The 57,020-nt window shown below is 70.2% G+C and carries 50 protein-coding genes and 1 pseudogene (1 of these 51 running past the window's edge); 21 read left to right on the top strand and 30 right to left on the bottom strand.

The window, feature by feature from the left end:
- From ACTWQI_RS07830 to ACTWQI_RS07810, 5 genes are all read right to left on the bottom strand, one after another.
- On the bottom strand, positions 1-271 hold the 5' end (the start) of the coding sequence (locus tag ACTWQI_RS07830; protein ID WP_443268773.1) for a Rossmann-like domain-containing protein. The gene continues 566 nt to the left of window position 1, outside the view; the window shows 271 of its 837 coding nt (coding positions 1-271); it begins with the start codon at positions 269-271; the stop codon falls past the left edge of the window.
- A complete protein-coding gene (locus tag ACTWQI_RS07825; RefSeq protein ID WP_443268771.1) occupies positions 268-453 on the bottom strand; it encodes a hypothetical protein in 186 nt (61 codons plus the stop codon). The genes ACTWQI_RS07830 and ACTWQI_RS07825 overlap by 4 nt, the downstream gene beginning before the upstream one ends.
- A gap of 99 nt (positions 454-552) precedes the next feature.
- Positions 553-1,362, bottom strand: coding sequence for an ABC transporter ATP-binding protein (locus ACTWQI_RS07820; protein ID WP_443268769.1), 810 nt, complete (start codon positions 1,360-1,362; stop codon positions 553-555).
- The gene (locus ACTWQI_RS07815) at positions 1,359-2,507 is read right to left on the bottom strand and encodes a FecCD family ABC transporter permease (protein WP_443268767.1); all 1,149 of its coding nucleotides are present in this window, start codon (positions 2,505-2,507) and stop codon (positions 1,359-1,361) included. Before ACTWQI_RS07815 ends, ACTWQI_RS07820 begins: the two co-directional genes overlap by 4 nt.
- A complete protein-coding gene (locus ACTWQI_RS07810; protein WP_443268765.1) occupies positions 2,497-3,507 on the bottom strand; it encodes an ABC transporter substrate-binding protein in 1,011 nt (336 codons plus the stop codon). Before ACTWQI_RS07810 ends, ACTWQI_RS07815 begins: the two co-directional genes overlap by 11 nt.
- Positions 3,508-3,815: 308 nt before the next feature.
- Here ACTWQI_RS07810 and ACTWQI_RS07805 point away from each other — a divergent pair, with 308 nt between their 5' ends.
- Together ACTWQI_RS07805 and ACTWQI_RS07800 are read left to right on the top strand one after the other, a co-directional pair.
- On the top strand, positions 3,816-5,003 hold the full coding sequence (locus ACTWQI_RS07805) for an MFS transporter (protein WP_443269331.1): 1,188 nt from the start codon (positions 3,816-3,818) through the stop codon (positions 5,001-5,003).
- A gap of 426 nt (positions 5,004-5,429) precedes the next feature.
- Positions 5,430-5,792: a hypothetical protein gene (locus tag ACTWQI_RS07800; RefSeq protein WP_443268763.1), complete on the top strand. Its 363-nt coding sequence runs from the start codon at positions 5,430-5,432 to the stop codon at positions 5,790-5,792.
- A 63-nt stretch (positions 5,793-5,855) separates the two neighbouring features.
- Here ACTWQI_RS07800 and ACTWQI_RS07795 read toward each other — a convergent pair whose 3' ends face one another.
- The 11 genes from ACTWQI_RS07795 to ACTWQI_RS07745 form a co-directional block, all read right to left on the bottom strand.
- Entirely contained in the window at positions 5,856-6,137 is a 282-nt protein-coding gene (locus ACTWQI_RS07795; protein WP_443268761.1) for a hypothetical protein, read from the bottom strand.
- Between the two features lie 190 nt (positions 6,138-6,327).
- Entirely contained in the window at positions 6,328-7,497 is a 1,170-nt protein-coding gene (locus ACTWQI_RS07790; protein WP_443268759.1) for a trans-sulfuration enzyme family protein, read from the bottom strand.
- The gene (locus ACTWQI_RS07785) at positions 7,494-8,183 is read right to left on the bottom strand and encodes a 2OG-Fe dioxygenase family protein (RefSeq protein ID WP_443268757.1); all 690 of its coding nucleotides are present in this window, start codon (positions 8,181-8,183) and stop codon (positions 7,494-7,496) included. Before ACTWQI_RS07785 ends, ACTWQI_RS07790 begins: the two co-directional genes overlap by 4 nt.
- A gap of 13 nt (positions 8,184-8,196) precedes the next feature.
- Entirely contained in the window at positions 8,197-9,411 is a 1,215-nt protein-coding gene (locus ACTWQI_RS07780) for an MFS transporter (protein WP_443268756.1), read from the bottom strand.
- Entirely contained in the window at positions 9,404-11,080 is a 1,677-nt protein-coding gene (locus tag ACTWQI_RS07775) for a class I tRNA ligase family protein (protein WP_443268754.1), read from the bottom strand. The genes ACTWQI_RS07780 and ACTWQI_RS07775 overlap by 8 nt, the downstream gene beginning before the upstream one ends.
- Complete coding sequence (locus tag ACTWQI_RS07770) at positions 11,077-12,240, bottom strand: NAD(P)/FAD-dependent oxidoreductase (protein ID WP_443268753.1); 1,164 nt, start codon at positions 12,238-12,240, stop codon at positions 11,077-11,079. Before ACTWQI_RS07770 ends, ACTWQI_RS07775 begins: the two co-directional genes overlap by 4 nt.
- The gene (locus ACTWQI_RS07765; RefSeq protein WP_443268751.1) at positions 12,233-12,568 is read right to left on the bottom strand and encodes a cupin domain-containing protein; all 336 of its coding nucleotides are present in this window, start codon (positions 12,566-12,568) and stop codon (positions 12,233-12,235) included. Before ACTWQI_RS07765 ends, ACTWQI_RS07770 begins: the two co-directional genes overlap by 8 nt.
- 28 nt (positions 12,569-12,596) lie before the next feature.
- Positions 12,597-13,901 carry a lysine N(6)-hydroxylase/L-ornithine N(5)-oxygenase family protein gene (locus ACTWQI_RS07760; RefSeq protein ID WP_443268750.1) on the bottom strand — a complete coding sequence of 435 codons (1,305 nt, stop codon included), beginning with the start codon at positions 13,899-13,901 and terminating at the stop codon, positions 12,597-12,599.
- Positions 13,902-14,074: 173 nt separating this feature from the next.
- A complete protein-coding gene (locus tag ACTWQI_RS07755) occupies positions 14,075-14,926 on the bottom strand; it encodes an aminotransferase class IV (protein ID WP_443268749.1) in 852 nt (283 codons plus the stop codon).
- Positions 14,923-17,304: a tetratricopeptide repeat protein gene (locus ACTWQI_RS07750; protein WP_443268747.1), complete on the bottom strand. Its 2,382-nt coding sequence runs from the start codon at positions 17,302-17,304 to the stop codon at positions 14,923-14,925. Before ACTWQI_RS07750 ends, ACTWQI_RS07755 begins: the two co-directional genes overlap by 4 nt.
- A gap of 662 nt (positions 17,305-17,966) precedes the next feature.
- Positions 17,967-18,353: a VOC family protein gene (locus ACTWQI_RS07745; protein WP_443268745.1), complete on the bottom strand. Its 387-nt coding sequence runs from the start codon at positions 18,351-18,353 to the stop codon at positions 17,967-17,969.
- 321 nt (positions 18,354-18,674) lie between these two features.
- Between ACTWQI_RS07745 and ACTWQI_RS07740 the strand changes: the two genes are divergently transcribed.
- Both ACTWQI_RS07740 and ACTWQI_RS07735 read left to right on the top strand, forming a co-directional pair.
- Positions 18,675-19,934 (top strand): ABC transporter substrate-binding protein, encoded by a 1,260-nt coding sequence (locus ACTWQI_RS07740; RefSeq protein ID WP_443268744.1) that lies wholly within the window; start codon positions 18,675-18,677, stop codon positions 19,932-19,934.
- 95 nt (positions 19,935-20,029) lie between these two features.
- Entirely contained in the window at positions 20,030-20,383 is a 354-nt protein-coding gene (locus ACTWQI_RS07735) for an SH3 domain-containing protein (protein WP_443268742.1), read from the top strand.
- Between the two features lie 147 nt (positions 20,384-20,530).
- Here ACTWQI_RS07735 and ACTWQI_RS07730 read toward each other — a convergent pair whose 3' ends face one another.
- The 3 genes from ACTWQI_RS07730 to ACTWQI_RS07720 form a co-directional block, all read right to left on the bottom strand.
- Positions 20,531-21,034, bottom strand: a complete 504-nt coding sequence (locus ACTWQI_RS07730) for a roadblock/LC7 domain-containing protein (protein WP_443268740.1) — start codon at positions 21,032-21,034, stop codon at positions 20,531-20,533.
- A complete protein-coding gene (locus ACTWQI_RS07725) occupies positions 21,031-23,031 on the bottom strand; it encodes a nitrate- and nitrite sensing domain-containing protein (RefSeq protein ID WP_443268738.1) in 2,001 nt (666 codons plus the stop codon). The genes ACTWQI_RS07730 and ACTWQI_RS07725 overlap by 4 nt, the downstream gene beginning before the upstream one ends.
- 164 nt (positions 23,032-23,195) lie before the next feature.
- Positions 23,196-24,302 (bottom strand): ferritin-like domain-containing protein, encoded by a 1,107-nt coding sequence (locus ACTWQI_RS07720; RefSeq protein WP_443268736.1) that lies wholly within the window; start codon positions 24,300-24,302, stop codon positions 23,196-23,198.
- A gap of 169 nt (positions 24,303-24,471) precedes the next feature.
- Between ACTWQI_RS07720 and ACTWQI_RS07715 the strand changes: the two genes are divergently transcribed.
- The 5 genes and pseudogenes from ACTWQI_RS07715 (at position 24,472) to ACTWQI_RS07695 (ending at position 29,214) form a co-directional block, all read left to right on the top strand.
- A complete protein-coding gene (locus ACTWQI_RS07715; protein ID WP_443268734.1) occupies positions 24,472-25,401 on the top strand; it encodes an AurF N-oxygenase family protein in 930 nt (309 codons plus the stop codon).
- Positions 25,402-25,591: 190 nt separating this feature from the next.
- Positions 25,592-26,395, top strand: a complete 804-nt coding sequence (locus tag ACTWQI_RS07710) for a TetR/AcrR family transcriptional regulator (RefSeq protein WP_443268732.1) — start codon at positions 25,592-25,594, stop codon at positions 26,393-26,395.
- 10 nt (positions 26,396-26,405) lie between these two features.
- The gene (locus tag ACTWQI_RS07705; protein ID WP_443268730.1) at positions 26,406-26,672 is read left to right on the top strand and encodes a hypothetical protein; all 267 of its coding nucleotides are present in this window, start codon (positions 26,406-26,408) and stop codon (positions 26,670-26,672) included.
- A 204-nt stretch (positions 26,673-26,876) separates the two neighbouring features.
- Positions 26,877-27,893: pseudogene (locus tag ACTWQI_RS07700) on the top strand (chitinase); the annotation flags it as partial.
- Positions 27,894-28,062: 169 nt separating this feature from the next.
- A complete protein-coding gene (locus tag ACTWQI_RS07695; protein WP_443268728.1) occupies positions 28,063-29,214 on the top strand; it encodes an NlpC/P60 family protein in 1,152 nt (383 codons plus the stop codon).
- 77 nt (positions 29,215-29,291) lie between these two features.
- Here ACTWQI_RS07695 and ACTWQI_RS07690 read toward each other — a convergent pair whose 3' ends face one another.
- The 5 genes from ACTWQI_RS07690 to ACTWQI_RS07670 all read right to left on the bottom strand — a co-directional run bounded on the left by ACTWQI_RS07690 (position 29,292) and on the right by ACTWQI_RS07670 (position 35,807).
- On the bottom strand, positions 29,292-30,539 hold the full coding sequence (locus ACTWQI_RS07690) for a styrene monooxygenase/indole monooxygenase family protein (protein WP_443268726.1): 1,248 nt from the start codon (positions 30,537-30,539) through the stop codon (positions 29,292-29,294).
- 73 nt (positions 30,540-30,612) lie between these two features.
- The gene (locus ACTWQI_RS07685; RefSeq protein ID WP_443268724.1) at positions 30,613-31,302 is read right to left on the bottom strand and encodes a GTP-binding protein; all 690 of its coding nucleotides are present in this window, start codon (positions 31,300-31,302) and stop codon (positions 30,613-30,615) included.
- The gene (locus ACTWQI_RS07680; RefSeq protein ID WP_443268723.1) at positions 31,283-31,699 is read right to left on the bottom strand and encodes a DUF742 domain-containing protein; all 417 of its coding nucleotides are present in this window, start codon (positions 31,697-31,699) and stop codon (positions 31,283-31,285) included. The genes ACTWQI_RS07685 and ACTWQI_RS07680 overlap by 20 nt, the downstream gene beginning before the upstream one ends.
- Complete coding sequence (locus ACTWQI_RS07675; protein WP_443269330.1) at positions 31,696-32,253, bottom strand: roadblock/LC7 domain-containing protein; 558 nt, start codon at positions 32,251-32,253, stop codon at positions 31,696-31,698. The genes ACTWQI_RS07680 and ACTWQI_RS07675 overlap by 4 nt, the downstream gene beginning before the upstream one ends.
- Before the next feature lie 11 nt (positions 32,254-32,264).
- The gene (locus ACTWQI_RS07670) at positions 32,265-35,807 is read right to left on the bottom strand and encodes a nitrate- and nitrite sensing domain-containing protein (protein ID WP_443268721.1); all 3,543 of its coding nucleotides are present in this window, start codon (positions 35,805-35,807) and stop codon (positions 32,265-32,267) included.
- Between the two features lie 493 nt (positions 35,808-36,300).
- Between ACTWQI_RS07670 and ACTWQI_RS07665 the strand changes: the two genes are divergently transcribed.
- Positions 36,301-37,164, top strand: coding sequence for a hypothetical protein (locus ACTWQI_RS07665; protein WP_443268719.1), 864 nt, complete (start codon positions 36,301-36,303; stop codon positions 37,162-37,164).
- Positions 37,165-37,240: 76 nt separating this feature from the next.
- On the opposite strand, the gene ACTWQI_RS07660 is transcribed toward ACTWQI_RS07665, so the two are convergent.
- Both ACTWQI_RS07660 and ACTWQI_RS07655 read right to left on the bottom strand, forming a co-directional pair.
- Positions 37,241-38,206: a fibronectin type III domain-containing protein gene (locus tag ACTWQI_RS07660; RefSeq protein ID WP_443268718.1), complete on the bottom strand. Its 966-nt coding sequence runs from the start codon at positions 38,204-38,206 to the stop codon at positions 37,241-37,243.
- A gap of 140 nt (positions 38,207-38,346) precedes the next feature.
- The gene (locus ACTWQI_RS07655) at positions 38,347-38,811 is read right to left on the bottom strand and encodes a MarR family winged helix-turn-helix transcriptional regulator (RefSeq protein WP_443269329.1); all 465 of its coding nucleotides are present in this window, start codon (positions 38,809-38,811) and stop codon (positions 38,347-38,349) included.
- A 200-nt stretch (positions 38,812-39,011) separates the two neighbouring features.
- Here ACTWQI_RS07655 and ACTWQI_RS07650 point away from each other — a divergent pair, with 200 nt between their 5' ends.
- Positions 39,012-39,848 (top strand): lysozyme, encoded by an 837-nt coding sequence (locus ACTWQI_RS07650; protein WP_443268716.1) that lies wholly within the window; start codon positions 39,012-39,014, stop codon positions 39,846-39,848.
- 104 nt (positions 39,849-39,952) lie between these two features.
- Here ACTWQI_RS07650 and lon read toward each other — a convergent pair whose 3' ends face one another.
- Positions 39,953-42,367, bottom strand: a complete 2,415-nt coding sequence (lon, locus tag ACTWQI_RS07645; RefSeq protein ID WP_443268714.1) for an endopeptidase La — start codon at positions 42,365-42,367, stop codon at positions 39,953-39,955.
- 581 nt (positions 42,368-42,948) lie between these two features.
- Between lon and ACTWQI_RS07640 the strand changes: the two genes are divergently transcribed.
- The 8 genes from ACTWQI_RS07640 (at position 42,949) to ACTWQI_RS07605 (ending at position 52,800) form a co-directional block, all read left to right on the top strand.
- A complete protein-coding gene (locus tag ACTWQI_RS07640; protein ID WP_443268713.1) occupies positions 42,949-43,296 on the top strand; it encodes a hypothetical protein in 348 nt (115 codons plus the stop codon).
- 206 nt (positions 43,297-43,502) lie between these two features.
- Positions 43,503-44,246 (top strand): spermidine synthase, encoded by a 744-nt coding sequence (locus tag ACTWQI_RS07635; protein WP_443268711.1) that lies wholly within the window; start codon positions 43,503-43,505, stop codon positions 44,244-44,246.
- Positions 44,247-44,367: 121 nt separating this feature from the next.
- Positions 44,368-45,117, top strand: coding sequence for a response regulator transcription factor (locus ACTWQI_RS07630; protein ID WP_443268709.1), 750 nt, complete (start codon positions 44,368-44,370; stop codon positions 45,115-45,117).
- A gap of 77 nt (positions 45,118-45,194) precedes the next feature.
- Positions 45,195-46,256, top strand: coding sequence for a HAMP domain-containing sensor histidine kinase (locus ACTWQI_RS07625; protein WP_443269328.1), 1,062 nt, complete (start codon positions 45,195-45,197; stop codon positions 46,254-46,256).
- A 239-nt stretch (positions 46,257-46,495) separates the two neighbouring features.
- Complete coding sequence (locus ACTWQI_RS07620) at positions 46,496-50,428, top strand: multifunctional oxoglutarate decarboxylase/oxoglutarate dehydrogenase thiamine pyrophosphate-binding subunit/dihydrolipoyllysine-residue succinyltransferase subunit (RefSeq protein WP_443268707.1); 3,933 nt, start codon at positions 46,496-46,498, stop codon at positions 50,426-50,428.
- A gap of 214 nt (positions 50,429-50,642) precedes the next feature.
- Positions 50,643-50,822, top strand: a complete 180-nt coding sequence (locus ACTWQI_RS07615; protein WP_443269327.1) for a DUF6104 family protein — start codon at positions 50,643-50,645, stop codon at positions 50,820-50,822.
- A 127-nt stretch (positions 50,823-50,949) separates the two neighbouring features.
- On the top strand, positions 50,950-51,840 hold the full coding sequence (locus ACTWQI_RS07610; protein WP_443268705.1) for a DUF4097 family beta strand repeat-containing protein: 891 nt from the start codon (positions 50,950-50,952) through the stop codon (positions 51,838-51,840).
- Positions 51,841-52,800 carry a PadR family transcriptional regulator gene (locus ACTWQI_RS07605; RefSeq protein WP_443268703.1) on the top strand — a complete coding sequence of 320 codons (960 nt, stop codon included), beginning with the start codon at positions 51,841-51,843 and terminating at the stop codon, positions 52,798-52,800. It abuts the gene before it with no gap.
- A gap of 107 nt (positions 52,801-52,907) precedes the next feature.
- Here ACTWQI_RS07605 and ACTWQI_RS07600 read toward each other — a convergent pair whose 3' ends face one another.
- The 3 genes from ACTWQI_RS07600 to ACTWQI_RS07590 form a co-directional block, all read right to left on the bottom strand.
- Positions 52,908-53,132 carry a hypothetical protein gene (locus ACTWQI_RS07600; RefSeq protein WP_443268701.1) on the bottom strand — a complete coding sequence of 75 codons (225 nt, stop codon included), beginning with the start codon at positions 53,130-53,132 and terminating at the stop codon, positions 52,908-52,910.
- A gap of 151 nt (positions 53,133-53,283) precedes the next feature.
- Positions 53,284-54,246: a zinc-binding dehydrogenase gene (locus ACTWQI_RS07595; protein WP_443268700.1), complete on the bottom strand. Its 963-nt coding sequence runs from the start codon at positions 54,244-54,246 to the stop codon at positions 53,284-53,286.
- Positions 54,247-54,394: 148 nt separating this feature from the next.
- Positions 54,395-55,069 (bottom strand): HAD family hydrolase, encoded by a 675-nt coding sequence (locus ACTWQI_RS07590; RefSeq protein WP_443268698.1) that lies wholly within the window; start codon positions 55,067-55,069, stop codon positions 54,395-54,397.
- Positions 55,070-55,194: 125 nt separating this feature from the next.
- Here ACTWQI_RS07590 and ACTWQI_RS07585 point away from each other — a divergent pair, with 125 nt between their 5' ends.
- Together ACTWQI_RS07585 and ACTWQI_RS07580 are read left to right on the top strand one after the other, a co-directional pair.
- A complete protein-coding gene (locus tag ACTWQI_RS07585) occupies positions 55,195-56,412 on the top strand; it encodes a helix-turn-helix domain-containing protein (protein ID WP_443268696.1) in 1,218 nt (405 codons plus the stop codon).
- 69 nt (positions 56,413-56,481) lie between these two features.
- Complete coding sequence (locus ACTWQI_RS07580; RefSeq protein WP_443268694.1) at positions 56,482-56,682, top strand: hypothetical protein; 201 nt, start codon at positions 56,482-56,484, stop codon at positions 56,680-56,682.
- Positions 56,683-57,020 lie beyond the last annotated feature (338 nt).

The raw sequence follows: 57,020 nt of genomic DNA, 5'->3' as shown, positions 1-57,020 counted from the left end.
CGTCCAGCGGGCTGCCCGAGGCGTCGCGGCAGATCGCCGGATCGATCTCGTCGGCCTCGAAGGCACAGGCCCCGAAGGCCCCCCGAAGGCGTACGAGAACGTACTGGTTGAGGTAGGTGGTGTTGCCCCCGGCGAGCCGGGTTCCGTGGTGGATCCAGAACACACTCGTGGCCACGAGCTCCGACGGGCGTGGGCCGTGTTCTCCCGCCAGTACGGCGGCAAGGAGGTCGTCGACGGTGGCCGGGCGGGCGGGGAACGTCTGCGCGCTCATGCCTGGCCTCCGCGGGTCGGCCGGAACACGCCGGGCGGCAGCTCGAGGGTCCAGCCGTTCCCTGCGTGGCTGCGGGTGGTGTGCAGATCGGCCCTGGGCTGGTTGAGGGCGATGATCTGCTGGGCGGGCAGGGGCGGCGGAAGCTGCTCCAGCAGGGCAGGTCCGGTTGCCGTCCGATCCACGAAGGCTCCTTCTCTGGTACGGATCAGTCAGGTGAAAGGGATTCGTTGTCGAGCAGTGCCCGTGGGGCACCTTGGGCAGGGTGCCGATGGGCTCGTGTGCTATCTGGGCTCGGCCATCGTTCGTGCGCGGCCTCGGTCCGCTTGTGGCGCGACACCGCGGTAGGCGACCGCGAGGTTGCCCAGGCTGTCGAGGCCGATCTCCGCGTCGACCTCGAAGACGTCCGCCAGCCGGTCCGGGGCCAGGACGTCCTTGGGCGGACCCGCGGCGACCAGGCGCCCGTGGTGCATCAGCAGCAGCCGGTCACAGAAGCGGGCGGCGAGCGACAGGTCGTGCAGAGCGACCAGCACCGTCTGGTCCGTGTCGGCCAGCAGCTCCATGAGCTCCAACCGGTGTTTCACATCGAGGTGGTTGGTCGGCTCGTCGAGCAGGATGCACCAGGGCTGCTGGGCCAGGGCCCGCGCGATGTGGGCGCGCCGGCGCTCGCCGCCCGACAGCGACTTCCACGCCCGGTCGGCCAGTTCGGTGAGTCCCAACCCGGCGAGCGCGGCGGCGACCACGGCCCGGTCGGTGGCGTCCAGGCCGCGCCACCGGTCCCGGAACGGGGTACGGCCAAGACCGACAACATCGACGACCCGCAGATCACTGTCGGTGTCGGTGGCCTGTTCGACGAAGGCGACCTGCCGCGCGATCCGGCGTGCGTCCCAGCCCCGGATCGGCTCGCCGTCGTACCGGACCGAGCCTGACGTCGGGGGGCGCAGCCCTGCGAGGCAGCGCAACAGTGACGACTTGCCGGAGCCGTTCGGGCCGATCAGCCCGACCGTCTCACCTGGAGCGACGTCCAGGGTCACGTCGTGGACGACAGTCTTGCCCGGCACAGACCAGCTCAGCCGTTCGGCGCTGATCCTCACAGCTCACCTCGTTTGCGCAGGACGAGCAGGAAGAGCGGCACGCCCAGCAGGGCGGTGAACACGCCGACCGGAACCTCCTGGGGCGCGAAGGCGACCCGGGCGAGCGCGTCGGTCCACACCAGGAACACCGCGCCCACCACCGCGGAGAACGGCAGCAGCACCCGGTGCAGCGGCCCGACGAGGAACCGGACCCCGTGCGGCACGATCAGTCCGACGAACCCGATCGCGCCCACGGATGCGACCGCCACGGATGTCATCAGGGATGTCACAACGAGCAGCACGTAACGCGTCGTACGGACGTCGATGCCGAGAGAGGACGCCGTGTCCGCGCCGAAGGAGAACCCGTCGAGGGCACCCGACTGCAGCCAGACCACGGCGAGACCGGCCGCCGTCACCACCGCGCAGACGAGTACCGCATCCCAGCGGGCGGTCGCCATGGAACCGAGCAGCCACTGAGTGATCGCGCGGATGATGTCGGCGTCACCCGAGGCCATCAGGATCAGCGAGGTCAGGGCCGTGAACAGCTGCCCAACGACCACGCCCGTCAGCACGACCCTGACCGAGTCCAGACCAGTGCGCTGCAGCAGCAGCATCAGCAGCCCGAACGAGAGCATCGCACCGGCGAACGCACCGCCGGTCACACCCAGCGAGCCCGCCCCGTAGCCGAGGACGACCACCACCACCGCACCGGTCGACGCCCCGGAGGAGACGCCGAGGAGATACGGGTCGGCCAGCGCGTTGCGGGTGACGGCCTGCAGTGCGGCGCCGCACACCGCGAGCGAGGCACCGACCAGGGCCGCCATCAGGACGCGGGGAACGCGCAGATCCCAGATCAGCGAGTCGACCAGCCGGGGCAACGGCTCGACGTCCAGGCCCAGATGGAAGCCCAGTGTCGTGACCAGGTCGGCGTATCCGATGTCGGTGGTGCCGATCCGTGTCGACACCGCCGCCGACACGACCAGGGCCGCGGCGGTGCCGACGAACAGCGATGCCTGGGACAGCGCGGAGCGGCCGGATCGCGGCCGATCGGGCCCCGGTGGCACAGCCTTCGGGCAGACGGCTTCCGGGACCGGCCGCGCCGCACGGCCGGCAGCCGGGTGCAGCAGGTCGACCGGGCCCGGGTCGGGATCCCGGCTAGCGGACATACCCCAGGTCCTTCATGCCGTCGGTCAGCCGCGGCAGGGCGCTCACGGTGCGCACCGAGGGGTCCATTTCGGTGCCGGGGATCTCGATGATGCGGTTCTCGGTGACCGCCTCGAGCTTGGACATCACGGGGTTCTTGCGCATCGCGGCGAGCTTGTCCTTCGCGCTGTCACCGGGCTTGCCGCGTTCGGACAGATCGCCGATCACGATGAAGTCCGGGTTGCGCTCGGCCACTTCCTCCCAGGAGACCGACGGCCAGTCCTCGTCGATGTCGTCGAAGACGTTCCTCGCACCCGCGGTCCGGCTCATCTCGCTGGGCATCGCGCTCTTCCCCGCCACGTACGGGGTGTCGCCGTACACGGAGTAGAGCCATACGACGGTCGGCTCCCCCTTGACGTCGTCCGCGACCTCGGCCGCTCTGTCCAGCGTGGCCCGCTGCTCCTTGACGAGTTCCCGCGCACGGTCCTCGACGCCGAAGATCTTCCCGAGGTTGTCGTAGTCCTTGAAGAGGAGGTCGAACGGCGACCGCCCGGGATCGTTGTCCTTCGGGCAGTCCACCGCGCTCACGTACGAGGGCAAGTCGAGCTCGGCGAGCTCCTCGCGGGTCCCGACCATGTCCTTCGTGAAGTAGTCAGTGAAGCCCGCGACGACGAAGTCCGGGGTGGCCGAGCGGAGCTGCTCACTCGTAAGGATCTTGGGACTGAGTACGGGGACGTCGGCGTAAGCGTCCGCGTACTCCTTCGCGATCTTGGTCTTGAGGTTGGAGGTGCCGACCACACGGTCTTTCAGGCCAAGCTCCAGCAGCACCTCGGTCGACGACTGATCGAGAGTGACGGCTCGCTTCGGCGGATTACTGAAGGACAGCTTCTGGCCGCAGCTCGTCACGGTCGTCTCCTGCGCCGCGGCCTTGTCCGCCGAGGGGGAGTCGCCCCCTGAGGCCGAGCAGCCGACGGCCGCGAGAGCGATGGTCAGGGCGACGCCGAGGCGGGCGGGGTGGCGCATGGATCCTCCGGTCTGGGCTGTGCACAAGTGCTGCCGCACAGCCGATGAGTGCGGGCACGATGGCAAGCATCATAACGATAATCGTTTTCGTTAAGCTACCACCTGATGAGCGGCGCATGTCAGAGCCATCGGGGTCCACGCTGCTGCCGCTCTTCACCAACGGACCTGCGGACACAGGCCGTTGCGCGCGTGACCGACCCGGACGACAACCACAGGAGCATCACACCGTGCAGACATCACCCGCAGCAGACACCACCTCCGAGACCGGCCCACCCCTCAAGCGGTCCGTTCTGCTCGACACCGCATTCCTGCGACTCTGGTCGGGCACCACGGCATCCGGCCTCGCAACCTGGGCCCTGCCGTTCGTACTCGGTCTCGCCGTCCTCGACCGCACGCTCACCCCCGCAGGCCTCGGTCTCGTCCTCGCCGTCCGCACCGCGGGGTTCCTCGCGGCCGTGCCCATCGGCGGGGTCCTGGCCGACCGACACTCCCGCAGGGCCGTCGCCCTGTGGGCAGGACTGGCCGCCGCGGTCGCGGCGCCGCTGCTCGCCGCCGGACTCGGGCGGTCGGTCCCGCTGATGGCAGCCGCTGCCGCCCTGGCGGGCGCCGGGCAGGGCGCCTGCCGGCCGGCGTTCCAGGCGCTCACCGCCGAGGTGATCGACGAGGACCGCAGGCAGCAGGCCAACGCCGCCATGACCCTGGCGGTCCGGGTCACCACCCTGGTCGGGCCCTCGCTGGCCGCCCTGCTCGCCGTGGTGCTCGACATCTGGGCGCTGCTCCTGGGCATCGGGCTGCTCTGGCTCGTCGCCGCGCTGGTACCCGGGCCCGGCGCCAAGGGCGCACCCACCGCCGTACGGCAGCGCGCGCCGTTCCTCACCGAGTTCACCGACGGGATACGCGAAGCGCGCAGGCACCCCTGGTTCGTGGCCGGTCTCGCCGCTCTGACCGCCGTCATCGCCACCGGCTACTCCGCCACCGGCGTCGCCCTGCCCCTGGTGAGCCGGGATCGGTACGGCACCGAGGTGGTGCTCGCCGCGGCGATGACCGCCTACACAGCGGGTGCCCTCGCCGGGGCCCTGCTCATCGCGCGCTGGCGCCCGCGCGCCCAGGGCTGGGCCGCCCTGGCCGGACTGGCTGTCTACGGCTTCGCACCGCTGAGTCTGATGCTCCCGGTGCACCCCGCCATGGTGATCGCCGCCTACGTCGTCGCCGGGCTCGGCATCGAGCTGTTCAACGTGCCCTGGTTCACCGCCACTCAGCGCGAGGTGGCACCCGACAAGCTGGCCCGCGTCTCGTCCCTGGACTTCATGCTGTCCTACGGGCTGGCCCCGGTCGGGCTCGCGCTCATCGCCCCGGCCATTGACGCCTTCGGCACCCGAGCGGTCCTCGCCACCTGCGCGCTGACCTGCTTCCTTGCGCCGGCCGCGGCCGCACTGGTGCCCAGCGCACGCCGCTTCTCTCGCCGCCCGGCACCGGCTGCGGGCCGGCCGGGATGAGCCGCCACGCTCAGACCCGGCAGCGGACTCCCCCACCTATGCCGGACCCCAGCGGACCGGGCATCAGTGCGCACCCTCTGGCCGCCCGTCGTTCAGGTGGTGCCGACCCCGATCGGTGTCGTCGCCGACGATGCGGCGAGCTGGGACTGCCCGAAAAACGCCGTCCGCGGTGGCCGAGGCGCTGCAGGCCACGCAGCCGGCAGAGCTCGATGACGACGGGACCCCTCGGAGACGGCCTGTCACCGAGGGTGGCCGACGCGATAACCATGTAACGCGCCATGTCCGGGAGACGCAGATTGAATCACGGGTGCGGCCGAGCGACCCGTATGCGACCGCGGCCGGGGTTTCTCCTGTGGGGGGAGATACCTCGGCCGTGGGCCCTTCTCCGTACCGTCGAGGCGGTTGACGCGTCAGATTGGAACCCCAGTGAGTAACACCGAACCCCTGCCCGAGAACCAGCGATACGACCGAGGCCAGGGCGGTAACTACCACCACAACCGCAACAGGGACGGTTCCGGCGCAAAGCAGACAGCCCTGGTCATCCATACCATCGCCGACATCGCCGCAGGCTTCCTGGTGCTGTGGATCCTGCTCTACGTGCTCGAAGCCAACCAGGGGAACGTCTTCGTAGGATTCGTGGAAGGCGTTGCGGACTGGCTGGCCTGGTGGTCACAGGACATCTTCACGATGGACACAGACGGTCTTCGCGTCCTCCTCAATTACGGCCTGCCCGCCGCGATCTACCTGCTGATCGGGCACGGTGCAGCCGCGCGGCTGCGCCGCCTCTGACAGGCCCGTTCGACGCCTCGGCCGCACCACGACGCCGTAGTCGCATGCCTGGGCCGGGATTCCTCAGTTCTCCATCGCGGTATCGCAAGCGGCGCAGACTCGGTCTGCGTATTTGGGGGCATACCACGAGGAATCGGGATGCTCAGCGGGCTTCCAGCCGGCCACTTCCATGTCGAAGGTGTCCTTGCCGCAGAAGGTCCGCGGACCAGGTGAGGACGCCTTCCCCGGAGCGGCAGGCGCCGCATGTACCCGGCGGACGGGCCGTTCCTCGCCACGTGACGAGCCACCGAAGCCGGCCCCAGTCACCGGCTTGTCGGGCTCGTACACAACGATGATCTCGCTCATATCTCGACGGTAGGCCGCAACGCGGGAACGTGCTGGCTCAGCACGACCCAGGCGCCACGCACCGCGGGCGGACCGCCTTCCCCACCCTTACGGCCCCCAGGGCCGCCTTCCATAGAAATGATCTTGGATCGCGGGACCGGGTCGGCGGCCGGACTCACGGGGGTGGAGTCCGGCCGCCGGGTCAGGTGCGTCAGGCAAGTGCCTGCTCGAAGTCCGACCAGAGGTCGTCGGGGTGTTCCAGGCCGGCCGAGACCCGGACCAGCCCTTCGCCGATCCCTGCTGCACGGAGCGCCTCGGCGTCCAGCTCCCGGTGGGACGTGGATGCGGGATGCAGGACCAGCGTCTCCGGCCCGCCGAGGGACGGGGAGAGCAGGGCGCAGCGCAGCCGGTGCAGGAAGGCGGCGGCCGCATCCCTTCCGCCGGCGAGTTCGAACGCCAGCACGCCGCCGTAGTCGGCCAGGATCCGCTGTGCCCTCGCGTGGTCGGGGTGGTCCGGCAGCCCCGGCCAGTGCACGGCGGACACCGCGGGATGCTTGGCGAGGTTGCGGGCCAGGTGGCCGGCGTTCGAGCAGTGCCGGGCCATCCGCAGCGGCAGCGTCTTGAGTCCGCGCAGGACCAGCCAGGCGGCGAACGGGTCCGGCGTTACGCCCAGCTCCACCGCGAATCGCCAGACCCTTCGGTGGAGTTCCGGGTCGGCGAATACGGCGATGCCCAGGCTGACGTCGTCGTGTCCGCCGAGGTACTTCGTTGCCGAATGCAGCACGATGTCCGCTTCATGTTCCAGCGGCCGGCACAGCACCGGGGTCGCGAACGTGTTGTCCACGACACCGATGAGGCCGGCGGCACGGCCCGCCCGGAGCATCGCCGTCAGGTCTCCGACCGACGTCGTGGGATTGGCGATCGTCTCCAGATAGAGGACGGCGGATTCCGGCCGCACCGCGGCGGTCAGCTCGGCCGGATCCGTGCCGGACACATGACTGACGCCGACGCCGAACCGGTCGGCCAGGTCGTGCAGCATCTGGTAGGTGCCGCCGTACAACCGGGTCTGCGCGATGACGTGGGAGCCGCCGCGCAGAAGTGCCAGCAGTACGGCGTTGATGGCACCCATTCCGGAGCCGGTGGCCAGCGCGGCGGCGCCGCCCTCCAGGTCGGCGAGCGCGCCTTCCAGCGTCTGTACGGTCGGATTGCCGTGCCGGATGTACGCGTGGCCACGGTCCGGATGGCGCAGCGCCTCAGCGCAGGCCTCCGGATCGTCGAACGCGAACGCCGAGGTCTGGTATATCGGGGTGGACACCGGGCGTGAGGAGAGCGGGCCCGTGGGTGGAACGTGGATCGCGCGGGTATCCAGGTGCCTCCTCACTGCGCTGCCTTCGCGACCGCCGCACGCTCGAACTCCTCGCCGTACTTGCGCCGGTCCCAACGGTTGAAGACGACGATCCACAGGTCGCGGTGGCCCGGGCCGCCGTCGAGCGATTCCAGGTCGGTGGCGGTGTGCCACATCTGGGTGTCGTCGAATGCGAGCGCCTGGGGGTTCGGCTGGAGGGTGACGCGGAAGAACGGCTCGCCGCCGTTGGTCGGCATGAGCTGGTTCTCACCGCCCTTGATGTTGTGCCGTCCGAAGACGACCAGCATCGCGTAGTCGTGGCCGTCCCGGTGCGGCCCTTCCGGTACGGAGACGCCTTCGATGTCGGGTCCGACGGACACCCGGCACTGGTGCACGTTGACGTGCCAGTCGTGGGCGGGGTCCAGTCCGATCCCCTTGGCCGCCGCGTCGATCTGCGGGGTGGGGTCGATGCGCAGCGGCTCCAGCTCGCGCTGCACACCGCCGACCAGTTGGTTGACCGCTTTCGGCTGGAGGAACGGACGGTGCGGCAGCAGCTCCATCGTCCAGCCCATGGTGTCCGGCTGATAACTGATGCGGTACTGCGAGAACCTGCGGTGCCGCTGACGCCCACCGGTGTAGGGGTCGAAGGGCAGTTTCCCGAATTCCTCCATCGCCTCGTTGTCGAGGGGCGGCAGATCCATCACACGGTAGAACGGGTCCACGACGGTGTCCTCCTCATGTTTCTGCAGGTGCAGTGACCCCAGTGGTAAATACCTTCAAGGAAACGGCTAGTTCGGCCATGGCAATCGCCAGCAATGCGGCGACGAAGATCTGGTAGCCGGCGACGACGATGATCGTCCCCGCGATGAGCGGGAATCCGTACACCCCGATGAAATAGGCCAGGCTGAAATACCAGAGAGCCCAGTGCCGCAGCTCGCCCGGTGCATAATTGGCCGCCTGTGCCTGAATGATCGGATATACCAGGCCGTACGTGATACCGAGGATCAGCGAACTGATCGCGTAAAGGATCACGTTGTGCCCGACCAGCAGGAAGAGCACGAGCGAGGCGCACATTCCGGCAAGGAGGACCATCGTGGTACGTGCCGGATCCCACCCGCTGATCCGCCGACTGACCGTGAAGCGCGGCACGATGACACCCAGGGTGTAGGCGGCGTAGAAGTACGCCGAGTCGATGCCGCGACTGTTGGCGAAGGTGGTCTGGTACGTCGTCATGGCGCTGAATACGCAGGCGCCCAGCAGCACCATGACCAAGAACGGCCGGGCCGGCGAGCGCAGAACCCTGGCGACCGGACCGAAAATTCCACCTTCTCGGCCCTCGTCAGAGGTGAGAAGGCCGCTCTTGCGCTGCCTCCATACGACGGTGGCGAAAGCGGCCGCCGATACGACGCTCAGCAGGACGGCCACCACGAAAACCAGCCGATAGGAGGCTCCCTGATCCACCATCTTGGCGCCGATGATCGGGGTGACCCCCATGCCAAGCGCATTGAATCCGGCAAGCACTAGGAAGTACAAACTGCGCTTCTCGGCCTCGATCCGCGCGGAGATGACGATCGGCACGGTGGTGAAGAACAGTGCCCAACCGGTGCCGAGCAGGACCCCCGCGACCAGGATCGCCGCGAAGTTCGTGGTCCCTGCGATGATTCCGGTGGCCACCGCGTAGATGACCGAGCCTGCCATGGCCGCGGTGCTGGGGCCGACCCGCTGGGCCATACGCCCGCCCACGACCAGCGAGCCGACGGCCCCGATCGCGCCGCACCAGTAGATGAGCCCGGCCATGGCCTCGTTCTCGCCCAGCGATTTCACATACGCGGGAAGCAGCAGGGTCAGCCCGTACGCACCGGCGATCAGCAGGCTTCCGGTGTAGATCGCGAAGAAGCCGCCGCCGGACCGGACCTGCAGGCTCTGTGGAGCCCGTGTCCGCTCAGACATCGGCTCCTCCCTGGGGGTACCGCCCAGGCGACAGCTCTGGGGGAAGGTCGTCGGCGCGCAGCGAATCGGGCAGAACGGGTTCGAGACCGGCCCAATCCAACGCGGGGAAGGCGGGGATCTGGATCGGGCCGGGCGTGGTGAGGGCCGAAAAGCCGGCCAGCGATGGCGCCCCGGAATGCCCCAGGCCGGACCACAGCGCACCGGACATCCGCGGCGCGATGGGGTAACTGAGCAGCGCCAGGCCCTTGAGCCACCAGTACGCCTGGCCGTCGTCCGCGGGCAGTTCGTCATGGATCCAGGAACGCATGGCCGACGCGGCGCCTGCCGTGGATACGCCCGGCGGTTCGAGCGCCCGGTCCTGCTCGTCCAGGAGCTCTTCGAGACGCCCGGCCAAGCCGTCGGCCGGTGCCTCTGACGGGTGCCCGGCACGATCCATGGCGCCGACGGCCGCGGCTACCTGGGGGGTCAGCCGGCCGGCCAGGTCGTGGTTGTACACCTCGATGAACTCCGCGACGTTGAGGCTCGCGGGCCCGTCCTCCGGATTCACCACCGCCAGGAAGTACCGGACCGCGTCGACCGGCAGCCCGGGCAGCGACGTGATGTCGGCGACCCAGATGGCGTGTCCCCGGCTGGTGGAGAACTTCTTGCGCTCCAGGTTGTAGAGGTGGTTGAGCAGGAGATGGTCGAAGGGCCGGACCTCGCCGTGGGTCATGGCGCCGCCCACCACGGCGGCGAGCGCGGAGACCAGGTTGTCCGTACCGCAGCTCGCGATGGTGATGACGTCGGAATCCGGGGCGAAGGGATGGGCCCTCCCCTGGCCATCCAGGTCGCGGTAGACCTCTCCGCAGTAGAGCGAATACGGCAGTAGTCCGGTGTAGGAGAACAGGATGCTGTCCGGCGAGGCGCCTTTGTAGTCACCCTGCACGCCCCACCTGCCGGGCGTCGTGAGCCGTGCCAGCGGGCCGTGCCGACGCACGTACCTGCCGACTCCCTCCCGGAGCTCCTCCGGGATCCCCATCTCCGTGAGCTGCTTCAGCAGCTGCCGCTCCTCCGGCAGCAGGATGAACAGGCTGTCGACCGGGCGCCATTCGACCGGGCCGTCGTTGAACCGGGGCTGCGCCGACAGCAGCTCATCGGGGCGCAGGTGGGCGCCGCAGCTCTCGCAGAGGAAGTTGGCGACCTCGGCCATGCAGTCCGGACACCTGCCGGACAGAAAGCCGCCCACCAGATACCGGTCGCTCACCGTGCAGTACGGCACGCTCTCCCGTACGGACACCACCCGGTCCGTGCTGATCAGGTGCTCGGCGAAGGCCCGGTGGCTGCGGTCGTACGGCTCCTGCCAGCGCGGGTCGATGGGGTTGATGAACTCATCGACGTCGATGTCCATCGCGGCCAGATCCTGCTGGATGAGGGCGTGATGGCGATGGCAGACGTCCTCCGGCCGGCAGCCGTCCTTCTTGGCAGCCAGCGGCACATACGAGTCGTAGGCGTCGGTGCCGAAGATCACCACTGCGTCGTCGCCCCGCCGCCGGAAGTTCCGGGCCAGAATGTCCATGCGCAGGAAGGGGCCGGCGATGTGCCCAAGATGAAGGCGCCCGTTGGGCGTCGGCATGAGGGGGACGAGGAAGTAGCGACGCCGTGACGACGTTCGGAACCACGGTTTGGTCATTGCTCGACTCCTGGCTGGCTGGATCGCTGATTCGGAACGGCGTACGCCCGGGACGGACGGTCGTCCACCAGGTGCAGGGCTCGCTCGGCGATCGCAGGTGCGAGCCGGAATCCTGATCCGGAGCAGCCTCCGGCCACAATGACGCCGGAGCCGTCACCGGCCGCCGTCACCAACGGCGCCCGGTCCTGCGTGTACCCGTCGCACCACACACGTCCGCCGTGGACATCCGGCGCGAAGGCCGGTACGTGCCGCATGAGCACGTCGAGGGCCCGCTTCCGGTCCTCCGGGGTTATCGCCAGCTGCTCCGCGTCCGGCGCGCAGTCCCACTCTTCCGAGGCAAAACTGAGCACCCATCGGCGCTCGTCGGCACGGGGCAGCAGAAACGCGTCGTCGTGCGGAAAGAAGAGGGCCGGCGCGCCGGGCGGCGGGATGCGCTCGACATGCAGCGCCGCGACCTTCTTCACCCGCAGCCCGGCCGGTCCCCCGGGCTGGCCCCCGATGTGTCCGGCCGCGTTGCGGGCCGGGCTGGTCCGCAACCACGGTCCGGTGGCGAGGACCACGCGGGCACCCGTGATGACGGTGCCGTCCGCGCAGTGCAGGACGTATCCGCCGTCCCGCCGGGTGACGCGATCGATCCGGGTCCCCATGCTGCATTCGACCCTCCCGGACTCGCGGGCGGCAGCGGCGATCCGCTCGGCGACCTCCCGGGGCGAGCCGTAGTAGCCCGGTGTCTCCATGCGATACACGGCTTCATTGCCGCCGATGACCAGGCCCGGATAGCTGCCGCGCAGGAGCTGATGATCGTCTCTGCTCGCGGGGGTCAGCGTGGTGCCGCAGAGCATGGACGCCAGCTCGGTCTCCCGGTCTGGGTCGATGACCCAGTAGACGTCCACCGGAGCGATCGGCAGTGCGGGCACATCGTTGCGGAGCACGTCATAGAGCCGGCCGCTGCGCTGCACGAACTCGCGGTGGGCCGCGGTCGGCGCCAGTGGTGCGTCGAACCCGGCGGAGAATGCCGTGGCACCCCCGCCGACCTGGCCCTGATCGACGAGGAGAACCCGGTCGTCGGGGCGCAGTTTGGCGGCGAGGTAGGCCGTCATCGTGCCCACGATGCCAGCGCCGACCACCACCAGGTCGAAGTTCCGGTGCGGGCTATGCATCGCCGGTCGCGTTCCAGTAAACGGAGAAGAAGGTGAAGTCCTCGCCGGAATTGTTCAGCACCTGGTGCGGAACGTGCGGCGCGATGTCCACCATGTCTCCTGCAGTCAGCTCGAATTCCTCGTCGCCGCGTCGCATGGTCGCGCTGCCGGTGACCACCAACCAGCACTCGGTGACAGCGTGCTGGTCGACCGGTGACTTCGCGCCCGGAGCGACGACTATCCGCGTCGCATCAAAGGGTGCGCCTGAGATGGTCGAACCGGGAAAGTTGGCTGCTTCCACGGTCACGCCTTCTGAGTAGTGCTCGAGCGGGCCGAATGGCGTCGTCATGATCTCTCCTCCCTACCAGGGCTGCCGGCTACGAAGCGACGCCGCTGGGGTTGCGGAGTTCGACCTGCTTCCAGCTGAGTGCGGCATCACAGTTGTCGATCTCGTAACGCGAATAACCGACGAGGTCGTTGATGATGCGCGCGCTGCGCCAGGCCAGGAGGCTCAGATTCGGATCGGCGGAACCGCGGGCATGGCGGGCACCGTTCTGGAGGTAGATCTTTCGATTCTCCGGGCCGTCCCACTTGATGGCGTAGTTCTCGTCGATGTCGAAGAGACCATCGGTGCGCGCCAGCCGATTCTCGATCGGCGCCAGACAGGCCGGGGACTCATAGTGATAGCCGGTGCTGAGCACGATGACGTCGGCGCTGACCGTCTCCGGTCCCCTGCTGATCTGGTTGCGCAGCCCGACGTCCCAGCCATCGGCGGTCCGCGTGGCCGTGGTTGCCTCCCGGCCGGGGAGCAGGCGCGCCTTGGTCGCGGGCGCTCCGAGGCAGTCGATCTCGTACAGCCGTCGGTAGACCTGCTGCAGCGTTTCCAGGTCGATGCCGTCGCTGGCCAGCTTCGTCTCGGCCAGCAGGGGCTCTTTCTTCTTCTCGGGGATCGAGAAGAAGAAGTCCGAGTACGGCGGGAGGAAGAGCTCGTTGGTGAACGGCGAGTCGTCCATCGGCAGGAAGTTGGACCGGCGGCTGACCCAGGTGACCTCACGCGCCCGGTCCGCGTCCCGGGCGAGGAGATCCAGCAAGATCTCGGCGCCGGTCTGTCCGCCCCCCACGATGAGGACGCGCTTGCCGGCCACGTCCGGCTTGGCTGTCAGATAGTCGCTGGCGTGGATGACCTTTGCTCCGAGATGCCGTTGGAAGATCGGCGGCACATACGGCGTCAGACCGGTGCCGAGCACGATGTTCCTCGCGTGGACCCGGCTGGTCGGAGTGGTCACCTGGAACACGCCGTGGCCCTCGAGATAGTCCACCTCGCTGACCGGCTGCCCGAAGTTGAGATTGCTTATCTGCTTGCTGACCCACTGGTAGTAGTCATTGAACTCCGCCCGTAAGACATTGGGGAAGTCTGCGATCAGGAATCGATAGAGCCGCCCATGACTGCTCAGGTATGAGAGAAAGGAGAACGGACTCGTCGGATCGACCAGGGTCACCAGGTCCTTGAGCGGAGAGACCTGGATCGTCGCCCCGTCCAGCAACAGGCCGGGGTGCCATTGGAATTTCTGCCGCTTGTCGAAACACTGACCGGAGAGCTCGGGAACAGCGGCCGCGAGCGCGGCCAGGCTCAGGTTTGCTGGACCGATGCCAATACCGACATAGTCCTGAATCCTATCCATGCCCACCTGCTTCGCTTGAGGTTGACGGCCATCGCGCCGACTCGGCGTGACGACGAATCGCACACGCTGTCGATGATCGCGTCCGCAGAACCCGGTTTGCCAGGAACTCCGGCGGCACTCTTCCGGAAGTCTCGTGGCACTGTGCCGCCGCTCGTCGGCTGGACGCCGGTGGGTCAGCAGGGCTCCACGGGAACCGACCGGTAGAGCCCGGTGAGTTCGGCGATGACCTCGGCGTTCACGGGAAGCGGCAGATCGTCGATCCGGCCCACGGGGCAGATGCCGAGGGAACTGGTCAGGAAGGCGCCACCGAAGTCAGCCAGGTCGCCCAGGCGACATGGGCGTCTCTTGGGACGCCGTCCGACGCCGCTCAGCGCTTCGTCGAGCAGTTGCATCGTGACGCCGGGCAGCCCGGGTGCGTCCGGCCACACAACCGTTCCACCCCGGTCGTAGAAGCCGATGTTGGCCACTGCGGTCTCCGAGACCATCCCGTCGCGATCGACGAAGAGCGCGTCGTCGAAGCCGTCGCGCTGCGCCGCTCGCCGGTGGTAGATCTGACCGAACGTGCCGGTGTGCTTGAGGTGCGGAAGAGGTCGGCCGAACACGACCGACCGCAGGTGCTGCGGGGTGGGCGACACCTCGGCGGCCGCGGTCACCGTGACCATCAGCGAGGGGTCCGTCCCCCTGGGCCTATCGGCCCGGGTGGGGGTCCCCCCGGCGGAGCCAGGGGGCGTGCCCCCATCGGCCTCGGGCCAGAAGACATTGACCCGCACGGTGGCGTCGGTGGTGTCGGTGCCGAGCGCGTGCCGGATGCATGCGCGGACCCGGTTGTGGTCCAGTGCCACGCCGAACAGCTCCCGGGTGGCCGCGTCCAGCCGCTCCAGATGGTGGCCGAGGCCGCGCACGGCACCCTCGGTCACCTGCATGGAGGTGAAGTGGCCGTAGTTGACGAGCGCCGGGAAACGCAGCTCCTCGATCCGTGCGGCACGCCCGTTGATCTCGGTCCGCAGAGGCGGTGGGCTGCTCATGACCGTACGACGTGACCGTTCTTGTGGACCAGATGCGTAACGGAGGCGTTCATCATCTCCAGCGTCAACTTCTCCCCGGCGCGGTGTCCGATCGCCCGCTGGATGTCGATAGCCCGGCAATAGAGCTCGGTCGCCTCCCCTGAGCAACCGAGCTCGGCGTGCACCTGCGCCAGTTTGCCGAGCGAGAGCGCCTCGCCGTATCGGTCACCGGTCGCACGGCGGAATGCAACCGCCTGGTCCAGGCGTTCCAGCGCCGCACCGAGACGTCCGGTACAGCTCAGCACCTCGCCCAGCAGGTCCAGGCTGTCGGCCTGACCGCACAGATCGCCGATCTCCCGCCGCATCCGCAGGCTCTGTTCGAGCAGGTCGATGGCCTCGTCGATGCGTGCCATCCGGCCGAATACTTCGCCCAGTCGGCTCAGCGCATGCGACTCGGCGTATCTGTCGCCGATCTCCCGTCCGATGGCGATCGCCGCACGGTACTGCTCGGCGGATTCGTCCAGGCGGCCGAGGCAGAGCGAGGTCATGCCCAGGTTGGTGAGGGCGCGCGCCTCCGCGTGCGGCTCACCGGTCTCGCGGACGATGACAACGGACTGCTGCAGACAGCGTCGCGCTTCGTCGAACTCGTGCTGCTGCAGATACGCGTTGCCGAGATAGTTGAGCAGCCAGCCCTCGGCCGACCGGTTCCCCAGTCGCCGGGCGCTGTCCAGCGCCGTGCGGTGGGTCGCGATCCATTCGGGCCAGTGCGAACGACGCAGGTAGAACCGCCACAGCACGGCCGGCAGCCGCCAGGCGACCTCGTTGAGGCCTTCGGCCGCGGCCTGCCTGGTCGCGGTCACCGCGTTGGTGAGCTCGGCCTCACACCACCGCAATGCGGCGTCATGATCGGCAAAAGTCTCTTTCTCGATGCCCAGTTCCAGCAGTTTCGAGGAATCCATGGTGGGTTTCCGGCGGGCGGGCTCCATCATGGCGATCGCCTCGACGCCGGTGTGCAGGTACCAGGTGAGCAGGCGGCGCAGCGCCTGCAGGCGGTCCTTCGGCAGCTCCTCCTCGCGGGCGCGCTCGTCGGCGTACAGCCGCAGCAGGTCGTGGAACCGGTAGCGGCCGTCGGCCGTCGATTCCAGCAGGTTCGCGTCGACGAGCTCGTCGAGCACGGCGGCGGCCGTCCGCTTCGACGTGCCGAAGAGAGCCGCCGCGGCGGCCTCGCTGATGTCGGCACCCTGCCAGGTGCCCAGTAGCCGGAAGGCGCGCGACGGGCCCAGGGTCTCCGGGTTGTCGCGTACGGCGATGGCGCGATAGCTGACCTCGAAACTGGCCCGGACCTGCAGGTCACCCAGCTTCAACTCGTCGAGCCGGTAGCGCTCGTCCGCTAGGCGGTCGGCCATTCGGGCCACCGACCAGGTCGGCCGGGAGGCCAGCCGGGCGGCGGTGATCCGGATCGCCAGTGGCAGCCCGCCACAGGCGTCCAGCAGCCGCTCGGTGGCCAACGGCTCAGCCGCGATCCGTTCCGGCCCGGCGATGCGGGCAAGGAGGGCGCGCCCCTCGTCGTGGCGAAGGACATCGAGGTTGATGAGCCGGCTTCCCTCAAGGTCGGCGAGCCTGCCCCGGGTGGTGATCAGCACCGCGCAGCCACTGCCGCCCGGCAGCAGCGGCCGGACTTGGGCAGAATCCGCCGCGTCGTCGAGCACGACGAGCAGCCGCCGGCCGTGCAGCGCCGTGCGATACATCGCGGACAGCTCAGCCTCTCCGCCGCGTAGCGCGTACTGATCGAAACCCAGGTCATGCAGAAAGCGCAGCAGTACGTCGACGGGTTCCAGAGGCTCGGAACTCCCGCCACGCAGATTCACGTACAGCTGGCCGTCCGGATAATTCTCGACCAACTGATGGGCAACGTGTACGGCGAGAGCGGTCTTGCCGAGACCACCGGCGCCGGCCAGCGCGGCAATGGGAACCGCACCGTCATCGGCGGAAAGGAGATTCCGCAAGTGCGTCACCAACTCCGCGCGGCCGGAAAAGTCCGCCGTATCCGCGGTGAGCTGCGCCGGGCAGGGCGGCGGCACAGGGGCCACCTCGACCCCCTCGCCCTCGGCCACCTCGCCGTTCGTCGGCACAGACGCCGCTTCGCTGTTCGGTGGCCGGTGGTTGCGGGCCGCCCTCAGGAGCTCCTCCCGGACGGATCCGTCCAGGCCGAGCGCGTCTGCCAGCAGCCGCAGGGACCGGCTGTAAGGTCGTCCGGTCCGTCCGTTCTCGAGGTTTCCGATCCCCCGGACGCTGAGACCGGAGCGGTCCGCGAGTTCCTCCTGGGTCAGCCCGGCGCTCGTCCGCAGGTGGCGCAGGAATGCGCCCAGTGATTCATCGGTCGTCGGCCCATACGACATAGCTCCCCCGTCATCGTGATCACAGTTCCATCCCGAACCTATTCCGCCCCTTCAGGGCAAGCGTCAGAAAAACTCCAAGGGGTGACTGGCGCAGGTTCTTGCGTACCCTGCGCATCATCGGTTCGACGGTCTGCGGTGTGCTCTACCCAGCGTCGCACGTCGCACGACGATCTCCGGTCCCCGGTCGGGCAATGCAAGCCAGGCTGGCGAAAATGCAGCGGCACTGGCCGTCGTTGGCCCATCGTGCGGCGGACTTCCGCGGTACGGGCGATGGATCAGCGGCCTCCCCGCGGCCCATCGCCTGGTCGGTCGACCTCGTCGAACCGACGACCGCTCGGTGCCGTGGCGGGGAGGGAGCGGGCAGCCCTGGCGAAGAGTTTCCGGAGCCCCGAGATCACGATCGCCGAGTTTTGCAGCGAGTGGGCGGCATCCGCTTCGTCCCAATCTATTGACTCGGCGGTCATGACATCGACCCCGACCGGCAGTTCACCAGGGTCATGTCCAGATCCATGATCTGCCTCCCGCCCTCCACGGCGCACCACTCATGGGTTGGTGCCACCAGGCAACCGCATGGCACCCGGCCGTTGCAATGAAGACGCAGGACGTTTGTGGGAAACCTTCGGTACCGAGACGAACGTGACCTCGTGCCCGACGCCCTGCGGTCAGGCTCGGGCGTCGTCCGGGTACCAGCGCAGTTCGACGGTGTTGCCGTCGGGGTCGCGGACGTAGACGGACTGGGCGGTGCCGCGGGCGCCGAAACGCTCGCCAGGGCCGCCCAGGACCGTGAACTCCCCCGAATCGATGACCTCTTGCCAGTCGAGAGGCTCGACGACCAGGCAGATGTGATCGACGTTGGAGCCCTTGGGGGAGCCCGGTACGAAGTCGATGATCGTCGTCGGGCTCACCCGCACCGAGGGGAAGGGCGCCTCACCGGCCCGCCATGCGTCGACTCGGACCGGCTCCAGACCGAGTGAGCCGCAGTAGAACTCCAGGGAGCGTTCGACATCGGCGACGTTGAGGACCAGGTGGTCGAAGTCGATCACACGCATGCTCTCTCCCTTGGGCGCTGAACGGCCCGTTGGCCGTGGTGTGCGGGACAGTCTCCCCTGCGGCTGCCGGGACATTCCACCTGATGACCGGGCACTGGCAATATCACCGACACTGACGGCACCAGCTCGCACTGTCGTATGAGTCCACCCGTCACGGGACACGGTGCCTTATGTGATACCGAAGCGATACGCGCCATGAGGTCGACCCGTGACGCCCGCCGGGAGAGACTCCATCCTCGCGCCGACGCACGACGCCACGGCGCCTTGAGCATGTTTCTGAACAAAAGGGCGGTATGGGCAGTGCAGCGGCAGCAGCGATATGTGGGACTCATAGCAGCAGGGCTCGCAGGCACCCTGGCCCTCACCGTCTCGGGCTGCGGCGCGAGCGACTCCGCCGTCGGCGACGAAGTCACCCTGAAACTCGTCGCGGCCGAGTACGGCGACCGGTCCAGCAACAGTTCGAAGCGGTACTGGGACCAGCTGGCAGGCGAGTTCGCGTTCAAGAACCGGGGCATCAGGGTCGACGTCGACGTTTACAGCTGGAGCCAGGTCGACCGAAAGGTCGCTTCCCTGGTCAAGGAAGGCAAGGCACCTGACATCGCGCAGATCGGCTCGTACGCCGACTATGCCGTGCGGGGCGAGCTCTACCGGGCCGACGAGCTGCTCTCGATCCCGACTCAGGCCGCGTTCATCCCCGGCCTCGCCGACGCGGGCAAGGTGCACCGGGTCCAGTACGGCCTGCCGTTCGTCGCCAGCACGCGGGGGCTCTTCTACAACAAGAACCTGCTCGCCAAGGCGGGCATACCGGACCCCCCGAAGACCTGGGACCAGTTGCAGACGGACGCCCAAGCCCTGAAGCGCGCGGGCGTCAAGGTGCCGTACGGGCTGCCGCTCGGTCCGGAGGAGCCGCAGACCGAGGCCCTGAACTGGATGCTGAGCGGCGGTGGCGGCTACACCGACGACATCGGCCGGTACACCATCGACTCGCCCGAGAACATCAAGACGTTCGAGTGGCTGCGCGATGAGCTGGTCGGCAAGGGGCTGACCAATCCGGCGCCCGGCTCGGCCAACCGGCACGAGGTCTTCAACGCCTTCACCCGCGGCGAGGTCGCCATGCTCAACGGCCACCCGACACTGATGCAGCGGGCCCTGGAGAGCGGCATCGACTTCGGTACGGCGCCACTGCCCGGCAGGAAGGGACCGTCCGAGGCCACCACAGGCGTGGCCGACTGGATGCTGGCGTTCAGAAAGAACGGCCATCGCGAGGAGATCGGCAAGTTTCTCGACTTCGTGTACACGAAATCCAACGTCCTCAAGTTCGCCGATCAGTACGACCTGCTGCCCGTGACCCTCGCCGCCTCCGAGGCGATGCGCGCCAACAGCAACTACAAGGACGTGTGGGAGTTCCTCGACAAGCTGCCCTCCGCCGAGCTCCTCCCGGTCGGAAAGCGGTCGTGGGCGCCGACGATGAGCAGACTCAAGTCCGTCATCGGGAGCACGGTCGAGGAGGGCGGGGACCCGGAGAGCGTGCTGGGCGCGCTGCAGCGCGAGGCCGAGTCGGCGGAGAACTCGGAGTCGTAGTACGCCGCGTCGGTTACACTCAGTGACGGGTTGCGCGCTCTGTGCAGCCTCCTTAGCGTGATGGGTGTGGGCTCCCCCTTCTCAGGAGGACTCAGATGCCGCAGTCGACACATCGCAAGCTCGCCCTGTGCGCCACGACCGGCCTCCTCGTCACCCTGACCGCGGCCGGTCCGGCCCTCGCGTCGTCCGCAACGGATGGCGCGGACGACCGCCGCCACTTCAAAAGTCGTGTGATCAACAAGTCCGGCCTGTTGCTGCGCTCCGCCCCGAGCCACCACGCCAAGGTCGTGGGCAAGCTCGTCTTCGGCACGATCGCCCGTATCAAGTGCCAGGTCAACGGCGAGTGGCTGGAGGGCAACCCTCGCTGGTATCTGCTGACCAACGGCACGTGGGCCTGGGCATCCGGCCACTACCTCAGGAACATCGGTCCGGCTCCGTTCTGGTGCTGACCCAGCAGGTGACCGGCGATCGCGCCCCTGAGCGCACCCCGCCCGGGAGAACGGTCACGCCGCCACCCCGTCAGTGCCCGTCCACTCGTGCACCGTCCGGACCGCTCGCCAGCAGAGCCCGGGCCGCTGTCGGGGGCGGCGCGAGGCTCAGCCGGTGGCGGCGGACTGGAGTTCGGTGACCAACTGAGGGGTGAGCAGGCCGCCGACGCGGTCGGACAGGACCCCCATCTCGTAGCCGATCATGCCGATGTCGCTGCCGCCGGCGGCGAGTACGCCCAGGCAACTGCCGTCCCGGACCGTGGTGATCAGCAGGAACTTCCCCCAGTTGCCTCCGCCGGCGGCCGCCGGGTGGGAATCCCCCCAGGGCGTACCCCCGTCATCCATCTCGACCATCACGAGCTTGACGCCTGCGCCGCCGGGCCGGCCGTGCGCCCGGGAGGCTCCGAGGGCGAGGCTGGTGATGCCGGAGACGACGGCGGCCAGGTGGTCGGCCCGGGCCCTGTCCAGGGAGTCGGAGCCGGCCATGAGCAGCCCGTCGGAGGAGACGGCGACCGCATCCACGACTCCGTGGACGGTGCGGACGAACTCGCCGATGAGCCAGTTGAAGTTCTGCGCTTCGCCCGTGAGCGGAGCGCCGGTGGTCATGGTCATGCGCTGTCCTTTCCGGCTGTCACGCCTCGGGCGACGCCTTCGCGGAATCCGTTGAGCAGGGACCGGACCTGGTCGGGGCCCGGCGGTCGGTCGGTGGGGGCGGGCGCGGCGAGCAGCGTCGGGGGCAGGGCCACGTAGGCGGTGATGCCCGAGCCCTCGGTCTCGCGGAGCTCGACCTGCGCACCGAGCCGGTCGGCGAGCCGGCCGACGACGTAGTGGCCGAGGAAGCGGGTGGGGGCGATGAGGAAGCTCTCCTCCCCCGCGATGCGCGCATTGGCGCGGGCCAGTTCCTCGGCGGTCATACCGACGCCGCGGTCCACGACGGCGAAGCAGTACTCACTGCCGTCCCGCCAGCCGTAGACCTCGACGGCGAGCTCCGGGGGCGAGAAGACCAGGGCGTTCTCGATCAACTCCGCCAGCAGATGGGACAGGTCCGCGATGGCGTGGCCGCGGATCCGGCACGGCTCGACGTCGACGGCCGACACCCGCCGGTACTGCTCGACCTCCGAGACCGCCGACTGGACGGCTTCGAGCGCGCCGATCGATCCCGTCCAGACCCGCGGCGGGGCCTGCTCGCCGACCAGCACGAGAAGCGATTCCGCGTTGCGCCGCATCCGGGTGGCGAGATGGTCGAGCTCGAAGAGCTCGGCGAGCGCGTCCGGATCGACCTCCTGGCTCTCCAGCGCGGTGATCAGTCCGAGCTGGCGGCGCAGCAGATTCTGGTTGCGGCGACCGAGGTTGGCGAGCGACTCGGAGTTGTTGCGGCGCAGTACCGCCTGCTCGGCGGCGAGTCCGACCGCGGTCCGCTCGACGTTGTGCAGAGCCGCCGCGAGCTGCGCGATCTCCTGCGCGCTGCTGTGGAGTGCGGACCGAACCGGTACGGGCCCGAGGTGCTCGGCGTCGTCCGGGTCGGCGTCCTGGATCCGCCGTACGGCCGCGGACAGGCGGCTGCCCGCCACCTCGTCCGCCTCCTTGGCGAGCGCCCCGAGTGGGCGCGTGATGGAACGGGCCGAGACCAGGGCGAGGACCGTGGCGACGGCGACGATGAGCGCGCCGAGCCCGAGGAAGCCCGCGAGCTGTGCGGACGCGGCAGCGCTGAGTTGCTCGGCCCTGGCCCGTACATCCGCACCGACCCGCTGCTGGACGGAGTGGAGGTCGTCGACGAGGACGGTCATGGACCGCCACCACAGGTCCGGGTCGGTCTTCAGCGGGGGTCCGGCTCCGCCGGCGGCAGCCCGCTGCTCCAGCTCCCCGGCCCGCTTGGCCTCCTGGGTCGCGAAGGCGCGGTCGAGCGCCTTGCGCTGGGCGGGGGAGGCCACCTGCGCGTACTGCCGAAGCGCCGCGACGCGCACCGCCCGTACCTCGGTGAAGTCCAGATACTCGCCGCCCCGGAAGCGCCCGGCCGCGAAGACGCCGTTGAGCGAGCCTCGCTCCAGTGCCACGGACTCGTTCGCGTCGGCGAGCGCCTGCAGGGCGTCCATGCCGGCCGCCAGCGCCCGGTCGCCGCGGGCCACGGCGTCGCCGTCGGCCGACTGGGCCATGATCAGCGCGGTGATGAGGGAGGTGTAGAAGTCCAGGGTCTTGCCGCGGGGGGCGGTGCCGCGGTCGACCTCGGCCCGTACGGTGGGCAGCCGGGTGAGGCGCGCCCGGGCTCCCTCGACCGCGGACACGGTGGCACCGTCCCTCCGGGCGAGGGCGGCGGCGAGGTCGACTCGGGCGCGGTCGGAGTGCTCGCGTTGCTGCGCGACGTCGTCCCGGTACTCCTTGGCGCCCCCCAGCAGGCCGTTGGTGAGACCCCGTTCGCGCTGGAGCTCGTGCACCAGCGCCTGCACCTGCAACACGAGGTCCACCCGGTCGCGGGTCACCTCGGCGGCGGACCAGTCGGCGGCCCGGTCGGCGACCGCAAGCCCGGTGAGGACGAGCAGCAAGCATGTCGGCACGGCGAGCACAACGGCGACGCGGCCGCGAATGGTGCTCCAGCCGGGCAAGAGGCGCATGAACCGGCGCAAACCTGGTCTCTGGTTCCCCGTCACGCGACATCACGCTAGGGAACGGGCGTCAGCACGCCATTTCCCGCCGGTAAGGGGCAGGTTGCGCTCCGCTCACGCCGACCGCGCGCCGGGCTGCAAGCGCAGGACTCCCGGCTTGCGGGGTGGGGGCCTCACTCGACTGCGCCGGCGGCGATCGCTTCCGCCACCTCCGCCGTGCGGGCCGCCTCCTCCTGCGCGAAGCGCTCCACGTCGAGCTGTTCGGCCAGCTCCTCGTCCTGGGCCATCAGCAGGTCGAGGTTGGAGTCGCCGAGCTCGAGGACGCCCATGTCGACGTAGGCCCGCTGCAGCCGCTCGCCCCACAGCCCGATGTCCTTGACGCAGGGCACGATCCGGCTGAAGAGCAGTTTGCGGAAGAGGTGCAGGAACTCGGACTGCTCGGTGTACTCGGCGGCCTCTTCCGCCGCGATGCCGAAGTTCTCCAGCACCTCCGTGCCGCGCAGCCGGTCGCGCATCAGGTAGCAGCCCTCGATCACGAACTCCTCGCGCTCGCGGAGCTCGGCATCGCTGAGCTGCTTGTAGTAGTCGCGCAGCGCCATCCGCCCGAAGGCGACGTGCCGTGCCTCGTCCTGCATGACGTAGGCCAGGATCTGCTTCGGCAGCGGCTTGTCGGTGGTGTCACGGATCATGCCGAAGGCGGCCAGCGCCAGGCCTTCGATGAGCACCTGCATACCGAGGTACGGCATGTCCCAGCGGGAGTCGCGGAGGGTGTCGCCGAGCAGGGACTGGAGGTTGTCGTTGATCGGGTAGAGCATCCCGATCTTCTCGTGCAGGAACCGGCCGTATATCTCGGCGTGCCGGGCCTCGTCCATGGTCTGGGTGGCGGAGTAGAACTTGGCGTCCAGGTCGGGGACGGACTCCACGATCCGGGCCGCGCAGACCATCGCGCCCTGCTCGCCGTGCAGGAACTGGCTGAACTGCCAGGAGGAGTAGTGCCGCCGCAGCTCCCCCTTGTCCCGCTCGGTCATCTTCGCCCAGTGGCGGGTCCCGTAGAGGGCGAGCGACTCGTCGGGGGTGCCCAGCGGGTCGTACGGGTCGACCTCCAGGTCCCAGTCGATCCGCTTCGCGCCGTCCCACTGCTTGTCCTTGCCCTTCTGGTAGAGGGCGAGGAGCCGGTCCCGGCCGTCGTCGTACTCCCAGCTGAACCGAGCTGCGCCGGAGGCCGGCACCTGCCACGGCCCGTCTCCGGGATCTTGTGTGTAGAACTCGCGCGTCGGCATCGGCGCCTCCTTCGCCTCACGGACTCCCGTTCATGGACGGATGGTTGGCAGGTTCACACGTTTGTTACTGCGCGGTCAACAACTTGCGCACAGGGGATTGACGGGCTTGCTGACAAGGAGTCTCATAAGACGGAACCACGAGTAACCCTGCTGCGAGGTGCGCTCAGCCATGACGTCCATGACCGAAGACCACACGCTCCAGGACGCCCTCGGACTGCTCAAGGACCGTGAGCAGGTCGCCCGGCGCCTGCTGGAATCCTCGGCGAAGCACTCCTTCGACCCGGACACCGAACTCGATTGGGGCGCCCCGATCGAAGACGGCAAGTGGTTCTGGCCACCGGAGCTCGTCTCGCTGTACGACACCCCGCTGTGGCGGAAGATGCCGGAGGAGCAGCGGATGGACCTCGCCCGGCACGAGGCCGCGTCGCTCGCCTCGCTCGGCATCTGGTTCGAGATCATCCTCATGCAGCTGCTTGTCCGGCACATCTACGACCTTCCGGTCACCAGCGCACACGTCAGATACGCCCTCACCGAGATCGCGGACGAGTGCCGACACTCCATGATGTTCGCGCGCATGATCCAGAAGGGCGGCGCGCCGACGTACCCGGTGGCCCGGCTGCACCACAATCTCGCGCGCGTTCTCAAGACGATCTCGACGACACCGGGTTCGTTCGCCTGCACGCTGCTCGGCGAGGAGATCCTCGACTACATGCAGCGGCTGACCTTCCCGGACGAGCGGATCCAGCCGTTGGTGCGCGGCGTCACGCGGATCCATGTGGTGGAGGAGGCGCGGCACGTCCGGTACGCGCGGGAGGAGCTGCGGCGTCAGATGGCGTCCTGCCCGCGCTGGGAGGCGGAGCTGACCCGGATCAGCGCGGGCGAGGCCGCCCGGGTCTTCTCCATCGCCTTCGTCAATCCGAAGGTGTACTCGGACGTCGGCCTGGACCGGCGCGAGGCCGTGGCCCAGGTGAAGGCGAGCGCGCACCGGCGCGAAGTGATGCAGACCGGCGCCAGGCGGCTCACGGACTTCCTGGACGACATCGGCCTGATGCGGGGCGTCGGACGCAAACTGTGGCGCAGTTCGGGCCTCCTGGCGTAGCGCCTCCGCCCCCGGCTCCCGGGTGCCGGGCCCTCCGTAGCCCTCGCCGGTGTCGCGGATGGGGGCACCACCCTGGGGGCACCTCCCAGCGGTAGCTGGGGGAGGTAGCTGGGGGAACGACCCGGATGGGAGGGACGCGGCCGATCACCGGGCCTGCCTGGGCCGACGCAGGAGGGTTACGCTGCCTGCCATGAAGGGCAGCGGAGCCGCACCGGCACGGGACCAGCGCGCGGGGAATGGCGGCCACGACGTCGCGTACCGCAGGATGACCGTCGAGAAACGGCGGGCCCAGCTGCTCGCCGCGGCGCTGGAGCTGTTCGCCCACCACGCCCCGGAGGACGTCTCGTTGGATGACGTCGCCCATGCCGCCGAGGTCTCGCGCCCCCTCGTCTACCGCTACTTCCCCGGCGGCAAGCAGCAGCTGTACGAGGCGGCGCTGCGCAGCGCCGCGGAGGACTTGGAGCGGTGCTTCGCCGAGCCGGAGACCGGCCCGCTCACCCGCCGCCTGTCCCGCGCGCTCGACCGCTATCTGTCCTTCGTCGACGAGCACGACGCGGGCTTCACCGCCCTGCTCCAGGGGGGCAGCGTCGCGGAGACCTCCCGTACGAACGCCATCGTCGACGAGGTCCGGCGGGCGGCCGCAGTGCAGATCCTCCGGCACATGAGGGTGCCGGAGCCGGGCGCGCGGCTGCGGATGATGGTGCGTACCTGGATCACGGTCGTCGAGGCCGCCTCTTTGATCTGGCTCGACGAGGACAAGCAGCCCCCTGCGGACGAGCTGCGCGACTGGCTGGTGGACCACTTCATCGCCCTGCTGGCGGCCACCGCCGCGAGCGACCCGCAGACCGCGCGAGTGACGCGGGCCGCACTGACGCTCGAGACGGCGGACGCACGGCTGGGGTCCCTGGCCCGCCGGGTCATTCCCGTGCTGGGCGACGCGGCGCACCTGCTGGACGTCGGCCCTCCGGAGAGCGACCCCCGTACCCCCCGCTGACAATGGTGCCGTGAGAAGCGAGGAGACGCCCTTCGTGGGCGGGCCCCTGGACGGCCGGGTGCTGCCGGTGCTGGTGGGGGCGACGGGCCACCCGCCCAAGGTGTACGAGGTGCCGGTGCCGGATCCCGCGGGCGGGCGGCCGACCGTGCACATCTACCGGCGGGTGCCTGCCGGATACTCCAGGCGACTTGGGCTGCAGCGCGGCTGGCGATACGAGTACGACCCGGAGGCGAAACCCGTACGCGGCCTCAAGTGGCCGTGGTCGAAACCGAACTGACGCCGCGCGCCCTGCTGTTAGTCCGGACCATTGACGGATTGGTCTAGTCCTGCTTGCATGCGAGCTTGCCTTTGAACTCGACCAGGAGCAGCCCCCATGCGTCTCCGTAAGAGGTATCTGGCCGCCGCTGTCGCCGCTCTCTCGGGCGTCTCCGCGATCGGCCTCCTTTCCCCCACGGCCACCGCCAAGCCCGAGAAGCCCGCGCTCCCCGAGCACGCGCTCGTCGGCTATCTGCACGCGAGCTTCGCCAACGGCTCCGGCTACACCCGAATGGCCGATGTCCCCGACAGCTGGGACATCATCGACCTCGCCTTCGGCGAGCCGACCTCCGTGACCTCGGGTGACATCCGCTTCAAGCTCTGCCCGAAGAGCGAGTGTCCGAACGTCGAGAGTGAGGAGGAGTTCAAGGCCGCCATCAAGGCCAAGCAGAAGGCCGGCAAGAAGGTCCTGATCTCCATCGGCGGCCAGAACGGCCAGGTCCAGCTCACCACGACGGCCGCCCGCGACAAGTTCGTCGAATCGGTCAGCGCGATCATCGACCGGTACGGGCTGGACGGGCTGGACATCGACTTCGAGGGCCACTCGCTCTCGCTCGACGCCGACGACACGGACTTCAAGAAGCCCAAGACTCCGGTCATCGTCAACCTGATATCGGCGCTGAAGTCGCTCAAGGGGAAGTACGGCAAGGACTTCACCCTGACCATGGCTCCGGAGACCTTCTTCGTCCAGCTCGGATACCAGCGCTACGGCGGCTCTGGCGGGTCGGACGCGCGCGCCGGCGCCTACCTCCCGGTCATCCACGCCCTGCGCGACGACCTCACTGTGCTGCACGTCCAGGACTACAACTCCGGCCCGATCATGGGCCTGGACGACCAGTACCACACCATGGGCAACGCGGACTTCCACATCGCGATGACCGACATGCTGCTCACCGGCTTCCCGGTCGCGGGCAAGAAGGACAACGTCTTCCCGCCGCTGCCCCCCTCCAAGGTCGCCATCGGCCTGCCGGCCTCCCCCAACGCGGGCAACGGTCACACCCCGCCTGCCGACGTCAACAAGGCGCTCGACTGCCTGACGAAGAAGACGAACTGCGGCAGCTACAAGACCCACGGCACCTGGCCCGCCCTGCGCGGCCTGATGACCTGGTCGATCAACTGGGACAACTTCAACAAGCGGGAGTTCTCCAAGAACTTCGACAGCTACTTCGGCAGCGGCTCATAGCACGCACGAGCTGACGAGTGCGTCAAGCGCCGCCGGGCGGACCGGGTCCGGACGTCCTTCGGGTGACCGAATTAGCCGGTTCCGACCACTATGGTTTGCCGACAATCGGACTGCCTCTGAAAGATCGTCATGTGCGCTCCGCGCGCTGGCGATCAACGGAGGTGACCTCGTGTCAGGACGATTCGTACGGTCGGTCCGCACGGCGGCGATGGCGGCGGGCACGGCGCTTGCCGTGGCCGCGCCCACGCTCCCCCCGGCACCCGCAGCCCCCGCGGACCGCCCGGTCGGCTCGCTGCTGACGGAGCTGCACACGCTGTACCGCAAGGCCGAGACGGCCAACGAGGCCTACACCACCACCGACGAACAGCTGAAGAAGCAGCGGCACAAGGTCCGGAGTCTCGGCGCCCAGCTCGCCCTGGCCCGGATGCGCCTCGCCGACGAGCGCGACGCGGCAGGGCGACTGGCCCGCGAGCAGTACCGGGGGGCGGCCGGGAGCCTCTCGCCGTATCTGCGCCTGCTGCTGAGCCGCCACCCGCAGCAGATTCTCGACCAGAGCCATCTGCTGCGGCTGGCGGGGCGCGACCGGGCCGCGACGGTGACCCGGCTGGTCCGCGGCGAGCGTCGGCTCGACGGTCTGGCGAGCAAGGCCAGGACGGCGCTCGACAAGCAGCAGACCCTCGCGGCGAAGAAGAAGCGGCAGTGGGACGAGGTGCAGGGGCGGCTGGAGGAGGTGCAGCGGGTGCTCGTCTCGCTGTCTCCCGAGCAGCTGGACCGGCTCGAACGACTGGAGCGGCAGCAGGTCCGCACCGCGCGGCGGGCCGCCGTGACCACGGCATCCCGGGGCCGGGCGGTGCGCCTCCTGCGAGCGCCGTCCAAGGCCGGCAGCCGGGCGATCGGATACGCGATCAGACAGCTCGGCAAGCCGTACCGGTGGGGCGCGGAGGGGCCGGACTCGTTCGACTGCTCGGGACTGACCTCGCAGGCGTGGGCACGCGCCGGGCGCGCCATCCCCCGGACCAGCCAGGAACAGTGGCGACGGCTGCCGAAGGTGTCCATCCGGAGCGTGCGCCCCGGGGACCTGGTGATCTACTACCGGGGCGCGACGCACGTGGCGCTGTACATCGGCTTGGGCCTGGTGGTGCAGGCCCCGCGACCGGGGGCCGTGGTGAAGATCTCGCCGATCGCGGCGAACCCGCTGCTGGGCGTGGTCCGGCCGGACCAGGGCGACAAGCCGCTCTTGCGCTATCTCCTCCCGGACCTCCCGACAGGCGCTTCGGCAGGCGACCACCGGGGCTACAGCTCTTCCGCCGCACCCGCCTGACCAGCCGCCGACAAGGCCCGGCGCCCAGGTTGCGGGCCGGGCCCCGTCGGGAGACGGCATGATCGGCCGGACAGGGCCTAGGACCGGTCCGAGCCCGCCGCGACTGCTCCGAGGTACGCCTGAGCCTTCTCCGGTTCGAAGAAGAAGTTCTCGAAGTCGGCCGGGTTGTCGAAGGCATTGGCGAAGCGGTCGGCGACCGGCTGAAGCTGACCCGCGGCGCCCATCAGGTTGAGGACATGCTCCGGCGGCGGGGCCAGCATCGCGTTCGTCCACTTGGTGACGTGCCGGGCCGTCTCCCAGTAGCGGTCGAAGGTGGCCTGCATCCACTCCTCGTCGAAGGGCTGGTCGCCGTGCTCGACGATCGAGGCCAGATACGAGGCCGCGCACTTGGCGGCGGAGTTCGAGCCCTGGCCGGTGATCGGGTCGTTGGCGACGACCACGTCCGCCACGCCGAGGACCAGTCCACCGCTCGGCAGCCGCCCGACCGGGTGACGCACGGTCGGCGCGTAACGCCCGGAGAGCGTGCCGTTCGCGTCCGTCAGCTCGACCTTCGTGGCCCGCGCATACTCCCAGGGCGTGAACTTCTCCATCAGCTCGAGCGTCAGGGACAGGTGCTCCTCCGAGTCCTTGACGTCTTGGAACACATCGAGTGGTCCGCTCGGGACGCCCTCCCAGAACAGGATGTCGGCCCGTCCGGAGGTGGTGAAGGTCGGCATGATGAACAGCTCGCCCACGCCCGGCACGAGGTTGCAGCGGACCGCATCGAACTCCGGGTGCTCGGGGCGCGGGCCGAGCCCGTGGACGTAACTGACCGCGAGCGCGCGCTGCGGGGCGTCGTACGGCGAGCGGGAGGCGTCGCGGCCGAACATGGACACCAGCTCGCCCTTGCCCGCCGACACCAGCACCAGGTCGTACCGGCGGGCGAAGAAGTCCAGGTCGGAGACGGCCGCGCCGTGGATGACCAGCTGGCCGCCGCGCTGCGCGAAGGTCTCCATCCAGCCGGCCATCTTCACCCGCTGGTCGACGGACTGGGCGTAGTTGTCCAGCTTCCCCACCCAGTCGATGACCCTGGCGGACTCCGGCCCGGCGACGGAGACCCCGATGCCGTCGATGCGGGGCGTCTGGCTCTCCCAGAAGTTGATCTCCAGATCGCGCTCGTGCTGGAGCGCGGTGTGGAACATGCACTGGGTGGACATGACCCGCCCGCCGCGAATCTCGTCGGCCGTGCGGTTCGACATCAAGGTGACCTCGTAGCCCTGCGACTGCAGGCCGAGGGCGAGCTGGAGGCCGGACTGCCCGGCCCCGACGACGAGTATCTTCCGCATGACTGGGCTCTCTCTCAACGCAGAAACGGGAACGGCGAGTTCCTGGGCGGCCGTGCCGGCCGAGGCTGGGCAGTCACTCGGGCGTGACGTCAAGGGCATGGCCGACGAGGACCAGAAGGGTCTCGATGACCGAGACCCGCTTCAGCGCGCTCATGATCACGACGGGGATCTCCTCGGGTACGGACAGCGCATCGCGCACCTCTTCGGCCGCGTAGTCGTAGGTCCCCTCGAAGTGGTTGACCGCGACGATGTACGGCAGTCCGCTGCTCTCGAAGTAGTCGAGTGCCGGGAAGCAGTCCTCCAACCGCCGGGTGTCGGCCATCACGACGGCCCCGATCGCCCCCCGCACCACGTCGTCCCACATGAACCAGAAGCGCTGCTGGCCGGGCGTGCCGAAGAGATAGAGGACCAGGTCGGCATCGAGCGTGATCCGGCCGAAGTCCATGGCGACCGTGGTCGTCCGCTTGTCCGGAGTCGCCTCGATGTCATCGATGTCGGCCGCGGCCCGGGTCATCAGCGCCTCGGTGGTGAGGGGCCGGATCTCCGAGACCGAGCCGACGAAGGTCGTCTTGCCGACACCGAAGCCCCCCGCCACGACGATCTTCGTGGCCAGCGGGGCGCGCGTACGGTCGGTCTGCCAGCTCTGGAGGCTTTCTTCCGCGGCCCCGGTCGCCTCCGCGGTCGCCGCGTCGGCCTGGGCCGGGCCGCCCGCACGGGTACCGTCGCCCGCTGCGGCCGTGGTGTCAGAGCCTACGAAGTCCATCGAGCACCCTTTCGAGCAGCACGCGGTCCGGGTGGCCCACGCCGTGCCCGGTCCCGTAGACGCGGATCCTTCCCTGGTCCGCCAGGTCGCTGAGCAGCACGCGGACCACGCCCAGCGGCATCTTCAGCAGCGCCGCGATCTCCGCGACGGAGCGCATCCGGCGGCACAGCTCGACGATCGCCCGCAACTCCGGCATCACCCGGTCGGTCCAGTCGCCGGCGGTCAGCTCGGGCCGCTCCTCGGGAGCGTCGAGGGCGGCCACGAAGGTCTCGACGAGCAGGATGTGGGGGACGCGGGTACGGCCGCCGGTGAGCGAATAGGGCCGTACCCGAGCCGGTCTTCTGCGCGGGCCGGCGGGGCCGCCGCCCCGCACCGGCAGCTTGGGCTCGGAGCTCACTGGTCCCTCTCCATGGACTGGTGCAGTTCACTGCGGAGTTCGGCAGTGAGGACGTGGCCGGCCCGGCCGACGAACAGGGCCATGTGGTAGGCGACGACGCTCATGTCGCAGTCCGGCGCCGCCCGCACACCGAGCAGCGAGCCGTCACTGATCGACATGACGAAGAGAGTGCCCTGGTCCATGGCGACCATGGTCTGCTTCATCGCCCCGCCGTTCAGCAGGTCTGCGGCCCCGGTGGTGAGGGCGGCCAGACCGGAGACGATGGTGGCGAGTTCGGCACTCGAACCCCTCGGACTTTCCGCCTCCTTCGCCCGGCCGTCGGCCGGCGGGGAGTCACTCCGGTCCGGGGCGGCGTCCGCTGCGGCGTCGGAGGAGAGCAGGAGCAGCCCGTCGGAGGAGATCACGGCGACCGAGTCGACCCCGGGGACCTCCTTGACCAAGTTGTTCAGCAGCCACTGCAGATTACGGGCTTCGCTGCTCAGTCCATAGGTCGCCGTGCTCGTCCCACCTCCCGAGCCACTCGCGCCCGTGGTCTGCGGGTCCTGGCTGGGCATGGTATACGCGTTCAACCGCGTGCCTCCTCGACTGTGCCACCCTCGTCCAGCGCCCCCATCCGGTGCTCCCCGGTTCCTTCTGCGGACTCCTCGCCCGCGGCGATCTCGGCCTCGGCGTCGCGCCGTCCGGCGCGGGCTCCCTGCTGGAAGCCACCGAGCCGACGGCGCAGCTCCTCCGCGTCGACGCGTCCCGTCCGCTCGTGGGGGGCAGCGGTGGGCGCGACGACCTTCGGCGTCCGCTTGGGCAGCGGCTGCTCCTTGGGCATCGCGTGCTCTGTGGGCAGCGCGTGCTCCATGGACAGCGTGTGCTCCGTGGACAGCGCATGCGCTGTGGGCGGCTCCGGCGCCGCGACGCGTTCCCACCTCGGCGCGGTGCCGTCTGCGGAGGTCGGCGGATCCGTGGCCTCGGCCTGCGCGGCCGCGGCATCGGCCGGGCCACCCGCGTCCTCCCCTCGTGCGAGGGGTCCAGTGCCCTGGACGGTCCTGCCGTCAGGGTGCCCGACCACGAGGTCGGCATCCGACGGCTCCGGGTCGGCTGTCGCCGGGCGCGGCATCTGGGTGGGCTGGTCGCCGGTGCCGGTGCCGGGCCGCTCGTCTTCGGCGCGCGCGTGCTCGTCCTGGCCGATGGCGTACGGGCTGTCGGCGGCGGGCGCGACGGGCTGCTCCGGCGCCAGAGCCGACGTCGGGGCCGGGCCTTCGGCCCCGAGCGAGGTGTCGTGCGCTGTCGTCCAGGACTCGGCGGGTGCCACACCGCCGTCGTCGGGAGCCTCGGCGTCCTGGCCATCCGGGGTCTGGGCATCCGATGCCCCGCCCTGGGATGCGCCGCCTGGGGCAACTTCCCCTGGCTTCTCCCCCAGGTCCGCCTCCGCCCAGGCCGTTGAGCCCAGGGGGACCACCGCTGGTGGGGAAACCTGTCTGGCGGGGCTCTCGCCGTCCGACGGCGGAACGTCTGCTGGCGCGTCAGTCGGCTGCGCACCCGGCGTCGATGGGCCGCCGTCGCCGTCATGCGACACCGCCGTTCCGGGGGCGCTGTCGAGCTCGGCAGCGGCGACAGCGCGTTCGGCCGCCGAGACCAGCGGGTCCGCGTCCGCCGTACGAGGCGGCGGAACGAGGCCGACGTCGGCGGGCACAGCGGCATCGGCACCCATGCCGGCAGCGTCTTCACTGTCGGCACCCGTCTCGGCGCCGTCCTCGGCATCGGCACCCGTCTCGGGCGCGGCTTCCCTGTCGGCACCCGTCTCGCTGCCGTCTTCGATGTCGGTGTCAGGCTGGGACGTGGCGGGACTCTGCGGGTCGCGGGTCTGCTCGCCCGCCTCCTCGTGGGCCTGCCCGGGCGGGACCGCGGCCCCAGGAGACTCCGCCGGAGATTCCGGCTCGGCGGAGTCTCCGGCCCCGGACACTCGCGACTCCGGCTCCGACTGCGGTACGGCCGGTTCCAGGGTGCGGCGCGGAAGGGCATTGGAGTTGGCCTCCGCCTCCGAACCGGGAAGGCTGACCCTCCCCCGCGTGCCGCCGACGGTGCCCGCAGCCGTGGAGGCCCCCGCCGCGTACGGCGTTGTCGTTGCCGCCGCGGCCGTAGGTGCACCCTGCGGCGGCCGGGTCGGGAGGATCGACTTCGGGAGGACGACCACGGCGGTCACCCCGCCCTGCTTCTGCTCGCGCAGCTGTACCCGCAAACCGTGCCGCGCCGCGAGCCGGGCCACCACGTACAGGCCCAGGCCCAGCACGTTCTCCTCGTCGTCGGCTGAGCCCTCGTTCGGCTCCGCCAGGCGGGAGTTGAGCTCCTCCAGGCGGTGCGCCGTCATACCGATGCCCTCGTCCTGGACGGAGAGCATGACCTCGCCGCTCTCCAGCAGCCAGCCGGACACCTGCACGGTGGCATCCGGCGGTGAGAACCCAGCCGCATTCTCCAGCAGTTCGGCGACCAGGTGGCTGATCGCGTCCGCCGCGAAGCCGGCGACCCGCGCGTGCGGGGGCAGGGGCTGGATCTGCACCCGCTCGTAGTGTTCGGTCTCGCTGATGGCGGCGCGCAGCACGTCGAGCAGCGGAACCGGCTCGGCGTGCCCGCTGCCGTGTTCGGCGCCCGCGAGCACCAGCAGATTCTCGCTGTGCCGTCGCATGCGCGTGGCGAGGTGGTCGAGCTTGTAGAGCGTGTCCAGTTGGTCCGGGTCCTGCTCGCTCTCCTCCAGGTCCTCGATGACGGCGAGCTGTCGCTCGACGAGGCCCAGGGTGCGCAGGGCGAGGCTGACATACGTTCCGTGCACGCGGTCCTGGAGGCGGTCGAGGCGTTCGGCGAGCTCCTCCTTCGTGCGCTGCAGTTCCTGCCGTTCGTCCGCGAGCCGCTGCCGCTCGCCGATCAGCCGGGTGCGGTCGTCGCCGAGCTGCGCCACGCGCGCGTGCAGCCGTACCGCCGTCTCCCGCAGCTCGTTGACGGCCCGTACGGCGTCCGCGAACTCGTCGTCGCGGCCGGTGAAGCGGACCGGCTCCTCCGCCACCGGGTCGGCCGCGACCCGCTGTGCACCGAGCCGCAGCACGGCCAGCGGCCGGGTCATCGACCGGGCCGCCGTCATGCTGATGCCGACGGCCAGCAGCAGGCAGACGCCGGCCAGCGCGATCCGCAGCTCCAGCGCGGTGACGTCGTCGTCGCGGAGCTGGGCGAGGCGGGCAGTCTCGGCCGTGGTGAGGGCCGACTCGACAGCCCGCATCCGGTCGATCCGGCCGGACAGGGTCGCCTCCACCCGTTCCCGGTCGAGCGCGCGGTCCTCGGAGGAGAGCTGCGGCTGGTCGGTGAGGCGGGCGAGGAAGCGTTCAGCGGTGCTGATCTCGTTCCCGTTGACCGTGTTCGCGTAGCGGTCGGCGGCGGATTCCGGGGCCATCTGCTCGAACTCGGCGAGCGCCGCCCGCTCCTGCACGCGCCGGCGCTGGGCGGCATCGGTGAGCTGGGACTGGCTGTCGGTGCCGGAGAGCGCGCCGAGGAGCAGAGCGCGGGTGGCGGAGGCCTGTTCGACGGCCCGGCCGAGCGAGGGCAGCGCCTCCGCCGGGCCGTTGGACGCGCGGGGCGGGATCCGGCGGGCGAGGTCGGCCGAGACGGCGTGCAGCGCCTGCACCGCGTCGGTGTACGCGTTGAAGGTGGCGATAGCCTTGCCGTGGCCGGAGAGCGCCTCCTGCCGCATCGTGGGAAGACGGGCCAGAACGCGGCGCAGCGCTTCGGGGGCGTCGGCGCGGATCTCCGACACCTGCCGGTCGACGCGGCTGCGCCGGTTCTCGGAGACGCCCTTGACGCCGGAGGCGGCGTTCCGCCCCGCGGCCACGTACTCGGTCATGGTGTCGCGCTCGTCGGCGAGGGAGTGCGCGAGGAGGACGGCCTGGGCGTTCAGCTCGGACAGGGAGACGAGCCGTTGGGACTCCGTCAGGTCGGCGGAGGCGGCGGCGACGCCGGGTGCACCGGCTGCGACCACGGCCACAGCGACGACGGCGAGGTATCCGACCAGGCGGTTGCGGACGCGCGCCGGGCGCTGGGACAGCGGGGCGCCTGCCGAAGCCCGGGCCCCCACCACAGCGGTCCCCCTCGACCCGCTCGATCCGCGCTTGAGGCCCCGAAGCCGCATTCTCTGCACCGGTGCTCGCAATCTGCTCTCGTCTGCCGTGGACCGAGGTGACAACAGTTCACTCGGGCCAGCCGCGCGCGGGACGCCCTACGAGCCCCCCTCCGCAGTCGGTCCACATCGACCGCCCCATACCGGTCCGGGCAGGCTGCTCGTCGCCCGCTTGGTCACGTGAACGAGTGAACAGCAATGAGGAGTTGGCGAACAACTCCCGCGCCCGGACGGTGGCCCGGCGGCCGGACGAGGTGGGTGGAAAACACTCCGGGAGCCTGGCAGGATGCCCCGCCGACCGGTGCTCGGACGCGGTGAATCCGGCGGAATTCCGGCAGCGCGGACATCGATCGAACGTTTCTCGCCGCAGGTCAGAGGTGAGGCGACGGCACGCTCGCCGAGCGACGGAAGGACACCCGGCAACCGTCCGGCGTTCCGGCAGACTGGCCGCATGCGCATCGACCTCACGTCCGAACCCGGCGATCCCCGGCGCCCCAACGAGGACTACGTTTCCGTAGCCCTACCAGCGTCGGGGCAGGGTGGTGCGCTCGTGCTCCTCGACGGTGTGACCCCGCCGCCGGGGAATGCCGGCTGCGTCCACGGGGTGCCGTGGTTCATCGCCCGGCTCGGCGGTGCGATGCTCGAACTGTCCGGTTCACGGCGGGATCTGCCGCTGACGGATTGCCTCGCCGAGTCCATCCGGCGCACCGCGAACGCCCATCGGTCGACGTGTGACCTTTCTCACTCACGTACACCGCAGGCGACGGTGGTCGCCGCGCGGTGGGACGAGGTGTCGGTGGAGCATCTGGTGCTGTCGGACTCCGTGTTACTCCTGGCGGCGGCGGCCGGCCCGAACGGCATGGCAGGCGCGGTGACGGCGGTGCGCGACGACCGCCTCGACCACCTCCCGGCGGAGGTCCGTGCGCTGCGCGACACCGTGCGGGCCCTGCCGCGCGGCTCGGCCGAACGGGCCACCGCGGGGGCGGAGTACGGCCGGGCGGTGGAGGCCCTGCGCAACGTGGAGGGCGGCTTCTTCACGGCGGCTGCCGACCCCGCCGTGGCCCGGCGCTCCGTGACGGGCACCTGGACGCGGTCGGACGTACGGGCACTGGCCGCGCTGACGGACGGCGCGGCGCGCTGGGTCGAGGTCTTCGCGGAGGGCGACTGGTCCGACTGTTTCGCGATGCTCAGCAAGGAGGGCACGCGGGCGCTGGTCGCGCGGGTCCGGGCGGCGGAGGCGGCGGACCCGGAAGGCAGGACCTTCCCGCGCGGCAAGGCGTATGACGACGCGTCGGCGATTCTGGCTGAGTTCTGACGTCCGGACGTTCGGCGTCCGTCCCGACGTTGCGACGTCACCGCGTCCGTGGCGACGCCGCGCCGGGGGACGGGGATCAGGAGCGGCGGCCGGTCGTGGCGGTCCGCTCGGCGGAGAAGCTGCCCCAGTTCCCGTCGGGGAGCTTCGCCCGGATCTTCACGGTGTAGGTGGCGTCCGCCTTGTCGCCGACGTAGACGCTGTGCCTGGCCGGGCTCCCCGGCGCCTTGCCTCCCCAGACCAGGGTCGTGGCGAACCTGCCGTTGAGGTAGATCTGGTACTCCCTGACCTCACCGCCGGTCTTCGGTGGGATCCAGGACAGGTCGAGGTAGTGCCCGCCCGCCGCGGCGCGGGGCTTCACCCGGAAGCCGCTCGGTGCCGTCCCGGCGGCGCGCTCCGGTGCCGATGCCGTGGTGATGTCCACGGCGCGGCTCGGCGGGGAGAGGTTGTCCCCGGCGTCGCGGGCCTTGACGGTGAAGGTGTAGGCCGTGCCGGGCCGCAGCCCGGTGACCAGTGCTCTGGTCTCGCCGCCGCCCACGCTGTGGATCTTCGAGTCGCCCTGGTAGATGTCGTACGAGGCCACGCCCACGTCGTCCGTCGACTTGCGCCAGACGAGGGTCGCGGCACGGGCGCCTTCAGCCCGCCGTCGCAAGTCCCCGGGCCGGGTGGGCGGTTGGTGGTCCGCGGCGGTCGCCGGCCGCATGGTGACCGCCGTCTCCCTGCTCGGTGGCGAGAGATTGCCCGCGGCGTCCCGGGCCCGGACGGTGAACGTGTAGGCGGCCGAGGGCTTCAGTCCCGCGATGTCGACCATGTACTGCTCGCCCGGGACTTCCTTGACCTTCGTGCCTGCCTGGTACACCTCGTAACGGGAGACGCCCACGTTGTCGGTGGACCGGTTCCACATGACGTGCACGGAAGTGGAGCTGCCGGCATGGACCGTGACGCCGGCCGGCGCCGAAGGGGCCGTCGAGTCCTGGTCACCACAGGCGGTCACCATCAGGAGGGCGGCGGAGGTCAGCGCTGCGGGCCCGAGGATCCGTCTCATGGTCGCGCCTTCCTCCCCCAGCTACCGCTGGGAGGTGCCCCCATAACAGCAATGGTCTAGACATGTATGGCACAGGCGCCGGTTCACATCAAGAGACCCGGCACCGCTCCCGCCGCCGTGCGCGGGGAACCGCCTCTCCGTCACGTCCGCGCGCTCCGCAACCTCCCTGTCTCCTGTTCGTCCTGGAGCGTGTTCAACCGGTGGAGCAGCCGTGCCAGTTCGGCGATCTCCGCCCGGTCCCAGCCCTCCAGCTTGCGCACGTACTGCTCGCGGCGGGCGTTCCGTACCACCGAGAAGCGGCCGCGGCCCTCGTCCGTGAGGGCGACCAGCGACGCCCGTCCGTCGAAGGGGTCCGGCCGGCGGGCGATCAGGCCCAGCGCTTCCAGGGCTCGCAACTGACGGCTCATGGTCGCCTTGCCGACGCCGAAGTAGGCGGCGAGGTCCGTGGCCCGCTGCTCGCCGGCGTCCTCGAGCCGCAGGAGCAGTCCGTACGCCGCCGGTTCGAGGTCGGGGTGCACCGCCCGGGCCATCTCACCGGAGGAGGCACGGGCGCGGCGCAGGAAGACGGTCAACTCCCGTTCCAGCGCCAGAAATTCCTCGTCCACGCCGCTCACGCCGTTTCGCACCTTTCCTCGGCGGGGATTCAACTTTCAACGGCCGCTGTTTACCGCACCTCCGCCAGTATTTCGCAGGATTAGACCAACGGCAGCACTCCGCTTCCCTTCACCCGCACAAATGACGCGCGTAGCATTATTTCTGACATGGCCACAACAACCCCCACGTTCGAGGCCATCGGAGGCACTCCATGCCCGCGCTCCCATCCGCATCCGCACGCACCGTTCTCGTCCCCGTCCTCGTCCCCCTGTTCGCCCTCGTGATCGCCCTGCCCGCCACGGCGACCGCGGCCTCGGCCGCCGATCGCCCCGATCGTCACCCCGAACGCGACTGGATGGGCTCGACCATCCCGTTGCACGAGCCCGTCATCCCCGACGCCGTCCCTTCCCCCACACCGACTGCCAGCGTCGAGGGCGTCGACGTCAGCAGTCATCAGGGCAACGTCAACTGGTCCGCACTCTGGGCCCGTGGGGTGCGCTTCGCCTACGTCAAGGCGACCGAGGGCAACTTCTACCGCAACCCCTACTTCACCCAGCAGTACAACGGCTCGTACAACGTCGGCATGATCCGCGGGGCCTACCACTTCGCGACCCCCGACGACTCCAGCGGGGCCAACCAGGCCAACTACTTCATCGACCGCGGAGGGGGGTGGTCGAAGGACGGCAAGACGCTGCCGGGCGTGCTCGACATCGAGTACAACCCGTACGGCAGTACCTGCTACGGCAAGAGCAAGTCGGCGATGGTCGCCTGGATCCGCGACTTCCTCAACAGGTACAAGGCGCGGACCTCCCGCGACGCGGTGATCTACACGACCACCGGCTGGTGGAAGCAATGCACCGGGAACTACTCGGGCTTCGGGAGCAAGAACCCGCTCTGGATAGCCCGCTACGCCAGCACGCCCGGCCCGCTGCCGGCCGGCTGGGCGTACTACACCTTCTGGCAGTACACCTCGAGTGGACCGGTCGTGGGAGACCACAACAAGTTCAACGGGACGTACACCCGCCTCAAGGCGCTCGCCAACGGCTGATCCGGGCGGCCGCGACGGCTACCTGAGCGCGCGGCCCTCCCCGCGCGGGAGGGCCGTACGCCACCGTGCCCGGCGGGGCTGGCCCGCAGCAGCTGACGCCGCGCTCACGCCGCGACCGGAACCTCCGTGTCCGGCCGGCTGCGGGCGGGTTCCAGCGCCAGCTTGAGCACCTGCCGGACGTCGCTCACCGCTTGGACGTCCAGCCGCTCGAGCACCTCGGCCGGCACATCGTCCAGGTCGGCCTCGTTCCGCTTCGGAATCACGACCGTCGTGATACCGGCACGGCGGGCGGCGAGCAGCTTCTGCTTGACACCGCCGACGGGCAGCACGCGGCCGGTCAGCGACACCTCGCCGGTCATCGCCACATCCGCCCGCACCTGCCGGCCGGAGAGCAGCGAGGCGAGGGCGGTGGTCATGGTGATGCCCGCGCTCGGCCCGTCCTTGGGCACGGCACCGGCCGGGACGTGCAGGTGCACGCCCCGCTCCTTCAGGTCGCCGACGGGCAGTTCCAGTTCGGCGCCATGCGACCGGAGGAAGGAGAGCGCGATCTGCGCGGACTCCTTCATGACGTCACCGAGCTGGCCGGTGAGCTGCAACCCGCTGCCGCCGGTCTCCGGGTCGGCGAGCGACGCCTCGATGTACAGCACGTCGCCGCCCGCACCGGTGACCGCGAGTCCGGTCGCCACGCCCGGCACGGCGGTACGCCGCTCCTCCGGGTCCTGGGCCGACTCGGGCACGTGGTGCGGCCGCCCGATCCACTCCCGCAGCCCGTCCGGCCCGAGGGTCAACGGCAGCTCCCGCTTGCCGAGTTCGTGCTGGGCAGCGACCTTGCGGAGCAGCCGGGCGATGGACCGCTCCAGGTTCCGTACGCCCGCCTCGCGCGTGTACTCCCCGGCCAGCCGCCGCAGGGCGGCGTCCTCCAGGACCACCTCGCCGGGCTCGAGCCCCGCCCGCTCCAGCTCGCGCGGGAGCAGGTGATCGCGGGCGATGACGACCTTCTCGTCCTCGGTGTACCCATCGAGGCGGACGAGCTCCATCCGGTCGAGCAGCGCCTCCGGGATGGCCTCCAGGACATTGGCCGTCGCCAGGAAGACCACATCCGACAGATCCAGCTCCACCTCCAGGTAGTGGTCCCGGAAGGTGTGGTTCTGGGCGGGGTCGAGGACTTCGAGCAGCGCCGCTGCCGGGTCGCCGCGGAAGTCGGAGCCCACCTTGTCGATCTCGTCGAGCAGGACCACCGGATTCATGGATCCGGCCTCCTTGATGGCGCGGACGATCCGGCCGGGCAGCGCGCCGACGTACGTGCGCCGGTGGCCGCGGATCTCGGCCTCGTCCCGCACGCCACCGAGCGCGACCCGGACGAACTTCCGGCCCATCGCGCGGGCGACCGATTCCCCGAGCGAGGTCTTGCCGGTGCCGGGCGGACCGACGAGGGCGAGCACCGCGCCTCCCCGCCGGCCGCCGACGACGCCGAGGCCGCGGTCCAGCCGCCGCTTCCGTACGGCCAGGTACTCGGTGATCCGCTCCTTCACGTCGTCCAGACCGGCGTGGTCGGCGTCGAGCACGGCCTTCGCGCCCGGGATGTCGTATGCGTCCTCGGTCCGCACGTTCCAGGGCAACTCCAGGACGGTGTCCAGCCAGGTGCGGATCCAGCTGCCCTCGGGGTTTTGATCGGAGGACCGCTCCAGCTTGTCGACTTCCTTGAGCGCCGCTTCCCGTACCTTCTCCGGAAGATCGGCCGCCTCGACGCGGGCGCGGTAGTCGTCCGACTCGTCCCCGGGCTCCCCGTTGAGGTCGGCCAACTCCTTGCGGACCGCCTCCAGCTGACGGCGGAGCAGGAACTCCCGCTGCTGCTTGTCGACGCCCTCCTGGACGTCCTTCGCGATGGACTCGGCGACGTCCTGCTCGGCGAGGTGGTCGCTGAGCCACTGGGTGGCGAGCTTGAGCCGGGCGACGGGGTCGAGGGTCTCCAGGAGCCGGACGCGCTGCTCGACGGAGAGGAACGGGGAGTAGCCGGAGTTGTCCGCCAGCTGTCCGACGTCGTCGATCTGCTGGACCCGGTCCACGACCTGCCAGGCGCCGCGCTTGCGCAGCCAGCTGGTAGCGAGGGCCTTGTACTCCTTCATCAGCTCGGTGACCGAGCCGGGCAGCGGGTCGGGCGTCACCTCCTCGATCCGGACGCCCTCCACCCAGAGCGCGGCCCCAGGCCCGGTGGTGCCTGCCCCGATGCGCACCCGGCTCACGCCGCGGATGAGCGCGCCGGGATCGCCGTCGGAGAGCCGCCCCACCTGTTCGACGGTGCCGAGCGTGCCCACGGCCGCGTACGTCCCCTCGATCCGGGGCACGAGCAGCACGCGTGGCTTGCCGCCGCCCTTGGATCGGGCCGCGGCCTGCGCAGCCTCGACGGCGGCCCGCACCTCCGTGTCGGACAGATCCAGCGGCACCACCATCCCGGGGAGGACGACCTCGTCGTCGAGCGGCAGCGCGGGCAGGATGAGCGATGTGGACGTCGAAGCCATGATCTCCCCTTCGGCAGTCAAGTTGAGCGTTATTGACTCAATGCATCGGCCGCCTCGGGTGTTCCCCGGTGTGCGTTCGCTGTGAGCGATCACCCGTGAGCGCTGGTGGGCGACCGCCGGTCCCCGAGCCGTGAACCGGAGGCGGCAGCCGGAGCGATAGAGGGGCGTGAGACTGTTCCGGCCCGTGAGGGCAGAGACACCGCCGGGCGATGCGGAGCTGCTGCACGCCGTCGCGGCGGGCGACGCAGAGGCGTTGGGTGTGCTGTACGACCGGCATGCCGGCTGGCTGCCCGCCCGGCTCGCCCGGCGGTGCACCGACCCGGAGACCGTGCGCGAGGTCCTCCCGGCCACCGTGGCCACGCTGCTGACCGGCGCGGTCGTGGCCGCCTGGTGCGCGCACTGGCTGCTGGAGCAGCCGCAGTTCGGCCCCTCCACCCGGGTGACGGTCGTCGTGCCGGCGCCCCTGCTCGCGTCGGCGGCGATCGGCACGGGCCTGTACAGCCCCGCCGACGAGCTGGAACCGGACGGCCGTACGCCCGTGGTGGCCGCGCCACCTCGGGCACCTGGTCGCCCTTACCGCGGTGGCGGCCGCGCTGCTCGCCCTGTCTGTGCCCGGCCATCCGGAGACGTTCGGCGCCCCTGCCATGGTCCGGAACACCGTCGGGGTCACCGGGCTCACGGCCGGGAGTGCCGCACGGCTCGGCGCCCGGCTCAGCTGGCTCCCGGCGCTGGTGTACCTCGGGCCCGTCTACCTCACGGCGCCGCGGAAACCCGGCGGGCCGGCCGCCGTGTGGGCCTGGCCCATGCAGCCGGGCCCGCAGACCGCGGCGTGGTGGACGGCAGGCGCGATGTTCGCGGCCGGGGCGGCGCTGCTCGCGGTGCGCGGTCCGCGGCCGGAGGGCGCGGGCTCCCCGCACGCCTACTTCTGACGCACACCACAGCGGGAAGCCTCCCCACTCGCGCCGCACGGGCGCCGGTGGCGGGGCTCCCGCGCGAGGAACCCGGCACCGGCACAGCGAGCGTCCTTCGTCGCCGTCGCCCGTGGCCACGGGCTCTCTCGGGCGTGGCATGCGGCACGCCCTCGTTAACCTTGGCGGCGCAAAGACGCGTCGAGGATGAGGAGCCGGTCCCGCCCATGCCCCTGCCCAGCGAGCAGATCGCGCCGGTCACCCTGGACCGCCGCGAGGGCCCGTACGGCGAGGTCGTGCTGCGGCAGCGCGGCGAGCACTTCGAGATCATCGCCAACGGCTGTTTCCTCATGGACACTTCGGACGGGCGGTCCGAGCGGCTGCTGATCGACGCCGCACTGGCGGCGCTTCCGGCGGACCGCCCCTCCCCCGCCCTGCTGATCGGCGGCCTCGGCGTCGGATTCTCGCTCGCACACGCCGCCGCCGAGCCGCGCTGGGGACGAATCACCGTCGTCGAGCGCGAGCGGGCCGTCATCGACTGGCACCGCACCGGCCCGCTGGCGCGGCTGTCCGCCGCAGCGCTCGCCGACCCGCGGACCGAGATCGTCCACGCCGACCTGGTGGAGCACCTCCGCACCGCTCTCGATGGGGGCACTCCCCCAGCCGGCACTGCGGGTGCCCCCACCCACGCAGCCCACGCTGCGGGGGACTACGACGCGCTGTGCCTGGACATCGACAACGGCCCCGACTGGACGGTCACCGAGGACAACGAGAGCCTCTACGGGCCCGCCGGGCTCGCGGCCTGCCGCGCGCGGCTGGCCCTCGGCGGAGTGCTCGCCGTGTGGTCCGCGAGGCCGTCCACCGCCTTCGAGGAGGCATTGCGGAATGCCGGATTTGCCAATGTACGCACCGAAGAGATCATGGTTGCCCGAGGCGTCCCCGACGCCGTCCACCTCGCGGTTCGCCGCTGAGCAGCCTGCGTAGCCGAGGCACGCACCCTGCCCGTACGCTGCTCCGAGCAGCGACGTAAGGCGTGGAGGTACCCAGACCGCCATGCAAGACGCAGATCGCGGGGACATGCGGGGACGGACGATGGAGCAGACACAGAACGTAGCTGCGGGCAGCGCGGCGGCCACCCCCGGCGCCCAGCGCCGCGTGCTCGTGGTGGAGGACGACGCGACGATCGTCGACGCCATCGCGGTCCGGCTGCGCGCCGAGGGCTTCCAGGTGCAGACCGCCATGGACGGCCCCGCCGCCGTGGACACCGCGGAGGCCTGGCAGCCCGACCTGCTCGTCCTCGACGTGATGCTGCCAGGCTTCGACGGGCTCGAGGTCTGCCGCCGGGTGCAGGCCCAGCGGCCGGTCCCGGTGCTGATGCTGACCGCGCGCGACGACGAGACCGACATGCTGGTGGGCCTCGGGGTCGGCGCGGACGACTACATGACCAAGCCGTTCTCGATGCGCGAGCTGGCGGCCCGGGTTCATGTGCTGCTGCGCCGCGTGGAACGGGCGGCACAGGCCGCGACCACCCCGCGCACCGGCATCCTGCGCCTCGGCGAGCTGGAGATCGACCACGCGCAGCGACGGGTCCGGGTGCGCGGCGAGGACGTGCATCTGACGCCGACCGAGTTCGACCTGCTGGTCTGCCTGGCCAACACCCCGCGCGCGGTGCTCTCCCGCGAGCAGCTGCTCGCCGAGGTGTGGGACTGGGCGGACGCCTCGGGCACCCGCACCGTCGACAGCCACATCAAGGCACTGCGGCGCAAGATCGGCGCGGAGCGGATCCGTACCGTGCACGGGGTCGGCTACGCGCTCGAGACTCCGGCGGCCCCAGCGTCGTGAACCACCGGCGGCCCGAGCGGGGCAGACGTCCGGGGCCGTCCGCCGTTCGCGGTGTGTGGGACCGGCTCTGGGAGGCGATGCGGCCGCTCGACCCGTACCGCTCGGTCAAGGCAGCGCTCGGCGCGCTGGTCATCGTGTCGGTGACGATCACCACGCTGCTGGTGTTCGTGGCGATCCACACCGACACCGAGCTGCGGATCGTCACCATCTTCTCGATCATCGCCACGATGCTGATCACGCAGTTCGTGGCGCACGGCCTCACCTCCCCGCTCGACGAGATGAAGACCGTCGCCCGCGCGATGGCGAACGGCGACTACAGCCGGCGGGTGCGGGCCGAGCGCCGGGACGAGCTGGGCGACCTCGCCGCGACCTTCAACCACATGGCCGCCGATCTGGAGGCCGTCGACCGCCACCGCAAGGAGCTTGTGGCAAATGTCTCGCACGAGCTGCGCACGCCCATCGCGGGGCTGCGCGGAGTGCTGGAGAACGTCGTGGACGGGGTCTCGAAGGCCGATCCGGAGACGATGCGCACGGCGCTGCGGCAGACCGAGCGGCTCGGACGGCTGGTCGAGACCCTGCTCGACCTGTCCCGGCTGGACAACGGTGTCGTACCGCTGCGGGCCCGGCGCTTCGAGGTCTGGCCCTATCTGTCCGGGGTGCTGAGAGAGGCGAACATGGCGGCGGCCGCCGTCGGGCAGAACGGGCGCGGCGCCCGCGGCCGTACGGACGTCCATCTGCACCTCGATGTCTCGCCGCCGGAGCTCGCCGCGTACGCCGACGCCGAGCGGCTCCACCAGGTGGTGGCCAATCTGGTCGACAACGCGGTCAAGCACAGCCCGCCCCACGGACGCGTCACGCTCCGTGCCCGCCGCGGCGCCGGGGCGGGCAGCCTCGAGCTGGAGGTGCTGGACGAGGGCCCCGGCATCCCGGAGTCCGAGCGGCACCGCATCTTCGAGCGCTTCAACCGCGGCTGCGTGTCCACACCGCACGGGCCGGGCAGCGACGGCGGCACGGGACTCGGGCTGGCCATCGCACGCTGGGCGGTCGATCTGCACGGGGGCAGCATCGGTGTGGCCGAATCCGCCCGCGGGTGCCGGATCCGCGTCACTCTCCCGGGCCGAACCCAGGATCAGGGTTGACGTAGAGTCCGACCGGGCGTGGCAGTACTGGCGCGGGAACGGCCCGCGCCTGGGGTGGGGCGCATCCGCACAGGAGCGGAACCTCAGATATTTCCCGCCAGATTCCGCTCCGAAACCAGTCGATCAATGTGACGTGCATGACGACTGACCCGCCCGGACTGCAGATGACCGGGTAAGAGGCGTAGCCTTTATTTCCGCTGTCCACCACCTTAGGTAAGCGGAAGAGGGCGGTTGCCGCCGTGTCGCCACAGTCCCCCAACACCTCGAGTTCACCCAGCCTCCGGCCGGGTGGGGCCCCCACGACCGACGAAGACGGTCAGGGGAAGTCCCCCGCGGCCTCGTTCGGCCCCAATGAGTGGCTCGTCGACGAGATCTACCAGCAGTACCTCCAGGACCCGAACTCGGTCGACCGAGCCTGGTGGGACTTCTTCGCCGACTACAAGCCGGGCACGTCGGCGGCTGCGCCGCCGAAGGCCGGAACGGGGCCCGCAGGCGGCTCCGCCGCCGCGGCAGGGGCTGCGCAGCAGGCCGCACCCGGTGCGGGCGCGCCGACGCAGGCCGCTGCTCCGGCGACCGCAGGCGCACAGGCCCCGGCCGCCCAGCAAGCCCGCCCTGCCACCACGGCCCCGAGTGGTGCGGGCGCGGGGGCCGCACAGGCCGCGCCTGGTGCGCCCGCCGGTGCCACGACCGCGCCGAGCGCCGCCGCGGCCGCCCCGGCGAAGCCGGCCACCGCTCCGGCCAGGCCGGCGGCTGCTGCCGCCAAGGCAGCTGAGCCGGCGGCCCCCGCAGCGGGACCGGAGTTCGTACCGCTTCGTGGCCCCTCCGCGGCCGTCGCGAAGAACATGAGCGCCTCACTGGAGCTGCCGACGGCCACGTCCGTCCGCGCGGTGCCGGTGAAGCTGCTGTTCGACAACCGCATCGTCATCAACAACCACCTCAAGCGCGCTCGCGGCGGCAAGGTCTCCTTCACACACCTCATCGGCTACGCCATGGTGCAGGCGCTGAAGCTGATGCCGTCGATGAACTACTCCTTCGCGCAGAAGGACGGCAAGCCGACCCTCGTCAAGCCCGAGCATGTCAACCTCGGCCTGGCCATCGACCTGGTCAAGCCCAGCGGCGAGCGCCAGCTGGTCGTGGCCGCGATCAAGCAGGCCGAGACACTGAACTTCTTCGAGTTCTGGCAGGCCTACGAGGACATCGTCCGCCGCGCCCGCGCGAACAAGCTGACGATGGAGGACTTCACCGGCGTCACCGCGTCGCTGACCAACCCCGGCGGCATCGGCACTGTCCACTCCGTGCCGCGTCTGATGCCCGGCCAGGGCCTGATCATCGGCGTCGGCGCGATGGACTACCCGGCCGAGTTCCAGGGCACCTCCCAGGACGCCCTGAACAAGCTGGGCGTCTCCAAGGTCATGACGCTGACCAGCACCTACGACCACCGCGTGATCCAGGGCGCCGCCTCCGGCGAGTTCCTGCGGATCATGCACCAGCTGCTGCTCGGCGAGAACGACTTCTACGACGAGATCTTCGAGTCGCTGCGTATCCCGTACGAGCCGGTCCGCTGGCTGCGTGACATCGACGTCAGCCACGACGACGACGTCACCAAGGCCGCCCGCGTCTTCGACCTGATCCACTCCTACCGGGTCCGCGGCCACGTCATGGCGGACACCGACCCGCTGGAGTACAAGCAGCGCAAGCACCCCGACCTCGACATCATCGAGCACGGTCTGACCCTGTGGGACCTGGAGCGCGAGTTCGCCGTCGGCGGCTTCGCCGGCAAGTCGATGATGAAGCTGCGCGACATCCTCGGCGTGCTGCGCGACTCGTACTGCCGGACCACCGGCATCGAGTTCATGCACATCCAGGACCCGAAGCAGCGCAAGTGGATCCAGGACCGCGTCGAGCGCCCGCACTCCAAGCCGGAGCGCGAGGAGCAGCTGCGGATCCTGCGCCGCCTGAACGCCGCCGAGGCGTTCGAGACCTTCCTGCAGACGAAGTACGTCGGTCAGAAGCGCTTCTCGCTGGAGGGCGGCGAGTCCGTCATCCCGCTGCTCGACGCCGTCCTCGACTCGGCCGCGGAGTCGCGCCTGGACGAGGTCGTCATCGGCATGGCCCACCGCGGCCGGCTCAACGTCCTCGCCAATATCGTCGGCAAGTCGTACGCCCAGATCTTCCGCGAGTTCGAGGGCAACCTCGACCCGAAGTCGATGCACGGCTCCGGCGACGTGAAGTACCACCTGGGTGCCGAGGGCACCTTCACCGGCCTGGACGGCGAGCAGATCAAGGTATCGCTGACCGCCAACCCCTCCCACCTGGAGGCCGTCGACCCGATCGTCGAGGGTGTCGCCCGCGCCAAGCAGGACATCATCGGCAAGGCGGGCACGGACTTCACGGTCCTGCCGGTCCAGCTGCACGGCGACGCGGCCTTCGCGGGCCAGGGCGTCGTGGCCGAGACGCTGAACATGTCGCAGCTGCGCGGCTACCGCTGCGGCGGCACCGTGCACATCGTGATCAACAACCAGGTCGGCTTCACCGCCGCCCCGACCGCGTCCCGCTCCTCGATGTACGCCACCGACGTCGCGCGCATGATCGAAGCGCCGATCTTCCACGTCAACGGCGACGACCCAGAGGCCGTGGTCCGCGTCGCGCGGCTGGCCTTCGAGTTCCGCCAGGCCTTCAACAAGGACGTGGTCATCGACCTCATCTGCTACCGCCGCCGCGGTCACAACGAGGCCGACAACCCGTCCTTCACCCAGCCGCTGATGTACGACCTGATCGACAAGAAGCGCTCGGTGCGCAAGCTCTACACCGAGTCCCTCATCGGCCGGGGCGACATCACGCTGGAGGAGGCCGAGCAGGCCCTGCAGGACTTCCAGGGCCAGCTGGAGAAGGTCTTCACCGAAGTGCGCGACGCCACGTCACACCCGGCCCCCGCCCAGGTTCCCGAGCCGACGCCCGAGTTCCCGGTCGCCGTGCACACCGGGATCTCCGCCGAGGTCGTCAAGCGGATCGCCGCGTCGCAGGTCAACATCCCCGACCGGATCACCGTCCACCCGCGTCTGCTGCCGCAGCTGCAGCGCCGCGCGGCCATGGTCGAGGACGACTCGATCGACTGGGCGATGGGCGAGACGCTGGCGATCGGCTCCTTGCTGCTGGAGGGCACCCCGGTGCGGCTCGCCGGCCAGGACTCGCGGCGCGGCACCTTCGGCCAGCGGCACGCGGTGCTCGTCGACCGGCAGACCGGCGACGACTACACCCCGCTGCTCTACCTGTCCGAGGACCAGGGCCGGTTCAACGTCTACGACTCGCTGCTCAGCGAGTACGCGGCGATGGGCTTCGAGTACGGCTACTCGCTGGCCCGGCCGGACGCCCTGGTGATGTGGGAGGCCCAGTTCGGTGACTTCGTCAACGGCGCGCAGACCGTCGTGGACGAGTTCATCTCCTCCGCCGAGCAGAAGTGGGGCCAGACCTCCGGCGTCACCCTCCTCCTGCCGCACGGCTATGAGGGCCAGGGCCCGGACCACTCCTCGGCCCGTATCGAGCGGTTCCTCCAGGTGTGCGCCCAGAACAACATGACGGTCGCCATGCCGACGCTGCCGTCGAACTACTTCCACCTGCTGCGCTGGCAGGTCCACAACCCGCACCACAAGCCGCTGGTCGTCTTCACCCCGAAGTCGATGCTCCGGCTGAAGGCGGCGGCGTCGAAGACCGAGGAGTTCCTCGACGGCGGCTTCCGCCCGGTCATCAGCGACCCCGCGGTGGATTCCGGCGCGGTGGCTGCCGCAGGCGTCCGCAAGGTCGTCTTCTGCTCCGGCAAGGTCTACTACGACCTCGCCGCGGAGCGGGACCGACGCGGCGCCCGCGACACGGCAGTGATCCGGCTCGAGCGGCTCTACCCGCTGCCGGGCGTGGAGCTCCAGGCCGAGATCGCCAAGTACGCGAACACGGAGAAGTTCGTCTGGGCCCAGGAGGAGCCCGCCAACCAGGGTGCGTGGCCGTTCATCGCGCTCAACCTGATCGACCACCTCGAACTGGCGGTCGGCGCCGACATCCCCCACGCGGAGCGGCTGCGCCGGGTCTCCCGGCCGCACTCCTCCTCCCCCGCGGTGGGCTCGGCGAAGCGCCACCAGGCGGAGCAGCAGGCGCTGGTCAGCGAGGTCTTCGACATCTGACCCGCGGCTGTCGCACCGATCGCGACAGACGCCAGGGCCCGGCTCCGCACACGCGGGCCGGGCCCTGCGACGTCGGGCCCGCGTCGAGCGCCCCGCCGGGCCCGGCTCCTCACCGCTGGCCATGGATCTCCGGGGTCCCTCCATCGGGCCCGAGATGGCGGTCATGGCGCGCATACCCTTAGACCGGAAGACACCACTGGACCTGGAGCACCCCTTGTACTTCACCGACCGCGGCATCGAGGAGCTGGAGAAGCGACGCGGCGAGGAAGAGATCACCTTCGAGTGGCTCGCCGAGCAGCTGCGGACGTTCGTCGATCTCAACCCGGACTTCGAGGTGCCCGTCGAGCGGCTGGCGACCTGGCTGGCGCGCCTCGACGACGAGGACGACATGTAACGGGTGAGCCGGCGCAGGCCGCACGAGCGCCCGGCGTCGGCACTTCTTGACTTCCGCCATCCGCGATATATCGTGTCTAGAGAAGACGCGATATATTGCGTACGCGTCCACGCCGAGGAGGTCAGGGATGTCAGCCCGGTCCGAGTGGTCAGTCGACGAGCCGCAGAAGCTCACCCTCGAGGAGCCCGTCACCGCCGTGCAGGTGCGCACGGTCGGCGGCACGGTCAACGTCGTCGGTACCGAGTCGGGTGGCCCCGCCCGGCTCGAGATCAGCGAGCTACACGGCCCACCGCTCACCGTCACCCACAAGAACGGGACGCTGACCGTCGCGTACGACGACCTGCCCTGGAAGGGCTTCCTCAAGTGGTTCGACCGCAAGGGCCGGAACCGCAGCGCCGTCGTCTCCCTGACCGTTCCCGCCGACACCCGTGTCGAGGTCGGCGTCGTCGGCGCCGGTGCCGTCGTCTCCGGGATCTCCGGCCGTACGGACCTGCGCGGCGTCTCCGGCGACAGCACACTCCTGGGCCTGACCGGCGCCGTCCGCGCGGACACCGTTTCCGGGCGCGTCGAGGCCCAGGCGGTCACCGGCGGCCTGCGCTTCAACTCCGTCTCCGGCGACCTCACCGTCGTCGAGGGTGCGGGCTCCGCGGTGCGCGCCGAGTCGGTCAGCGGCAATGTCGTCCTCGATCTCGCCCCCACGGACGCGGGCACCGACATCAACCTCACCACGGTCTCCGGCGAGATCGCGATCCGGCTGCCACACCCCGCCGATGCCCGGGTCGAGGCGAACACCACCAGCGGCCCGGTCTCCTGCGCCTTCGACGATCTGCGGGTCACCGGCCAGTGGGGCGCCAAGAAGATCACCGGCACGCTCGGGGCCGGCACCGGACGGCTCAAGGCGACGACCGTCTCGGGCGCCATCGCACTCCTGCGCCGCCCGCCCACCGACGACACACCGCAGGACGTCCCCGCCGACAAGGCCCCTCAGGCCCACACGGCCGACAAGAAGGTGCTCTGAATGCCTCCCGTCTTCGCTCACGGCCGACTGCGGCTCTACCTCCTCAAGCTGCTCGACGAGGCGCCGCGCCACGGCTACGAGGTGATCCGCCTCCTCGAGGAGCGCTTCCAGGGCCTCTACGCTCCGTCCGCCGGCACCGTCTACCCCCGCCTCGCCAAGCTCGAAGCCGAGGGCCTGGTCACCCACGCCACGGAGGGCGGCCGCAAGGTCTACTCGATCACCGACGCCGGCCTGGCCGAACTCGCCGATCGTCAGGGCGAGCTCGCCGAGCTGGAGCAGGAGATCCGCGAGTCGGTCTCCGAACTGGCCGCCGAGATCCGCGAGGACGTCCGCGGATCGGCGAGCGACCTCCGCCGTGAGATGCGCGCCGCCGCCCGGGAGGCCCGTACGGCCCACGTCGGAAAGGACGACTGGGAGGGCGACAAGGAGGCCTGGCGCCGGGCGAAGGAGGAGATGCGCCGCGCGAAGGAGGAGTGGAAGGAGCAGGCCCGCCGGGCGAAGGAGGAGAGCCGCCGGGCCCGGCAGGAGGCGCAACAGGCGCGCAAGCAGGCAGCCCAGGGCTACGCGGAGGAGGTCCAGCGGATCGCCCGTCACGTGCAGGACCAGGTGCAGTCGCGCGCGAACGCGGGCGACTGGCAAAGCGCGCTCCACGACGGAATGACCGAACTCGCCCGGCAGATGGGCGATCTCGGCAAGCTCGCCGGTCCGACGACGGCCTGGCCCCCGTACGTGAAGCCGGAACCCGCCGACGTCGGGCAGCCGGAGTGGGCCGAGGACCCGGGAGTCCCCTCCGCCGACCCCGCCAGGGATCTGGAGCGGCTGCTCGACCGCTTCCGCGACGACGTCCGTGACGCCGCCCGCGACCACGGGGTGAGCGCGGAGCAGCTGCGGGAGGCCCGCCGCCATCTCTCGACGGCGGCGGCTCACCTCGGCGCCCTGCTCCGCGCCCCGAAGCCCTGAAGCACCGTTGCCGGAACCCCAACCGCCCGCCCCACGCCCCTGGACCGGTGGCCGATGCCGCAAGTCCGCGCCCCGCCTCGCGCGACGCGGTCAGCACCCGCCCGGTGTCACTTCCATGTGTAGCGGTCACCGAACAGGAGGGTGTGCTCCAGCACATCCTCCATCGGGTCGTCGACCTGACCGGTGTTGATCAGCCCCACCCGGGGACCGTTGTGCGCGTGCGTGGGCGTCTCGTCGGCCTGCGCGGTCCCCATCGGCCACGCGCCGGCGACCACCGTCGCCACCAGCCCGATCACACCTCGCGCCAGCGCCCTGCGCTGCGTACGGTTCATCGCATGTCCCCTCTGCCTCATCGGTGGCCTGACGGCCCGTTCGCCTGCTCATCCGATGGGCACACCGAGAAGTCACGGAAGACCATCCGCCCGGTGTCAACGGTCGCGCGCCCGGTCGCCCGATCGGGCACACCTCCACGCTGTGAGCCGGTCACACGGTCAGGACGACCTTCCCGAAGAGGTCGCCCTCGGCCATCTTCGCGAAGCCCTCACGCGCCCGGTCCAGCGGCAGCACGGTGTCAATCACGGGCCGTACGCCGGTCGCCGCGCAGAAGCTGAGCAGGTCCTCCAGCTCGTCCTTGCTGCCCATCGTCGACCCGACGACTTTCAGCTCCAGGAAGAAGATCCGGTTGAGCTCGGTCGCCTTGGGGTTGGGTCCTGACGTGGCACCGGAGATCACCAGAGTGCCGCCGGGCCTCAGGGACTTGACGGAGTGCGACCAGGTGGCGGCGCCCACGGTCTCGATCACGGCGTCCACCCGCTGCGGCAGCCGCGCCCCCGGCTCGTACGCCTCGACCGCGCCCAGGTCGACGGCGCGCTTGCGCTTGGCCTCGTCGCGGCTGGTGGCGTACATCCGTAGGCCGGCCGCCTTGCCGAGGACGATCGCGGCCGTGGCGACCCCGCCGCCCGCGCCCTGCACGAGGACACTGTCGCCGGGGCGTACGCCCGCGTTGGTGAACAGCATCCGGTACGCCGTCAGCCAGGCGGTCGGAAGACAGGCCGCCTCCTCGAAGGACAGCTCCTTCGGTTTGGGCAGCAGGTTCCAGGCCGGGACGGCGACCTGCTCCGCGAAGGTGCCCTGGTAACGCTCGGTCAGGATGGACCGCGGCTCGTCCGGGCCGACGCCGTGCCCGGTCTGGCCGATGACGGAGTGGATGACGACCTCATTGCCGTCCTCGTCGATCCCGGCGGCGTCGCAGCCGAGAATCATGGGGAGCGCTTCCTCCCCGAGGCCGACCCCGCGCAGCGACCACAGGTCGTGGTGGTTGAGCGAGGCGGCCTTGACGTTGACGATCGCCCAGCCGGGGCGGGGCTCGGGGGCCGGGCGGTCCCCCAGTTCGAGGCCGCTGAGCGGCTGGTCACGGTCGATGCGGGCGGCGTAGGCAGCGAACATGATCCCGAGACTATGACTTAGGCAGGACGCGGCGGAACCACACACCGGTGTGAGCCGCGCCGCGGTGGCCCACACCGGTGACGTTGATCGGGCCGCGGCGGATCGGTGCCCGCGGCACCACTTCCATGCCCAGGCGCATCCAGTGCTCTCAACCGGTCAGCAGGCGGACCAGGCTCGCCGTATCGGTCAGATCGGGAAGTACGACGGCGGCGCCGACCTCTTCAAGCTGCTGTTCGCTGCTCCGCCCGGTGGCGACGGCCACCACCCGGACATCCGTATCCTGTCCGGCGCGGACGTCGGACGGGGTGTCGCCCACGAGAACCGCATCGGCCGCCGGTACGCCGGACCGTTCAAGGGCCATCCGCAGCAACTCGGCGCGCTGGTCGGCGTCTTCCCCGTAGGCGCCCACCGTCAGGTCTATGTACCGGTCGAGGCCGAACGCCGTGAGCTTGACCTCACCGACCGCCCGGATATTGCCGGTCGCCACAGTCTGTGCGACGCCGGGAAACTGGGCCAGCGCGGCCAAGATCGAGGCTGCCCCCGGCAATGCATGTCCCTGCTCGCGGAGTTCCGCAATCCGGCGCAGATGGCCCTCGGCGAGCGCCTTCGCGAACGCCTCGAAATCGTCGCGGCCGGTATCGAGTCCGTGCAGCTTCGCCGTCTCCCGGAAGATGACCGGATCGGTGAGTCCGTCAATCCTGGCCTGTAGCTCCATCGTCCGCCCAGTCACCTGGTGGAACGCCTCGGCGAACAGAGTTCGCCCCACACCGCGTGTATCCACCAGCGTGTGATCGATGTCCCACAGCACGAGCCGCTTGGCCATGTCCGCTCCCGGAGTCGACGCGAGGACCACCCAGCCTGTCACACGGCTCGCCGAAGCAGTGACCCGCTGTCGAGCAGCCATCTACGCTGGGGAGTCAAACATCAGCTTGTCGACGGAGGCTGGCCATGGAGGCTCAGGACTTGCCCATCGGCGGCAGAATCCGCCACCACCGCCAGGCCCAGCACCGCCGCCAAGACGTCATCGCTGGTCTGGTCGGCATCACCCCCGACTACCTGTCGCAGATCGAACGGGGCATCAAGGTCCCGACCCTGCCTGTCCTGCATGCCATCGCCCGGGAGCTCGGCGTGCCGACCGCCGCCCTGCTCACCGAGAGGGCCGGTACAGCCGCGACGCCCCCTGAGACCACCGCGCAAGCCATCACCCAGGCGCTGATGGGCTATGGCCCGCCGCACAGCAACCCCGTGACTCCGCCCCACTTACTGCGGGAGCGCGTCGAGCAGGCGTGGTACGTCTGGCAGACCTCACCAACCCGGTTCACCGACGCTGCGGCCGTGCTGCCCCATTTGATCGCCGACGTCGAGCACGCCGTACGGGTCCGCCGCACAGGCACCGACGCCACCGCCCACCGGGAAACCCTGCGCGTGGCCGCTGACCTGTACTTCCTGCTGCGCTCCTACCTGCGCCGCACCGGCCGCCTCGATCTGTCCCTGATGGCAGCAGACCGCGCGGCACGCGCCGCAGAGGACGCTGACGACCCGCTGCGCATCGCGGCTGCAAGCTGGAATCTCGGTCACGTGCTGCTCTCCACGCAGGCGGCGGACGGAGCCGAAGAGGTCGCCGTACGGGGAATCGAGCGGCTGCGCCCGCAGATCCGGCAAGGAGAGCCGGACTACCCGGACCACGCCGCAATGGCGGGCGCCCTCCAATTGGTGGCCGTGGTCGCTGCCGCCCGCCGACGGGACTGGTGGACAGCCCGCGATCGGCTGTCGAGGTACGCGCGACCCGCTGCCCGTCGGGCCGGGGAAGGCAACGTCATGTGGACCGTGTTCGGTCCCACCAATGTGGAGCTTCACCAAGTCAGCATCGAGATGGAGGCCGGTGAAGCAAGTGAAGCCCTCCGCTTGGCGGACGCCGTGGACACGGGCCGTCTGCCGTCGCTGGAGCGGTCGTTCACGTTCACCCTCGAAGTGGCGCGCTGCTACGACCTGCGCCGCGCGGACGCCGCGGTGCTGCTGCACCTGCTGGAGCTGGAGCAGCTGGCTCCCGAAGACCTCGCACGCGCGCCGATGGCACGGGATTTGGTACTCGGCCTGGTCCGCCGTGCCCGGGCGATGCACGCGCGGCAGGCCGAGGCGCTTGCCGAACGGATGGGTGTGCTCTGACCCGAGCTGACGGTTCGGGTGAACCGTCAGCTCGGGTCAGCGCTGCTCACCGGGCCTACGGTCCCGGTCATGAGCAGCAGTCCGAAGACCGCAATGGCACCGCCGGTTCACCTCACGCCGCCCGCGGAGCAGCCCGATCCGGTGCCCGGGTGCGACGTGTGTGCCGCCCTGGACAGGCAGAGGCGCGAGGCCGCAGTCCAGGGCGACCACTCGCAGGCGACGGACTGCAACGTTGAGATCCGGCGCCACCCCCATGGGGGGCGCAAGTGAGCGGACAGCGGCGGCCCATGCTCACTCTGCGCGTCTCGCGCAACAGCGGGCGCACATGGGAACCAGAGATCATCGTGCGCGGCACAGACGACCTCGCGCCGCTACGCACCTCCACATGGCCGCCCTGCCAATGCCCGAAATGCCGACGCGGCGACCGCCCACAGCGGGGGTGACGGAGCAACCCCCAGCCCCTCAAGGCCCGCGATCCCCCCGGGGCTGCCGGTGACTGGGCGCCGTCCTTTCCGAGCCGCGGAGCCGCGGTACATGAAGGGACGCCGGACGCGTCGCTGGCCGGGCAGATACGGGCTGTGGGTCCTCCCGGGGGTGAGTAACAACCC

It is taken from the genome of Streptomyces sp. KR80, assembly GCF_052245555.1.
In the GTDB taxonomy this organism is placed as follows: Bacteria; Actinomycetota; Actinomycetes; order Streptomycetales; family Streptomycetaceae; genus Streptomyces.
This window is presented reverse-complemented; position numbering and strand designations above follow the sequence as displayed.

What these genes read in the sequence shown, in the direction of transcription:
- ACTWQI_RS07660 (WP_443268718.1), bottom strand. Translation starts at nt 38,206, where the DNA reads ATGAGACGGATCCTCGGGCCCGCAGCGCTGACCTCCGCCGCCCTCCTG.
- ACTWQI_RS07625 (WP_443269328.1), top strand. Translation starts at nt 45,195, where the DNA reads ATGCGGCCGCTCGACCCGTACCGCTCGGTCAAGGCAGCGCTCGGCGCG.
- ACTWQI_RS07755 (WP_443268749.1), bottom strand. Translation starts at nt 14,926, where the DNA reads ATGAGCAGCCCACCGCCTCTGCGGACCGAGATCAACGGGCGTGCCGCA.
- ACTWQI_RS07765 (WP_443268751.1), bottom strand. Translation starts at nt 12,568, where the DNA reads ATGACGACGCCATTCGGCCCGCTCGAGCACTACTCAGAAGGCGTGACC.
- ACTWQI_RS07605 (WP_443268703.1), top strand. Translation starts at nt 51,841, where the DNA reads ATGCCTCCCGTCTTCGCTCACGGCCGACTGCGGCTCTACCTCCTCAAG.
- ACTWQI_RS07685 (WP_443268724.1), bottom strand. Translation starts at nt 31,302, where the DNA reads ATGGACTTCGTAGGCTCTGACACCACGGCCGCAGCGGGCGACGGTACC.
- ACTWQI_RS07715 (WP_443268734.1), top strand. Translation starts at nt 24,472, where the DNA reads ATGACGTCCATGACCGAAGACCACACGCTCCAGGACGCCCTCGGACTG.
- ACTWQI_RS07585 (WP_443268696.1), top strand. Translation starts at nt 55,195, where the DNA reads ATGGAGGCTCAGGACTTGCCCATCGGCGGCAGAATCCGCCACCACCGC.
- ACTWQI_RS07760 (WP_443268750.1), bottom strand. Translation starts at nt 13,901, where the DNA reads ATGGATAGGATTCAGGACTATGTCGGTATTGGCATCGGTCCAGCAAAC.
- ACTWQI_RS07775 (WP_443268754.1), bottom strand. Translation starts at nt 11,080, where the DNA reads ATGACCAAACCGTGGTTCCGAACGTCGTCACGGCGTCGCTACTTCCTC.
- ACTWQI_RS07780 (WP_443268756.1), bottom strand. Translation starts at nt 9,411, where the DNA reads ATGTCTGAGCGGACACGGGCTCCACAGAGCCTGCAGGTCCGGTCCGGC.
- ACTWQI_RS07795 (WP_443268761.1), bottom strand. Translation starts at nt 6,137, where the DNA reads ATGAGCGAGATCATCGTTGTGTACGAGCCCGACAAGCCGGTGACTGGG.
- ACTWQI_RS07745 (WP_443268745.1), bottom strand. Translation starts at nt 18,353, where the DNA reads ATGCGTGTGATCGACTTCGACCACCTGGTCCTCAACGTCGCCGATGTC.
- ACTWQI_RS07730 (WP_443268740.1), bottom strand. Translation starts at nt 21,034, where the DNA reads ATGACCATGACCACCGGCGCTCCGCTCACGGGCGAAGCGCAGAACTTC.
- ACTWQI_RS07665 (WP_443268719.1), top strand. Translation starts at nt 36,301, where the DNA reads ATGCGCATCGACCTCACGTCCGAACCCGGCGATCCCCGGCGCCCCAAC.
- ACTWQI_RS07710 (WP_443268732.1), top strand. Translation starts at nt 25,592, where the DNA reads ATGAAGGGCAGCGGAGCCGCACCGGCACGGGACCAGCGCGCGGGGAAT.
- ACTWQI_RS07610 (WP_443268705.1), top strand. Translation starts at nt 50,950, where the DNA reads ATGTCAGCCCGGTCCGAGTGGTCAGTCGACGAGCCGCAGAAGCTCACC.
- ACTWQI_RS07720 (WP_443268736.1), bottom strand. Translation starts at nt 24,302, where the DNA reads ATGCCGACGCGCGAGTTCTACACACAAGATCCCGGAGACGGGCCGTGG.
- ACTWQI_RS07770 (WP_443268753.1), bottom strand. Translation starts at nt 12,240, where the DNA reads ATGCATAGCCCGCACCGGAACTTCGACCTGGTGGTGGTCGGCGCTGGC.
- ACTWQI_RS07815 (WP_443268767.1), bottom strand. Translation starts at nt 2,507, where the DNA reads ATGTCCGCTAGCCGGGATCCCGACCCGGGCCCGGTCGACCTGCTGCAC.
- ACTWQI_RS07635 (WP_443268711.1), top strand. Translation starts at nt 43,503, where the DNA reads ATGCCCCTGCCCAGCGAGCAGATCGCGCCGGTCACCCTGGACCGCCGC.
- ACTWQI_RS07600 (WP_443268701.1), bottom strand. Translation starts at nt 53,132, where the DNA reads ATGAACCGTACGCAGCGCAGGGCGCTGGCGCGAGGTGTGATCGGGCTG.
- ACTWQI_RS07810 (WP_443268765.1), bottom strand. Translation starts at nt 3,507, where the DNA reads ATGCGCCACCCCGCCCGCCTCGGCGTCGCCCTGACCATCGCTCTCGCG.
- ACTWQI_RS07675 (WP_443269330.1), bottom strand. Translation starts at nt 32,253, where the DNA reads ATGCCCAGCCAGGACCCGCAGACCACGGGCGCGAGTGGCTCGGGAGGT.
- ACTWQI_RS07725 (WP_443268738.1), bottom strand. Translation starts at nt 23,031, where the DNA reads ATGCGCCTCTTGCCCGGCTGGAGCACCATTCGCGGCCGCGTCGCCGTT.
- ACTWQI_RS07590 (WP_443268698.1), bottom strand. Translation starts at nt 55,069, where the DNA reads ATGGCCAAGCGGCTCGTGCTGTGGGACATCGATCACACGCTGGTGGAT.
- ACTWQI_RS07650 (WP_443268716.1), top strand. Translation starts at nt 39,012, where the DNA reads ATGCCCGCGCTCCCATCCGCATCCGCACGCACCGTTCTCGTCCCCGTC.
- ACTWQI_RS07690 (WP_443268726.1), bottom strand. Translation starts at nt 30,539, where the DNA reads ATGCGGAAGATACTCGTCGTCGGGGCCGGGCAGTCCGGCCTCCAGCTC.
- ACTWQI_RS07735 (WP_443268742.1), top strand. Translation starts at nt 20,030, where the DNA reads ATGCCGCAGTCGACACATCGCAAGCTCGCCCTGTGCGCCACGACCGGC.
- ACTWQI_RS07595 (WP_443268700.1), bottom strand. Translation starts at nt 54,246, where the DNA reads ATGTTCGCTGCCTACGCCGCCCGCATCGACCGTGACCAGCCGCTCAGC.
- lon (WP_443268714.1), bottom strand. Translation starts at nt 42,367, where the DNA reads ATGGCTTCGACGTCCACATCGCTCATCCTGCCCGCGCTGCCGCTCGAC.
- ACTWQI_RS07630 (WP_443268709.1), top strand. Translation starts at nt 44,368, where the DNA reads ATGGAGCAGACACAGAACGTAGCTGCGGGCAGCGCGGCGGCCACCCCC.
- ACTWQI_RS07750 (WP_443268747.1), bottom strand. Translation starts at nt 17,304, where the DNA reads ATGTCGTATGGGCCGACGACCGATGAATCACTGGGCGCATTCCTGCGC.
- ACTWQI_RS07580 (WP_443268694.1), top strand. Translation starts at nt 56,482, where the DNA reads ATGAGCAGCAGTCCGAAGACCGCAATGGCACCGCCGGTTCACCTCACG.